The sequence below is a fragment of the Pseudomonas sp. BGI-2 genome (genome assembly GCF_004310295.1).
GTDB lineage: Bacteria > Pseudomonadota > Gammaproteobacteria > Pseudomonadales > Pseudomonadaceae > Aquipseudomonas.
This window is the reverse complement of record NZ_SISB01000001.1, coordinates 57,672-115,342: the sequence shown is the minus strand read 5'-3', so window position 1 is coordinate 115,342 and position 57,671 is coordinate 57,672. Positions and strand designations below refer to the sequence as shown.

General features: G+C 57.8%; 39 protein-coding genes (2 of these 39 cut by a window edge). 22 read left to right on the top strand and 17 right to left on the bottom strand.

Translation table 11 applies throughout. The features are described from left to right. The 8 genes from EYC95_RS00455 to EYC95_RS00420 all read right to left on the bottom strand — a co-directional run. Positions 1–394: the 5' portion of a carbohydrate ABC transporter permease gene (locus EYC95_RS00455; RefSeq protein ID WP_256656894.1), read on the bottom strand. The gene continues 506 nt to the left of window position 1, outside the view; the window shows 394 of its 900 coding nt (coding positions 1–394); its start codon is at positions 392–394; its stop codon lies beyond the left edge, outside the window. 171 nt (positions 395–565) lie between these two features. Continuing rightward, entirely contained in the window at positions 566–1,876 is a 1,311-nt protein-coding gene (locus EYC95_RS00450) for a sugar ABC transporter substrate-binding protein (protein ID WP_131058592.1), read from the bottom strand. Between the two features lie 343 nt (positions 1,877–2,219). Then, positions 2,220–3,125, bottom strand: coding sequence for an AraC family transcriptional regulator (locus EYC95_RS00445; protein ID WP_131058591.1), 906 nt, complete (start codon positions 3,123–3,125; stop codon positions 2,220–2,222). An 81-nt stretch (positions 3,126–3,206) separates the two neighbouring features. Further along, complete coding sequence (locus EYC95_RS00440) at positions 3,207–4,094, bottom strand: phospholipase (RefSeq protein ID WP_131058590.1); 888 nt, start codon at positions 4,092–4,094, stop codon at positions 3,207–3,209. A gap of 157 nt (positions 4,095–4,251) precedes the next feature. Beyond that, positions 4,252–5,151, bottom strand: a complete 900-nt coding sequence (locus EYC95_RS00435; RefSeq protein ID WP_131058589.1) for a phospholipase — start codon at positions 5,149–5,151, stop codon at positions 4,252–4,254. Between the two features lie 137 nt (positions 5,152–5,288). Further along, positions 5,289–6,590, bottom strand: coding sequence for a glycosyltransferase (locus EYC95_RS00430; protein WP_131058588.1), 1,302 nt, complete (start codon positions 6,588–6,590; stop codon positions 5,289–5,291). A 161-nt stretch (positions 6,591–6,751) separates the two neighbouring features. Beyond that, entirely contained in the window at positions 6,752–10,591 is a 3,840-nt protein-coding gene (locus EYC95_RS00425; protein WP_256656889.1) for a hypothetical protein, read from the bottom strand. A 182-nt stretch (positions 10,592–10,773) separates the two neighbouring features. After that, the gene (locus tag EYC95_RS00420) at positions 10,774–11,133 is read right to left on the bottom strand and encodes a response regulator (protein ID WP_131058587.1); all 360 of its coding nucleotides are present in this window, start codon (positions 11,131–11,133) and stop codon (positions 10,774–10,776) included. A 258-nt stretch (positions 11,134–11,391) separates the two neighbouring features. Here EYC95_RS00420 and EYC95_RS00415 point away from each other — a divergent pair, with 258 nt between their 5' ends. The 5 genes from EYC95_RS00415 (at position 11,392) to EYC95_RS00395 (ending at position 17,936) form a co-directional block, all read left to right on the top strand. After that, positions 11,392–14,883, top strand: coding sequence for a response regulator (locus EYC95_RS00415; protein WP_131058586.1), 3,492 nt, complete (start codon positions 11,392–11,394; stop codon positions 14,881–14,883). Positions 14,884–14,900: 17 nt separating this feature from the next. After that, complete coding sequence (locus EYC95_RS00410; RefSeq protein ID WP_131058738.1) at positions 14,901–15,716, top strand: protein-glutamate O-methyltransferase CheR; 816 nt, start codon at positions 14,901–14,903, stop codon at positions 15,714–15,716. Next, on the top strand, positions 15,713–16,306 hold the full coding sequence (locus EYC95_RS00405; RefSeq protein ID WP_131058585.1) for a chemotaxis protein CheB: 594 nt from the start codon (positions 15,713–15,715) through the stop codon (positions 16,304–16,306). Before EYC95_RS00410 ends, EYC95_RS00405 begins: the two co-directional genes overlap by 4 nt. Beyond that, on the top strand, positions 16,300–17,481 hold the full coding sequence (locus EYC95_RS00400) for a hybrid sensor histidine kinase/response regulator (protein WP_131058584.1): 1,182 nt from the start codon (positions 16,300–16,302) through the stop codon (positions 17,479–17,481). Before EYC95_RS00405 ends, EYC95_RS00400 begins: the two co-directional genes overlap by 7 nt. Positions 17,482–17,558: 77 nt before the next feature. Then, positions 17,559–17,936 carry a response regulator gene (locus tag EYC95_RS00395; RefSeq protein ID WP_131058583.1) on the top strand — a complete coding sequence of 126 codons (378 nt, stop codon included), beginning with the start codon at positions 17,559–17,561 and terminating at the stop codon, positions 17,934–17,936. 31 nt (positions 17,937–17,967) lie between these two features. Here the strand turns inward: EYC95_RS00395 and EYC95_RS00390 are convergent, their stop codons facing one another. From EYC95_RS00390 to EYC95_RS00355, 7 genes are all read right to left on the bottom strand, one after another. Then, positions 17,968–19,620, bottom strand: coding sequence for an ATP-binding protein (locus tag EYC95_RS00390; RefSeq protein WP_371928398.1), 1,653 nt, complete (start codon positions 19,618–19,620; stop codon positions 17,968–17,970). Positions 19,621–19,634: 14 nt separating this feature from the next. Further along, on the bottom strand, positions 19,635–21,137 hold the full coding sequence (locus tag EYC95_RS00385) for an ATPase domain-containing protein (protein ID WP_131058581.1): 1,503 nt from the start codon (positions 21,135–21,137) through the stop codon (positions 19,635–19,637). A gap of 127 nt (positions 21,138–21,264) precedes the next feature. Beyond that, the gene (locus EYC95_RS00380; protein ID WP_131058580.1) at positions 21,265–22,320 is read right to left on the bottom strand and encodes a HEAT repeat domain-containing protein; all 1,056 of its coding nucleotides are present in this window, start codon (positions 22,318–22,320) and stop codon (positions 21,265–21,267) included. 546 nt (positions 22,321–22,866) lie between these two features. Then, positions 22,867–24,288, bottom strand: a complete 1,422-nt coding sequence (locus tag EYC95_RS00370) for an efflux transporter outer membrane subunit (RefSeq protein WP_131058579.1) — start codon at positions 24,286–24,288, stop codon at positions 22,867–22,869. Further along, positions 24,285–27,467, bottom strand: a complete 3,183-nt coding sequence (locus EYC95_RS00365; RefSeq protein WP_131058578.1) for an efflux RND transporter permease subunit — start codon at positions 27,465–27,467, stop codon at positions 24,285–24,287. The genes EYC95_RS00370 and EYC95_RS00365 overlap by 4 nt, the downstream gene beginning before the upstream one ends. A gap of 15 nt (positions 27,468–27,482) precedes the next feature. Beyond that, positions 27,483–28,736 (bottom strand): multidrug efflux RND transporter periplasmic adaptor subunit MexE, encoded by a 1,254-nt coding sequence (mexE, locus tag EYC95_RS00360; RefSeq protein ID WP_131058577.1) that lies wholly within the window; start codon positions 28,734–28,736, stop codon positions 27,483–27,485. 311 nt (positions 28,737–29,047) lie between these two features. After that, positions 29,048–29,965: a LysR family transcriptional regulator gene (locus EYC95_RS00355; RefSeq protein ID WP_131058576.1), complete on the bottom strand. Its 918-nt coding sequence runs from the start codon at positions 29,963–29,965 to the stop codon at positions 29,048–29,050. 268 nt (positions 29,966–30,233) lie between these two features. On the opposite strand from EYC95_RS00355, the gene EYC95_RS00350 reads away from it, so the two are divergent. The 4 genes from EYC95_RS00350 to pgm all read left to right on the top strand — a co-directional run bounded on the left by EYC95_RS00350 (position 30,234) and on the right by pgm (position 36,529). Further along, positions 30,234–31,256: a zinc-dependent alcohol dehydrogenase family protein gene (locus EYC95_RS00350; protein WP_131058575.1), complete on the top strand. Its 1,023-nt coding sequence runs from the start codon at positions 30,234–30,236 to the stop codon at positions 31,254–31,256. A gap of 558 nt (positions 31,257–31,814) precedes the next feature. Then, complete coding sequence (locus EYC95_RS00345) at positions 31,815–33,293, top strand: hypothetical protein (RefSeq protein WP_131058574.1); 1,479 nt, start codon at positions 31,815–31,817, stop codon at positions 33,291–33,293. Positions 33,294–33,360: 67 nt separating this feature from the next. Next, a complete protein-coding gene (locus EYC95_RS00340; protein ID WP_131058573.1) occupies positions 33,361–34,761 on the top strand; it encodes a PLP-dependent aminotransferase family protein in 1,401 nt (466 codons plus the stop codon). Positions 34,762–34,882: 121 nt separating this feature from the next. Continuing rightward, complete coding sequence (gene pgm / locus EYC95_RS00335) at positions 34,883–36,529, top strand: phosphoglucomutase (alpha-D-glucose-1,6-bisphosphate-dependent) (RefSeq protein WP_131058572.1); 1,647 nt, start codon at positions 34,883–34,885, stop codon at positions 36,527–36,529. Between the two features lie 160 nt (positions 36,530–36,689). Here pgm and EYC95_RS00330 read toward each other — a convergent pair whose 3' ends face one another. After that, entirely contained in the window at positions 36,690–37,385 is a 696-nt protein-coding gene (locus tag EYC95_RS00330; protein WP_131058571.1) for a pirin family protein, read from the bottom strand. A gap of 280 nt (positions 37,386–37,665) precedes the next feature. Here EYC95_RS00330 and EYC95_RS00325 point away from each other — a divergent pair, with 280 nt between their 5' ends. Beyond that, a complete protein-coding gene (locus EYC95_RS00325) occupies positions 37,666–40,140 on the top strand; it encodes a UvrD-helicase domain-containing protein (RefSeq protein ID WP_131058570.1) in 2,475 nt (824 codons plus the stop codon). Between the two features lie 58 nt (positions 40,141–40,198). On the opposite strand, the gene EYC95_RS00320 is transcribed toward EYC95_RS00325, so the two are convergent. Next, positions 40,199–40,474 carry a DUF1652 domain-containing protein gene (locus EYC95_RS00320; RefSeq protein WP_131058569.1) on the bottom strand — a complete coding sequence of 92 codons (276 nt, stop codon included), beginning with the start codon at positions 40,472–40,474 and terminating at the stop codon, positions 40,199–40,201. Between the two features lie 262 nt (positions 40,475–40,736). Between EYC95_RS00320 and EYC95_RS00315 the strand changes: the two genes are divergently transcribed. The 12 genes from EYC95_RS00315 to EYC95_RS00260 all read left to right on the top strand — a co-directional run. Further along, positions 40,737–41,552 carry a nuclear transport factor 2 family protein gene (locus EYC95_RS00315; RefSeq protein WP_131058568.1) on the top strand — a complete coding sequence of 272 codons (816 nt, stop codon included), beginning with the start codon at positions 40,737–40,739 and terminating at the stop codon, positions 41,550–41,552. Positions 41,553–41,602: 50 nt separating this feature from the next. Next, on the top strand, positions 41,603–43,009 hold the full coding sequence (locus tag EYC95_RS00310; RefSeq protein ID WP_131058567.1) for an FAD-binding oxidoreductase: 1,407 nt from the start codon (positions 41,603–41,605) through the stop codon (positions 43,007–43,009). Between the two features lie 43 nt (positions 43,010–43,052). After that, a complete protein-coding gene (locus EYC95_RS00305) occupies positions 43,053–43,394 on the top strand; it encodes a cupin domain-containing protein (protein WP_131058566.1) in 342 nt (113 codons plus the stop codon). An 81-nt stretch (positions 43,395–43,475) separates the two neighbouring features. Further along, positions 43,476–44,561: a polyamine ABC transporter substrate-binding protein gene (locus tag EYC95_RS00300; protein ID WP_131058565.1), complete on the top strand. Its 1,086-nt coding sequence runs from the start codon at positions 43,476–43,478 to the stop codon at positions 44,559–44,561. Positions 44,562–44,672: 111 nt separating this feature from the next. Further along, entirely contained in the window at positions 44,673–44,930 is a 258-nt protein-coding gene (locus tag EYC95_RS00295) for a hypothetical protein (protein ID WP_131058564.1), read from the top strand. 380 nt (positions 44,931–45,310) lie between these two features. After that, complete coding sequence (locus EYC95_RS00290) at positions 45,311–46,768, top strand: serralysin family metalloprotease (RefSeq protein ID WP_131058563.1); 1,458 nt, start codon at positions 45,311–45,313, stop codon at positions 46,766–46,768. Positions 46,769–46,843: 75 nt separating this feature from the next. Continuing rightward, complete coding sequence (locus tag EYC95_RS00285) at positions 46,844–47,269, top strand: AprI/Inh family metalloprotease inhibitor (RefSeq protein WP_131058737.1); 426 nt, start codon at positions 46,844–46,846, stop codon at positions 47,267–47,269. A 174-nt stretch (positions 47,270–47,443) separates the two neighbouring features. After that, positions 47,444–49,231, top strand: a complete 1,788-nt coding sequence (locus tag EYC95_RS00280; protein ID WP_131058562.1) for a type I secretion system permease/ATPase — start codon at positions 47,444–47,446, stop codon at positions 49,229–49,231. Continuing rightward, the gene (locus tag EYC95_RS00275; protein ID WP_131058561.1) at positions 49,228–50,577 is read left to right on the top strand and encodes an HlyD family type I secretion periplasmic adaptor subunit; all 1,350 of its coding nucleotides are present in this window, start codon (positions 49,228–49,230) and stop codon (positions 50,575–50,577) included. The genes EYC95_RS00280 and EYC95_RS00275 overlap by 4 nt, the downstream gene beginning before the upstream one ends. Before the next feature lie 2 nt (positions 50,578–50,579). After that, entirely contained in the window at positions 50,580–51,947 is a 1,368-nt protein-coding gene (locus EYC95_RS00270) for a TolC family outer membrane protein (protein ID WP_131058560.1), read from the top strand. 105 nt (positions 51,948–52,052) lie between these two features. Beyond that, a complete protein-coding gene (locus tag EYC95_RS00265; RefSeq protein WP_131058736.1) occupies positions 52,053–55,010 on the top strand; it encodes an autotransporter serine protease in 2,958 nt (985 codons plus the stop codon). A 75-nt stretch (positions 55,011–55,085) separates the two neighbouring features. After that, positions 55,086–57,671, top strand: partial view of an autotransporter serine protease gene (locus tag EYC95_RS00260; protein ID WP_131058559.1) — the 5' portion only. The gene runs 486 nt beyond the window's last position; the window shows 2,586 of its 3,072 coding nt (coding positions 1–2,586); the start codon lies at positions 55,086–55,088; the stop codon falls past the right edge of the window.

Here is a 57,671-nt window from a genome sequence, read left to right as displayed (position 1 = left end):
TCTTCCAGATCAATGCACCGACGGTGGGCATGATGAAAAACGGTGAGATAAGCATCACCCGCACGATGCCACGACCGAGAAACTCACTGGCCTCCAGCAGCGCACTGATCAACACGCCGAGCACCACGCTGATCAGCAGTACGCTGCCGACCAGCAACAAGGTGTTGGTGGCGCCGGGCAGAAAACCCGAGTCGCTGAGGAAGTAGCTGAAGTTCTCCAGCCCGACGAACTCGTTCTCACCGGGATAGAGCAGGTTGTAGCGGATCAGCGAGAAGTAAACGGTCATGCCCAGCGGCACGATCATCCACAGCAGCAACAACGCCACCGAGGGACTGACCAGAAACCAGCCGGGATTGGCCAACCGGCTTTTACGCACCGGTTGGGGAATGTCCATGTGAGCTTTAACAGTTGAAATATTCATGGCATTAAACCGATTGGGAACAGACAAATGAAGATCAACTGTGGGAGCGGGCTTGCTCGCGAAAGCGGTGTTCCAGTCACTGAAGATGCATCGGATGTACCGGCCTCTTCGCGAGCAAGCCCGCTCCCACATTGGTTGCGTGGGTTACTTGGGATAACCGGCGCGCTTCATCTCACGTTCGGTGGTTTGCTGGGCGGCCGTCAGGGCCTGGTCGACCGTGGTCTGGCCGATCAGCGCCGCCGAGAACAATTTACCGACCTGGGTCCCCACCGCCTGGAATTCAGGAATGGTCACTAACTGAATGCCGATGTAGGGCACGGGCTTGAGGGTCGGCTTGCTCGGGTCCGCGGCTTTCAGCGATTCAAGGGTCACCTTGGCGAACGGCGCAGCCTTCATGTACGCCTCGCTGTAGGTCGAGGCCCGAGTGCCGGGCGGCACGTTGGCGATGCCGTCTTTCTCGGCAACCAGCGCACCGTATTCCTTGGACGTGGCCCAGGCACTGAAGGTTTTAGCCGCATCCTTGGCCTTGGAACTGGTCGGGATCGCCAGCGCCCAGGAGTAGAGCCAGGCCGAACCTTTGTCGGTGGTCTCGTGGGGGGCGTAGGTGAAGCCGATGTGCTCGCTGACCTTGCTTTGGGTCTTGTCGGTGACGAAGGAGCCGGCGACGCTGGCGTCCACCCAGATCGCGCATTTGCCGCTGTTGAACAGCGCCAGGTTTTCGTTGAAACCGTTGCTGGAAGCACCCGGCGGGCCGGATTTCTTCATCGTGTCGACGTAGAAATTCAGGGCGTTTTTCCACTCGGGGCCGGTGAACTCCGGTTGCCACTGCTCATCAAACCAGCGCGCACCGTAGGCGTTAGCGACGGTGGTGATCAGCGCCATGTTCTCGCCCCAGCCGGCCTTGCCACGCAGGCAGATGCCGTACTGTTCTTTGTCTTTATTGGTGAGTTTGCTGGCGAATTCGCCGATCTGCGTCCAGGTCGGGTGCTCAGGCATGGTCAGCCCGGCGTCCTTGAACAGGTCGATGCGGTAATAGGTGATGGAGCTTTCCGCGTAAAACGGCAGGGCATAGAGCGAGCCCTTGACCGACAGGCCTTCACGCACCGAAGGGAAGACATCGTCGAGGGCGTAGGTGGCCGGCAAGTCCTTCATCGGCTCCAGCCAGCCCTTGCCCCCCCAGAGTGCGGCTTCGTACATGCCGATGGTCAGCACGTCGAACTGCCCGCCTTGTGTCGCGATGTCGGTGGTCAAGCGTTGGCGCAGGACGTTTTCTTCCAGTACCACCCAATTGAGCTTGATGTCCGGGTGCTCGGCCTCGAAGGTTTTCGAGAGCTTTTGCATGCGGATCATGTCGCTGTTGTTGACGGTGGCGATGGTCAGGGTTTGAGCGCCGAGGCTGACGCTACTGAGGGTCATGCAGGTGAGGGCAAGCAGAGCTTTTACAGAAGGTTGCATCGTGCACTCCTTTTCTGCACCCGATGGGGGACAGAAGGACGGTTATTGTTTTTGTGTCTTCCGAGGGCAGGAAGAATGTGCACTGATTACAGCGTTCAATTGCGGATCAGACAAATCATCCGTCGCACTTGAATCGATACTATTTTGCACTGGGATTAAAGGAGGGAACTGCAAGGACAGGCTTCGCGGAGGTGAATGGTCATCGAATTTGTACAGGTTTTCGGGCCTCTTCGCGGGCAAGTCGGATCGCCGCACCGCTCGCTCCTACAGGGATATACGTAAACCTGTAGGAGCGAGGCTTGCCCGCGAAGGCGTACTCAAGATCACCCCATGACCAAGACGATCAACCCAGATTCTGTTCGGTCAACCGCTGCACCGCCAGCCGCCGGTAATGCGAAGGCGTCATGCCCTTGAGCTGCTGGAACCGTCGATTGAAGTTGGAAATATTGTTGAAGCCCGATTCGAAACACACATCGGTCACTGGTTTGTCGCCATCGGCCAGCAACTCGCAGGATTTACTGATGCGCAGGCGATTGACGAACTCAATGAAGCAACGCCCGGTGGCCTGTTTGAACACCCGGCTGAAGTAAGTCGGTTTCATGCCCAGATGCTCAGCGACTTCCTCGAGCGGCAGATCCCGGGCGTAATGCGCAAAAATGTAATCCACCGCCCGGTTGGTGCGATCGATGTTGTGTTCATCTGCCAGTTGCGGCGTGGTGGCACCCGACAGCAATTGAAAATCGTCTGAAGCGGCGAGCAGCTCCAGCAGAATAAAAAAGTGACCCAGCCGGGTGATGCCTTTGGTATCGGCGATGCGTTGCATCAAGGTCATGGCCTGGCGGATGGTGCGCTTGCAACGAAATTCGATGCCGTACTGCGCGCGCTCCAGCAGTGGTGCCAAGGTCTTGAGTTCCGCGAATACCTGATGACCGCTCTCGAACAACTCATCGGTGAAATTGACCAGCATGTCGCGTTTGGGCACTACCTCGTCTTCGGCCACCTGGCTGATCCAGTTGTGGGGCAGATTGGGGCCGGTCAGGAACAGGGATTCCGGGTAAAAGTTGCCGATGTAGTCGCCGATGAACACCTTGCCGGAACTGGCGACGATCAGGTGCAGTTCGTATTCCTTGTGGAAATGCCAGCGTACCAAAGGGCAGGGGAATCCATGCTGGCGATAGATGATCGACAACCCGTTGTGGTCGTCCATCAGTTCGTAGGAAGGATCGGTGACTCTGGCGGTTCGGGTCATGTCAGGGCGCTTTCTATTGTCATTGCACCCTGATCATGCCTCTTTCCTGGCCTGTAATGCCAGCTTGCAACGCTTCGGGCGTTACGCCGGTTCCCGAGTATGCAAGGCATAACCGTAAACGGCTTTCATGCTGGTGGCCGTCCAGCAGTAACGTACGATCTCTGACTCATCAAAAAAGTCGGTACTGATGATGCAGCAGCGCGTCACCCAGTCCCGGGTGGGATTGAACCAGTCATTGATCTGGTTTTTGATGTCTTGAGGACCTCCCAGAAACGCGTAGCTGGTGGCCGATAATGACCATAGAAATGTTCCGAAAGGCGGGTTTTCGAGTGTGTTGGAAATATGGGTCTTCAGATCCTCAGTGTCGGTAAATCGCCTGCTGCTCCACTTGTGTGTAATGCGTGGCCAGAAGTAATCCTCATTCAGTTCCCGATGTGCGAGTGCCGACAACACCACCCTGCGGCGAGTGCTGATCCGCTTGAGCTCGCCGATGGTTTTTGTGTCGTTGTCGGGCGGTATGACCCGCTGTCCGAGTCGACTCACCAGAAGATCATTGAGTTTTCGATAGTCAAAGGGTTTGGACCCGTCTGCGAGTTGGTGAAAATCCAGCACAATGAATTCATCCGGATTTCGGTCAAGGAACGCTAATACCGCCGTGATCAGTTCATCGAGGACGCGATGGGACTGGTGTCCATTGTGATGAAAATAGAAGATCGACTGGTCAGCACCCTCGGTATAGCCCAAGCGGATATCAAAGGCCCGTGCGCCATTGGACAGTTGCCAGGCAAATGAACCGTTTTGACACGTCGTCCAATTGCCGATGACCACTTCATAATTAGGTGCTTGTTTATCCATGCCGGCGTTATGGGCACCAGGCCAGACGACATCGGTCAGTTTTATACGATCGATGTCGAGGACATTACTCATCCACTTCTGTTTATCGAGATTCCCTTCTATAGGTCGTGTCATGTCTATTCCCGTCGGTTACCTTCGCCCCATCCATGAGGTGAGTTAATTGATATGTATGGCAAAGCATAGAAGGGCATCAGGACAATGCCAGCAACGGAAATATCTTCATAAATATAGCTAATTAATGGCGCGCGACAGTTGCACTTTGATCCAGGTATTAGCGGCGCTTGGCGTTCGCCTTGATGGTGTTGGCGTTTCGACAATGGTGCACCAACTTTGATGCTTCCAAAAAGTCAATATTGATAATGCTGCTCTTTAGTACCCAATCGTTAACAGCAGGATCAAACCATTGATCAAGGTATTCCGCGATATTCACTGGCCCTCCCACTGCATGGTAACTGGTGGCGGACAGTGACCATGGCGAGCCACCAGGCGGGTACTTCATCACCTGTGTGATATGGGCGTCCAGTTCGCTGACGCTGGTGGTCGCGATACCGCTCCATTTGTGTTCAATTTGCCGACAAAACCAGCGCCAGTCGAGGTCCGGATGGCTGTTGGTGGCCACCAGCACTCGCTGAGCATCACTGACCTGCTTCAGTTGCCCCAGTGTCAGATGAGCATTGCCAGAAGGGATCATCCGATCACCCAGATGGGTCAACAGGAGCCTGCTGAACTCCTTGAAATTGAAAGGTATGCTGTCGGACTTCAGCTCATGAAAATCGAGCAGGATGAATTCGTCAGGATTCTCCTGAAGAAAACGGATAACGCTCGTGATTACATTCTCCAGTGAACGAGAGGACCTGAAACCATTGTGTTGAAACCAGAATACAGAGACGCCGTTACTTTTGACTTCATACTCCAGTCTTAAATCAAGTGCGCGAGCGCCTTTGGTTAGCTGGAAGTAAAAGGAATTGTTTTGGCAAGCTGCCCAATGACTCACGCCGGGTGCCACGTAAGAGGCTTTTTTGTCGACGCCTGCATTGTGAGCGCCTGGCAGGGTAAGTTCCGCGAGCGTTAAATGATCCAGGGCGGGCGTGTTGCTCATCCAGTTATTAAGTGTGAGGTCTTGGTTTTCGTATGGAGAATATTTCAGATTGTTTATAAGGGCGTTAGGCATGGTGCATCCTTGCATGTTTAGTAAGTAGTTAGTGCAATAATCGCTTGTGCGTAAAGTTAAGCGATTCAGTGCCTATTTATAAACATGCGCCCATAAAAAACAACTAAGGGTTGATGCAAAGCGTATCTTGCTTAGTGTCAGGCGTCTTCTTGGTAGCGATTCTTCGCTTCAATCCATTGCGACATGTACTGAGTGCTCTTGTGCTGATGATGCCGCAACATGCTGCCGGTGAAATTATCTCGGCGAACAGTGGACAGACGTTGTCGGCAGTCCTCGAGCCTGGCAATCAGCGCCGGACCATGAATGCCTTGCTGGTAACGATTCGTCAGTAATTCCAATCCAAGCGTCTGCGCCTTCAACCACTGGGTTTTGTCCGTATAGAGTTGCACTGCGCAATCAGCGAACACCTGGGCCGATCGGGTGACCGATCCCGGCCACGGCTCGTTGCCGTGCATGGCCTCCGCGCCTATCGGTGTGGTGACGTTCGGCGTGCCGCAGATCATTGCATCAATGATCTTGCCTTTGATCCCGGCGCCGAACCTTAGCGGCGCCAGACACACGCGCGCCGCCGACATTACTTGCAAAGCATCTTCCGCCCAGTTCATGACATGAAAACCCTGGGCCGGGTTATGCAGTGCAGTGGCCTTGGGCGGCGTGTAGGCGCCATAGATGTGCAACTGAGCGCTGGGCAGCTGCTCGCGGATCAACGGCCAGATCGCTGTTTTCATCCAGAGCACCGCATCCCAGTTCGGTGCATGTCGAAAATTACCGATGCTGAGAAAATGTGCCCGATCTTCAAAGGCGACCGGTGGCACGCTCGGCGGTTCGACCATCAGCGGACACCAATGCAGCAAGTTGCGCGGCATTTTGAACTGCTCGACCAGCAACTTGATCTCCACTTCAGAAATCATCAGGTTCAAATCGCAACGATACAGCGCAGCAATCTCCCGTTTAGCCAGATCGGTATCGGCCATCAAATCGAACTCTTCACGCAACGCTGGCGCGAACAGGTCGCTGAAATCATTGTTGTCATCACTGGCCTTCAAGCGGTCCTTGAGGCGCTGATGCCGGGCATGTCGCAAGCTTTGCAAATCAGAGGTTTCAAGCACGCGCAACGCGTCAGGACAGTGCTTCTCTACACGCCAGCCGAACTGCTCTTCCATCATGAACTGGTCAAACAGCACGATATCCGGCGCCAGTTCACTGATAAACGCGTCGAAACTGCTGTTGTTCAACTCGATCGGCACTTCGCGGATGCCCAGTGCCGTCAGGTCAGCCCGATGTTCACCGGTACCGGCCGGGCTGCTGAAAGTAATGTCCCAGCCCTCTTGCAAAAACGTATCCAGAATCTGCATCACATGCCCACTGGCGGCGGAAGAACGAGGCTCGGGCCAGACGTAACCGATGACCAGGACTTTGGTGGCGGGAGGAGGAGTCATGAAGGGGATCCTTTGCTGCAAGCGGCAGGGCGCGAAAAGGGCGTAATTAAACCACAGCGCTAGATAGTTTTAATCGGTGATGCATAAATGCCAGCCCTGAGCGGGACTGGCATTTTTTATCTGCCAATCTATTTAATTGATCTTTGCATTGAGAGCAAAAATCAACTCGATCCTCTGCCAAGATTGATTTCCAGTGAGCCTAGGAATTGGTCGGCTGCGGTGTTGTTTAGCGCCGTCTCGATGGTAGTCATGTTTTTGGCAAATCCAGCAGGGTCGGATTTGATTTGGTCAATCAAGGAAACTGCTACTTCATAAGAATCCGCGTTGTATAAGGCTGGATGCTTCTGAACCAACGTCGGAAGGCTGGGGCGAATGGATTCAAACTGGTGCAGATGGGTAAATTTTTGCGTGTCCACTGTCTTGTAAGGGTTCGAAAAAGACGGGTCAACCATGCGAGGGTTACGCGCGAGATCAATTAACGGTGCAGCGTCGAATTCAACGCGATTCAGAGTTTTTCCGTAATACAAATCGAGCGTGCCAGGCGCGCCATGTGACATCTCATGGATCAAAACATCCGCAATTCTGGATTCATCGTATTTGGTTGTGCGAAAAAAATCATCCAGGTGTTCGGGGTAAATCTTGATGAATCTCTTGATTGATTCTTTATGTGCAGTCCCATTAGTTACCGCCTGCTTCCACCGCTTGTAATCAGGCACGTCCAGTGCCGCCACCGCGCTGACATCGGCTTTTCGGAACGACACATTAGTGAGCGTGAAGGCATCGAGATCCTTGCGTATGGCTCGCAGTTTAAGCCCGATATGTTGAGCGGCTTCGTCGGATCCCGTCCCAAACAGATAGTTGAGAACCTTGCGAACTTCGTTGTCTGACTCTATATCGGCCAACAAATGGATGGCACGGTCCAGTTTGGCTTTGGCGGCGGGAATAGCTTTCTTGATGTAACGTTGGGTGTAGCTTTTCGGCATGATCCTGTGCCACGGCAGGGTAGGCAGTTTGAATTTGTAATTGAAATTTTCCAGTTTGGCTCCCCAAGGCTGACCCAATCGGTTCAGGGCGTACCATTCGTCATTGTGGCGTATTCCCCATACCTGGAAGACATCCTGGGAAGTTTGCGCGGGACGCCAGGTTCCCAGGCGAATAGTGTCAGGGTCGACGGTTGCGGCCAGTTGGCTGTGTGGCGTTACGCCCGCCCATTTGCGCGCATCGACAATCGCGTTATCCAATGCGACCACGCTGTTGCGCCACGTTTTGCGCAACAGTTTTGCGCCATGTAAAAATAGGTCGGATGCTCCGTCCAGCGGATTGATCAGGCTGCCCACCAATCCGAGTCCCGTCGAAGCGAACTTGCCGGCCTTGGTCGCAAGGCTCATGCTTTTGGCGGCAAGACTGGCAATCTGAGCAACGGCTCCGACGACTAACAGAACGGTCATCGTGGCTTCTAACGTACAGGCCGCTACCCCTTGGAATTGTCGATCCAGATCGTCTGAGTTCAGGTCTTCGATGCAGGATTTGAAGGGCACGACAAAGTTGAGAAAGGTATCCAGATCCTTTTCCCGTTTTGCGCGCAATGCCTCCAGTTTTGTCTGTCCCCAGCACTCTTTCACCAATTCATCGAAGGTCGCGACGGGTCTGTGCTTGAGTACGAAGTTCACCAATGGGTCGAACTCTGTGGAATAGAAACTCTGGTAGTAACCGTTGATACCAAGCGCCGGTGGAGGCGCTGACAATTCACCGAGTTTTTCGATCACACCCGGACTGACGTTGACGAGGCCGGGTGTAACCCCATGGGTATAACACTCGATGTCCGTGGGCAGCTGAAGCACCTTCGCCGGAGGAGAGTAGTTTTTTATTTCACTGCTGCGAACGGTTGTGTTTAAAAGGTTTTCCTCTTGGATAAGCCCTGCCAGCCTGGTGTTCTCGCGACAGGTTCCGTGCAAGGTGAATAATTCGTAACACGTCACTCGGCCTTCATAGTGTGAACAGATGACGACACCGTAGCGACCCTTTGCCTCATCGATGTCCTTATGACTTTCAGTGGGTTTGCGCCCGGTCACTTTCAGGACCGTTTCAATGGTCGACGCTATGGGATTCGTGGGAAGGCTGGTGATCGAGTGGAGTTTCGCGACTGGCGGTCTTACCGTGAACATCGTCACCTTGCCTTTTAGCAGGCGTGTCCGATCAGGCAGTGGCATTGATGAAAAAGCCTGCTTCAAATGCATGTTCATTGCTTTTACATGCGTCACATAGTCGCGATTGAACTGACGGTGGAACTCACCGTCAGGAGGAATCAGGTTGGGGAGCATTTTGGGAAACGCTTTGTAAATACTTTCGCCATTCTTCAGATCCCAGTCACCGGTCCGCAGATCATTGGACATGTGCAGTTCTACAGGCGATACGGGAAACGGGTTGGCGTAAGCGTCCTCCAGCGGTCGATTTTTCCGTTGGTGAAGGACGTCACTTTCAAGATAGGTACATCCTTTGGCGACCTGCTTGAGCATGTCCAGTGCGACGCTTTTGCGAGTCGGCAGGGGGCGAGACAATGTTTCAGCGGTTTCGGCAAGCGTCTTGGCATGTCGGGCGTACGCGCCTAATGCCACTTCAAGCGAGTCCGTGACCGACTTCTCTACGTCATCCGGCGTGATGATTTTGTTGAGCAGCCCCCAATCAATCACCGGGTCCACGGCAGCCAAAGCGTCAAGCGTCTTTCGCGACTCGGAGACCGAGTCAAACTTCGACATATGGTGTAGCTCTGCATAAGTCATCGAGCGCGTCGATCCCGGCGCAATGATTTCATGCACCGAGACGATCCGGCAAAATTCGACCCATTGCGGCGTGCCCAGTAACAGGGTGGAAGGCAGATCTCTTAGCAGAAATTCCGGAGCGGCCTCTGCCAACAACAGGTGAGCGGCCAGTGCCGCATTTCTTTCGGTGATCCGGTGGTTCTCGATCAGGTGCCTTTCGAATTCTGTTTGAATGTCGGCGAAGGATTTTTCCATGTGCTCGACAGCATACAAGTTGAAACCTGCCACATGATTGCGAGGCTCTTGTTCGCCGACGCCCGGATGCAGATCGAGCAAGAGCGAAGTCAGCATTATTTGCTTAAGCGACTCATCTGATTGGGGTTGGTTTTCTTGCGCCCCATACCAGCCCAGATCCCGCACGTAAGCGTTGGCCCAGTCAAAAGCGATGGGACTGGAAACAAGTTTTTCAAGAACGCGCTCAGCCTCCGAGCGTTTGAAAGGGGTAGACCGTCCGCCCAAAATGCTATTGACCAGATGCTCCAGTAACGACTGATCCTTGATGTAACTGGTGATGAGTTTGCGGAATTCGCTGCGCTGAACGGCAGAAAGAGTGACTGAGTTGTCTCCCCCGTCTTTGATCATTTCCCAATAGTTACCAAGCGGTGGACTCACTGGAGGCTTCAGTTCCATGAATTTTGTCAGCCTGGAACCTTCGGCGGCGGTTCGGGGAATGATGTAACCATGAAATTTCAGCCATTGCGCCAACTCGACATGGTCAGCGAGAGAGATGACGCCACCGGTCAATTGCGCCATTTCAACCAATGCATGAAGATCATCTGTCAGATCCGGTGCAAGTTTGAATGCGTTCGCAAAGCCAACTGTTTTGCCAGAGTATCTTGCGTTTACTTCGCCTTCGGAAGTTACTTCGAACAATGAGTGCTCGGGAATATTGAAGGTGGCCATTAAGTTTTTGAAAGAGTTTTGTTCGGACATTTTCTGCAGCAGGTCCCTACCGGGTTGCAGAGCATCATCAAGCGTCGACCCTGACTCCAGGGAGATGACGGAACCTTTCAGGTTGATGGCTTGCGAAGGGCTAAGTTCTTCTCCTCGCTGATTTAGTTTGTATACAACTTCCATTTGTTCATTGAGGTCGCATTGAGCATGGCGATATTGAATGGTGGTGTCGGGGACGGCTCGGGATAAGTAACGTTGAGCTGGAAAGTTTGCATATTTGAGGGTCATGATTAAATTCATCGTTTTTGGTTGTTGTTTGAGAGATCCTCTTTTGTTATCTTGCATTAATCAAGAGTTGGTATGTAAGTGCGTTTTGCTAGTGTTGTTAGTTCTGAGCTGTGTTATTTATAACTTGCCCATGGAAGACAATCCCTTCATTGCCATTTGAAGGGATTTTATTGTCGATATACTTATTTAATAATGCTCTTTACTTTGTCCCGCAACTGATCAATGGAAAACGGCTTGCCGATCACCTGCATGCCCGCCGGCACATCAATGCTCTCTGCATACCCACTGGCAAACAGAATCGGCAATTCAGGACGCAGCATCCGGGCCTGTGTCGCCAATTCACGGCCGTCCATCACTGGCAAACCCACATCGGTCATCATCAAATCGATGTGCTGGTCTTCATCGTTGAGAAACTCGAGCGCCTGTTCGCTGCCATCGGCCTCAAGGACCTTGAACTCCAGTTCCTCCAATACGTCGACGATCAGCATGCGCACGATGGCATCGTCTTCTACTACCAGGATGATGGACGGGGCGGAGGACATAAGAGGGCTCTCAAGTGAAATTCAGGGTCGCCGGTCGATCGAAATCGCCGGGCTCTAGCATGAGTAAGTGGCAGATCCCGACAAGTTCCCAACGCTGTGCAAAAAAGAATAGCTGTACAAGAGGCGGCAGGATAACCGCTCCTTTGACCGAGAGCAGCTAAATGCAGGGATTTGCCCGTATCCACGTCAGAAAAATGGATCAATGTGCCAGTTTTGGGGCAAACTCCTTGGTTTTGAACAGTTCGACAAGGCCTTCCCATGACCCCTGCGTCTTCGGTTGATGAGCAACGATTCCGTAAACTCCTGAGCCGCAATATCAGCCTGCCGTTGGGTGTCGGTGTGCTCAGTGCAGTGTTTTTTGTCGCGCTGATCACATACCTGCTGTCGGTGATCCAGTGGGTCGAACACACCGACCGGGTGATCAATAACGCCAACGAAGCCGTAAAGCTGACCGTTGATCTGGAAACCGGGATGCGCGGTTTTTTGCTCAGCGGCGATGAGCATTTCCTCGACCCCTATGAAACGGCCAAGCCGAGAATCGCGGTCGCCCTCAAAACCTTGCTCGAGCTCACTGCCGACAACCCGGTTCAAACCGACCGTCTGCACCGGCTCCAGGCCTTGCAGCAGGAGTGGGCCAACTACGCGCAGTCGCTTATCGATCTGCAGCGCGCCAGCGGCGATTATCGCAGTGTCGTCAAGGCCGGGCGGGGCAAGCGGCTTACCGATGAGATCCGCAAGCAATTCGAAGACGTGATCGACATGGAGCAGCAGTTGCGTACCACGCGCAACGAGGACGTGCGCCGCACCACGATCTGGAGCATCACCCTTTACCTGTTGTTCATTCTCGGTATCAGCGGTTTGCTGGCCTATATCGGCCGTCGTGATTTGCTCAACCTTTCGCAAAATTACAGCGCCAACCTCGCTGCGCAACTGGCCAGCGCCTCGCGTCTGGAACAGCAAGCTTGGTTGCGCAATGGCCAGACCGAATTGGCCGAGCAAGTGTTGGGGCAACTGTCCCTCAATCTGTTGGGGCGCAACATCCTGCAATTCTGTGCTCAATATCTGGGCTCGGCCGTCGCTGCTATTTATGTGCGTGAAGAACATGGTGGCCTCAAACGTGTGGCGTCATACGGTTTTTCTCGCGAGCAGGAAGAGCGCGACCAGCAGATTTACAGTGATGAAGGAATTGTCGGTCAGGTGGCGCAACAGGCTTGTCTGATTCGTCTCGATAACGTGCCAAGCGACTACTTCAAAGTCAGTTCCGGCCTGGGCGAAGGCCTGCCGCATAGCGTGCTCGTGGTGCCAACCAGCGACGATGACCGTGTCAACGGTGTGATCGAACTGGGCTTCCTGCGCCCCCTGAGCGACCGCGACATCGAGTTGCTTGAGTTGATTGCCGGCAACATCGGTACGTCGATCGAGGCCGCTCGTTATCGTCAACGCTTGCAGGAAGTACTGGCCGAAACCCAGCAACTCAACGAAGAGCTGCAAGTTCAGCAAGAAGAACTCAAGACCGCCAACGAAGAACTCGAAGAGCAGTCGCGGATTCTCAAAGAGTCACAGGCTCACCTGGAAACCCAGCAAGTCGAGTTGGAGCAGACCAACGAACAACTCGCCGATCAGGCTCAGATCCTCGCCGACCAGCGCGATGCGATGGACCTGAAGAACACCGAGCTCAATCAAGCCCAGGTCCAGCTTGAAGAACGCGCCGAAGAACTGCAGCGCTCGAGCAAGTACAAGTCCGAGTTCCTCGCCAACATGTCCCACGAACTGCGCACGCCGTTGAACAGTTCGTTGATCCTGGCCAAGTTGCTGGCAGAAAACCCTCAGGAAAACCTCAGCGCCGAGCAGGTGAAGTTCGCTGAGTCGATCTACTCCGCCGGCAATGACTTGCTCAATCTGATCAATGACATTCTCGATATTTCCAAGGTCGAGGCCGGCAAACTGGAGATGCGTCCTGAAAACACCAGCGTTGCGCGCCTGGTGGACGGGCTGCGCGGGATGTTCGAACCAATGGCCGCTGACAAGAAGTTGAAGTTCGAGGTCGACCTCCAGCCAGGTTCGCCGATGATGCTGTTCACCGACCGTCAGCGTCTGGAACAAGTCATCAAGAACCTGCTGTCGAACGCGGTGAAATTTACTGAAAAAGGCACGCTCAGCCTGACGGTGGCGTCCCAGCCAAACGACGGCATCGCCTTTATCGTCCGCGATTCCGGGATCGGCATCGCCGCCCACCAGCAGGAAAGCATTTTTGAAGCGTTCCGCCAGGCCGACGGCACTACAAATCGCCGTTATGGCGGCACGGGTCTGGGCTTGTCGATTTCCCGGGATCTGGCAGCGTTGCTAGGCGGTTCGATCAGCGTCACCAGCGAACCGGGGCAGGGCAGTGTGTTCACCCTGGTTCTGCCGCAGCAATACGTTGAACCGGGCGATGTGCCGGTGGCGCCGATGCTGGTCACTCCGGTCGCCTTGGCGCCGAGAGCGGCAACGCCCGCGCTGGTGCCATTGATTGCCGAAGTCGACATACCGCGTTTCGACGATGACCGCGGCAAGGCGCCATTTACCACCCGTTGCATTCTGGTGGTGGAAGATGAGCCGAACTTTGCACACATCCTCTACGATCTGGCGCACGAACTGGGTTACCAGTGCCTGGTTGCCCATGGCGCTGATGAAGGTTACGACCTGGCCAAAGAGTTCATTCCCGACGCTATTCTGCTGGACATGCGCCTGCCGGATCATTCCGGGCTGACGGTCTTGCAGCGTCTGAAAGAGCATGCCGAAACCCGCCATATTCCGGTTCATGTGATTTCCGTCGAAGACCGGGTCGAGGCCGCCATGCACATGGGCGCCATCGGTTATGCGGTCAAGCCGACCACGCGAGAAGAACTCAAGGACGTGTTTGCCCGCCTCGAAGCCAAGCTGACCCAGAAGGTCAAGCGGGTGCTGCTGGTGGAAGACGACGATTTGCAGCGTGACAGCATTGCTCGCCTGATCGGCGACGAAGACATCGAGATCACCGCCGTCGGCTTCGCCCAGGAAGCGCTCGATCTACTGCGCACGACCATTTTCGATTGCATGATCATCGATCTGAAGCTGCCGGACATGCTCGGCAACGACCTGCTCAAGCGCATGTCGACCGAAGATATTTGTTCGTTCCCGCCGGTCATCGTCTACACCGGACGCAACCTGACCCGGGATGAAGAGGCCGAACTGCGCAAGTATTCACGATCGATTATCATCAAGGGCGCTCGCTCACCGGAGCGCTTGCTGGATGAGGTCACACTCTTTCTGCACAAAGTCGAATCCAGGTTGTCCCATGAACGCCAACGGATGCTCAAGACCGCGCGCAGCCGCGACAAGGTCTTCGAGGGCCGCAAGGTGCTGCTGGTGGACGACGATGTTCGCAACATCTTCGCCCTGACCAGCGCGCTGGAGCAAAAGGGTGCAGTCGTGGTCATCGGCCGGAACGGCCGTGAAGCGATTGAAAAACTGAATGAAGTCGAGGACATCGATCTAGTGTTGATGGACGTGATGATGCCGGAGATGGATGGTTTCGAAGCCACCATCGAGATCCGCAAGGACCCGCGCTGGCGCAAGCTGCCGATCATTGCGGTCACGGCCAAGGCCATGAAGGACGATCAGGAGCGCTGCCTGCAAGCCGGCTCCAACGATTACCTGGCCAAGCCCATCGACCTGGATCGCCTGTTTTCGCTGATTCGCGTGTGGTTACCGAAGATGGAACGCATTTAGTGGAACGCATTGATTCAATGGAGCGAAACAGCGAAATCGAATTGCGGTTGTTGATCGAGGCGATCTACCTCAAATACAGCTACGACTTTCGCGACTACTCCGGCGCTTCGATCAAGCGCCGGGTCAAGCATGCGTTGGTGCAATTTGAGTGCAACACCATTTCCGCCCTGCAAGAGAAGGTGCTGCACGATCCGACCGCGTTCATGCAGTTGCTGCAATTGCTGACGATTCCGGTCAGCGAAATGTTTCGCGACCCTTCGCATTTCCTGGCGATCCGCAAGGAAGTGGTGCCACTGCTCAAGACGTATCCGTCGATCAAGATCTGGATTGCCGGTTGCAGCACCGGCGAAGAAGTCTATTCAATGGCGATTCTGCTGCGCGAAGAAGGCTTGCTCGATCGCACCATCATTTACGCCACTGACATCAATCCGCGCTCGCTGGAGAAGGCCAAGCAGGGGATTTTCTCCATGGAGAACGTCCGCGCCTACACTCATAACTACCAGCAGTCAGGTGGCCAGCGTTCGTTCGCCGACTACTACACGGCAGCGTATGGCTACGCGATTTTCGACAAGACCTTGTGTGAGAACGTGACCTTCGCCGATCACAGTCTGGCGACCGATAGCGTGTTCTCCGAAACCCAATTAATTTCGTGTCGTAATGTTTTGATCTACTTTAATAAAAAGCTTCAGGATCGTGCGTTCGGTTTGTTCCATGAATCCCTTTGCCATCGTGGATTTCTGGTGCTGGGCAGTAAGGAAACCCCGGATTTTTCGGCCTTCGGCAACCAGTTTGTGCCCTTGGTCAAACAAGAACGGATCTACCGTAAATCATGAGTAATGCAGAGGAATTGCCTTCTTTGGAGGCTATCGTGATCGGTGCTTCGGCCGGTGGCGTGGAGGCGTTGTTGGGTATCCTCAGCCCACTGCGCGAAGGCTTCGCACTGCCGATCATTGTGGTGCTGCACCTGCCTGACGAGCGTCGTAGCCACTTGGCCGAAGTGTTCGATCGGCGCGTGGCCATGCGAGTTCAGGAGGCCCGTGACAAGACGCAGGTCGAAGCGGGAACGCTGTATTTCGCGACGCCCGGCTATCACTTGTCGGTGGAGCATGACCGCACCTTTTCCCTGAGCCTAGAGGACCGCGTGCATTATTCGCGGCCCGCCATCGATTTTCTGTTCGAGTCGGCCGCCGATGCTTACGGCAAGCACCTGGCTGCCGTGCTGCTGACCGGCGCCAACCGCGACGGCGCCAGCGGTCTGGCTCAGGTAAAACGTCGCGGGGGCCTGACCATCGTGCAGGACCCGGGCGAGGCCCAGGTCGCAACCATGCCTCGGGCAGCGTTGGCTTTGCATCACCCGGATCACATTCTCCCTATACGCGGCATCGGCCGTCTGCTTGTCGAGCTGGAACGAATAGCATGCTGAGTAACATCCAAGCCAAACTGCTGATTGTCGACGATCTGCCGGAGAACCTGCTGGCGCTTGAGGCATTGATCAAGCGTGAAGACCGCATGGTCTATAAAGCCTTGTCCGCTGACGAAGCCTTGTCGTTGCTGCTGCAACACGAATTCGCCATGGCCATTCTCGACGTGCAGATGCCGGGCATGAACGGCTTCGAACTGGCCGAATTAATGCGCGGCACGGAAAAAACCAAGAACATCCCGATTGTCTTCGTCAGTGCCGCTGGCCGCGAGCTGAACTACGCGTTCAAGGGCTACGAAAGCGGTGCCGTGGACTTCCTGCACAAGCCGCTGGATATTCATGCGGTCAAGAGCAAGGTCAACGTGTTTGTCGACCTGTATCGCCAAAGCAAGGCGATGAAGCAGCAGGTCGAAGAGCTGGAACAGGCTCGCCGCGAACAGGAAGCGCTGCTCAAGCAATTGCAGGCCACACAGAATGAGCTGGAACAAGCGGTGCGCATGCGTGATGACTTCATGTCGATTGTCGCCCACGAAGTCCGTACACCGCTCAATGGCCTGATCCTCGAAACCCAGTTGCGCAAGATGCACCTGGCCCGGGACAACGCGTCAGCGTTCACCCTCGACAAGATGCACGCCATGGTCGACCGAGACGAGCGGCAGATCAAAAGCCTGATCCGTCTCATTGAAGACATGCTGGATGTTTCACGCATTCGCACCGGCAAGCTGTCGATCCGCACGACCCGATTTGACCTCGTGCAATTGGTCAGCAATTTGTTGCAAAACTTCGCGCCGCAGGTCGACGCCGCCGAGTGTTCCGTTGCGTTTACGGCTGAACAGCCAGTGGTCGGCAACTGGGACGAATTTCGCATCGAACAAGTGATTTCAAATCTGCTGACCAACGCCTTGCGTTATGGTGGCAAGAGCCGGATCGATGTGAGGGTCTACTGTCACGAGGGTCAGGCACGGGTCGAAGTGCAGGATCGCGGGATCGGTATCAGTGAAGAAAACCAGAAGCGTATTTTTCAACAGTTCGAACGGGTGTCAGCCAAGACCGTGATCGCGGGGCTGGGACTGGGGCTGTTTATTTCCGAACAGATCGTCGCCGCCCATGGCGGCTCCATCGCCGTCGAGAGCAAGATCAACGAGGGCGCCTTATTTCGCGTTTGTCTGCCGCTGTAGGAAAACAGCCCGATAAACGCAACCTCTGATCGACCCTATGGTCGTATCAGCAGCTATTGACCGAACAAAGGCTTCCCATGAGTGAAGATGCACAAGATGTAGTACTCATCGTCGAGGATGACCCCTCGATTCTGATGGTATTGTCCGCTTACTTGTCGGGTGAAGGTTACCGGGTGCTGCAGGCCGAAAACGGCGAGCAGGCTTTTGAAATACTGGCGAGCAAGCCACACCTGGACATGATGATCACGGACTTTCGCCTGCCCGGCGGGATTTCCGGCGTGCAGATCGCCGAGCCTGCCGTGAAGCTGCGACCGGAACTCAAAGTGATTTTTATCAGCGGTTATCCGCAGGAAATCCGCGAGACCGACAGCCCGATCACGCGCAAGGCGCCGATCCTCGGCAAGCCGTTCGATCTGGATGTGTTGCAAGAGATCATGCAGGAAATGCTGTCGTAAAAGGCCCCGCAGCCCCCAGTTGTGGGGGCTTTCAGATTCGGATCATCTCCCGCACCTTGGCCGTCAACAGGTCGAACGTGAACGGCTTGGTGATCATCTGCATGCCAGGGTCAAGGAAGCCGCCGCGCACCGCCGCGTGTTCGGCATAACCGGTAATGAACAACACTTTCAGATCAGGCCGGTACTGCCGACCGATTTCTGCCAGTTGCCGGCCATTCATTCCAGGCAACCCCACATCGCTGATCAACAGGTCGATACGCTGGCCCGAGTCGAGAATCGGCACTGCGCTATCGGCATCGCCCGCTTCGACGAAGGCATAGCCCAACTCACTCAATACTGCACTGACCAGCACGCGTACCGCCGGATCGTCCTCGACGATCAGCACGGTTTCACCGTTCTGGGCGTAAGGCGCGTGTGCGATATCGATCAGTGTGTCCTCGACCAGATCACCGTTGTAGCGCGGCAAATACAGACTCACCGTCGTGCCGTTACCCACTTCACTCTCGATGGACACGTGACCGTGGGACTGCTTGCTGAAACCGTAAATCATCGACAAGCCCAAACCCGTGCCCTGGCCGATCGGTTTGGTCGTGAAGAATGGATCAAAGGCCCTGCTGATAGTGCCCTCCGGCATACCGCAGCCGGTATCGGTCACGCTCAGTACCACGTAATCACCCGGTTGCAGGTTGCTGTGGACCCGGGTGAAGCCATTGTCCAAGTGTTGATTTGAGGTGTTGACCACCAGTTTTCCGCCTTCTGGCATGGCATCTCGGGCGTTCAGCACCAGGTTGAGCAGGGCGCTTTCGAGCTGATTGGGATCGGCCTCGGCCACCCACAGGTCTTCGCTTAGCTGCATGTCCAGATGAATGCTTTCGTTGATGCTGCGCTGCAAGAGTTCACCCATCGATACGACCAGGGTGTTCATTTCCACGGGTTTGGAATCCAGCGACTGGCGTCGGGAAAAGGCCAGCAGGCGATGAGTCAGGCCTGCTGCACGATTGGCGGAGGTCACCCCCAGATCGATCAGACCGTCCAGGTCATCGGTGCGACCCCGGGCCAGGCGGCGACGCAGCAGCTCCAGGCTGCCGATGATGCCGGTCAGCATGTTGTTGAAATCATGCGCGATGCCGCCGGTGAGTTGGCCGACCGCTTCCATTTTCTGCGACTGCCTGAGGGCTTCTTCGTTGTGTCGCAGTTGGGCGGTGCGTTCCTCGACCTGTTGCTCGAGGGTTTCCAGCGTGTTTTGCAGGCGCAGTTCGCTTTGGCTCAGGTCAATCAACCGGTCCCTGGCTTCATACTGTCGTCGTCGTCCACGCAACGCGGTGGTGACGAGGCTGATCAACGTCACCGGATGAAACGGGCGCTCGAGGAAGGTTACGTTGCCCAGTTGCGGGCCGAGACGTGACGCGGGGTTCTGTTCCGGGCCGCCGTGGTGAGTCAGCAGTACGATCGGCAGGTCTGACCAGGTCGGTTGTTGCTCGATCAAACCCAGCAGAGGCGCGATATCACAACCCATCAACGCTTCCGAAGAAATCACCAGCAGGCCGGCGCCTTGCGCGAGTTCGCCGCACAGCGTGACCAGATCCCGGGTAACGAGGCCTTCGAATCCCGCCTCATTGAGCATCATCAGCGCAATCTGGCTGTCGCGTCCCAGCGGCGCGAGAATGATCGCGCGCTCGGACATCACCTCGATAACCCTCACCGGACATTTTCCTTAAGGAGTGGCTGGCTGGCGCCCAGATAAGTCGGCACGCCGCGCAACACGCCCTGGAAAGCATCCAAAGGCTCACCGATCTTCATGCCTGTGTTGCCGATGCGGTATTCGCGAATAGTCGATTCGTGGCTGCCGGTGCGTTTCTTGATAATTGAAATGGCCCGGCGAACTTTGCCCAGGGCTTCGAAGTAACGCAAAAGAATCACCGTGTCTGCCAGATAAGTAATGTCGACTGGCGCCTGCATGTCCCCGACCAGCCCATGTTGGGCCACCGTCATGAACGTCGCGGCACCTCGGCGGTTGAGGTACAGCAGCAACTCGTGCATGTGCAGCACCAGCGCGTTTTCCTCGGGCATCGCGGCCTGATAACCGTTGATGCTGTCGATCACCACCGTTTTGATCTCGCGCTCATCGACACAACGACGAACCCGGTGAGAGAACTCGCCGGGGGACAACTCGGCGGCGTCGACTTGCTCGATCAGCAGGTTGCCGGTGTCTTGCAGCGCCTGCAGGTCGATGCCCATGTTTTTCATGCGCTCGAACAGCAGTCCCAGTTCCTCGTCGAAGATAAACAGCGCGGCTTTCTCACCCCGGGCGACGGCGGCCGCAGCGAAGATCATCGAGATCAGCGACTTGCCGGTACCGGCCGGGCCGAGAATCAGCGTGCTGGAACCGGTCTCGATGCCGCCGCCGAGCAGGGCATCCAATTCGTCGATGCCGCTGGTTAACTGCCGGCGCGTGTAACCGCCGCGGTGTTCAGCCGCGACCAGACGAGGGAACACGTGAACGCCGTCGCCCATGATGGTGAAGTCATGAAAACCGCCACGGTACTTCTGACCGCGGTATTTCACGACGCGGACCCGCCGGCGTTCGGCGCCATAGTTGGGCGTCAGTTCTTCGAGGCGAACAACACCGTGCGCCACGCTGTGGACGGTCTTGTCGAGGGATTCGGTGGTCAGGTCATCCAGCAAAAGAACGGTGGCGTCGTAGCGCACGAAGTAGTGCTTGATCGCCAGAATCTGCCGGCGATAACGCAGTGAACTCTGGGCCAGCAATCGGATTTCGGAAAGGCTGTCGAGGACCACCCGGGTCGGCTTGACCCGTTCGACCACATCGAAAATCTGTTTGGTCGCTTCACCCAGCTCAAGGTCCGAGGAATACAGGAGGCTCTGCTGATGGTCGGCATTGAGCAGGCTTTCTGGCGGGGTCAACTCGAAGATGTGGATGTGTTCATCCAGCTCCCAACCGTGGGACAACGCCCCTTGGCGCAGTTCGCGCTCGGTTTCTGAAAGCGTGATGTACAACGAGCGCTCGCCGGCACGAGCGCCGGCCAACAGAAAATGCAACGCGACGGTGGTTTTGCCGGTTCCGGGTTCACCCTCCAGCAAAAACACATGCCCGCGGGACAATCCACCGGCCAGGATGTCATCCAGACCTTCGATGCCGGTGGCGGCTTTTGCACTGAACAACTCGTTAGATGTAGACAAAAAAAACCCTCTCATGACTAGGGGAAGCGAGGCTGCAGGCCTGAAGTGCCTGAATGGACTGCCTGATCACTTGACCTTTTGACGTTGCGACGGTTCAACCTTTTTGTTGGCGTGATGGCGGGGGGCGTTACAAGCCTTGCTGCAACGCCGGATCATCGGGATTGAGCTGTTCCAGCTGCGCCAGAAGGATCTGCACGTTCTGCAGTTGTCCGCTTTCCTTCCAGTAATTGATCAACAGCACCCGCGCCTTGCGGTCGGCGGGATGGCGCTGAACGATCTCCTGCAGCTGCTTTTGCGCTGCTTCCAGTTCTTGCTCGCCATGCAGGGTAGTCGCCAGGTCATAGCGGTAATCCTTGTTGTTCGGTTCAATCTCGACCGCTTTGGACAGACCGAGCAGGGCGAACTCACTTTGCCCGTGATGCAGCAACCAAAGCCCCAAGGCATGTTGCAGGTAGGCCGAGTCGGGTTGCGCCTTCAGCTGTTTCGCCAGCAACTGCCGAGCGGCGTCGCTTTGGCCTTGCTTGTCCAGCACTTCAATCTGCATGACCAGCGCCGGTAAATTGACCGGGGCCAGCTGCAACGAGCGTTCCAGCGCCTGCTGTGCCTCTTTCAGTTCGCTGTTGTGCAGGTGCAGGCGGGCCAGTTGGTATTGGGTTTCGGCGCTTTCCGGCTGGCTCTTCAGGACCTGTTCCCAGGCATCGATGGCTTGCTCCAACGGCCCGAAATACAAGCCCAGGTCATCCGGCGACAAGCCCAACAGCGCGTTGATCGCGGCAGACCGGACGCTTTGTTCGCTGTCATCCAGCAACGGCCCGATCAGCAGACTGCGCTGCCCGCTGGGCACCAGTCCGCCGATGCTCTTGATTGCCGCAATGCGCACGTCGGCCGAGGAGTTTTGCAGGTCTGCGGCCGCCAGTTTCAGGGCTTGTGGGCTGGGGTAATTAGGCAGTTCGGCGTGCAGCCAGACACGACGTTTGGGCGACAGGTCGGGGCGAGCCAACTGTTGGTACAGAACTCGTGCGGCCCCCGGTTGCCCGGCGCGAGCCTGGGTCAATGCTTCGCTGTAACCGCGCTTGATGGCTTCCGGCACCACGGGTGTCGTGCTGCGCAGGAAAAACCAGGCAAGAGCGAAGGCGAACAGGACACAGAGGCTGATGAGCAAGTAGCGGCGGGACTGGGGCATGCAGGAATCCGGGGGCTGGCGGCTTTTGCAAAGCTGTCAGCTTCGGTCAGGTGGGCGTGTGAGTCAAACCCTGACTCAGTTCAATGCCGGTGAATTTGCCTACAGGTCGCGTCGACATTGAAACCCATCGAAGCCATGAAGCAGTGACTACGCTTGCTGGAGATGACTCAAAGAGTATTCCCATGCAACCGCTGCTCCAGTACTTCAAGGCAATACTCAAACCCGGACAAGGGGTGTTGTTGTTCGCCTAGGCCGATTTGCTGCGCAACCAGGCCAACCTGATAGCTGCGGGCGGGGACGACGGCCACGGTGACGGTCCAGGAAACCAAAAAATCTCAAGATCGCCGGTAACCCTATGGGAGCGAGCTTGCTCGCGATGGCGGTGAGTCTGTCGACAATAATTCTGAATGATCCACCGCTATCGCGAGCAAGCTCGCTCCCACAGGGGATTCAGAATTGTGCAGGCAAAAAAAGCCCCGCGACCGAATGAGGCGCAGGGCTAAAAAATTGGTCGGTTGCGGCCAACCAAAGGAGCTCTTTAAAAACTTACTTGCTGGCGACCGTCTCTGGTTGCCAGCCACCGCCAAGGGCTTTGTAAATCGCGACAATGCCGCGATAAAGATCGGTTTCGGCCAAGGCTTGGGTATCTTCGGCTGCCAGGCGTTCACGTTGGGCATCCAGCAGGACGAGGAAGTCCACGGTGCCTTCGCGGTAGCGAATTTCGGCCAGGTCCGCTGCGGCACGACTCGCTTCGCTCTGACGGATCAGCGAGATCAACCGTTGCTGACGTTTACCGTAGTCGCTGAACGCGTTTTCCGACTCTTCCAGCGCCAGCAACACTTGTTGCTCGTAGGTCGCCAGCGCGCCTTCGGCATCGGCATCGGCGCCGCGCAGTCGGGCCCGTACACTGCCCAGGTCAAACGCTGCCCAAGTGATGCTTGGGCCGAGCGCCCAGGCATTGGCCGCCGCCGAACCGATTTGCGAACCACGGCCGGCGGTGAAGCCAAGGAAACCGCTGAGGCTGACCCGAGGGAACAAATCAGCCTTGGCCACGCCGATACGGGCGGTGGCGGAGGCCAGTTTGCGCTCGGCGCTGAGGATGTCCGGACGACGTTGCAGCAATTCACCCGGATCACCGATCGGCAACGCCTTGGCGATAGCCGGCAAGTCTTTTGGACTCAGGTTGACGGTCAGCTTGTCCGGACGCTCACCCAGCAGGGTGGCGATACGGTTTTTCTGCCGAACCTGTTCAGCCTGCAACTGCGGCACGCTGGCTTCGACCGAAGCGAGGCGTGCATCGGCACGCTCCACGTCCAGTTGATCGCCGACGCCGGCATCACGCAGGCTTTCGGTGATCTTGCGCGATTCCTGCTGGTTGTTCAGGTTGGCCAAGGCAATCTTTTCACGCAGTTGTGCACCGCGCAGTTGACCGTAGGCGTCGACCAGTTCGGCAATCATGGTGACTTGCAGTTGGTACAGATCGGCTTCGGCCGCTTGCTGTTCGGCGTCACTGGATTCCAGGTTGCGCTGGATACGCCCAAATAAGTCCAGTTCCCAGGCCATGTCCAGGCCCAGGTCGTAGCGTTCGCTGTTAACCCGCTTGGTGGTCTGGCCTGGAATCTGACCTTTACCCAAATCACTGCTGGCGCGGCTGGTGATGGTTGGCATGGCGTCATTGCTGACGTCATCGCGGATCGCCCGGGCCGCTTTCCAGCGGGCGAAGGCTACGCGCAAATCACGGTTGCCTTGCAGCGATTGAGTCACCAACTGGTTGAGGGTCGGGTCTTCGAACTGCTGCCACCAGATGCCTTCGAAACGCGTACGGTCGAAGTTCTTCTGGCCGGCTGCACCATCGGTAGCGGTGGTGATGTTCGCCGGCTCAGTGGCTGGGGTCTTGTAGTCCGGGCCGACGGCACAGGCGCTCAGGGCCAGTACCAGAAGGCTCGGCAGGAAGGCTTTCAGGCTCATTGTTGCGCCTCCAGTTTCAGGGCCTTGGCCGCTTTGCGTTTTTCACCGCGCTCCACAAAGTTACGAATCAATACGTAGAACACTGGCGTCAGCAACAGACCGAAGAAGGTCACCCCGAGCATCCCGGAGAACACCGCCACACCCATGGCATGACGCATTTCGGCACCGGCACCGCTGGAGAACACCAGAGGCACGACACCCATGATGAACGCGAAGGAGGTCATCAGGATCGGCCGCAGACGCAGACGGCAGGCTTCCAATACCGCGGCGAGCGGGCTGAGGCCTTCGTCCTGCTGTTTATCCTTGGCAAACTCGACGATCAGAATCGCGTTCTTACACGCAAGTCCCACCAGTACGATCAATCCGATCTGGGTGAAGATGTTGTTGTCGCCTCCCGAAGCAATCACACCGGTGATGGCCGACAGCAGGGTCATCGGTACGATCAGGATCACCGCCAGTGGCAGGCTCCAGCTTTCGTACTGAGCCGCGAGCACCAGGAACGCCAACAATACGCAGAGCGGGAACACAAACAGCGCGGTGTTGCCGGACAGAATCTGCTGGTAGGTCAGGTCGGTCCATTCGTAGGTCATGCCGTTGGGAAGTTCTTCCTTCAGCAGTTTCTCAATGGCTTTTTCGGCTTGGCCGGAGCTGTAGCCGGGGGCTGCCGCACCGTTGATTTCAGCGGTGATGAAGCCGTTGTAGTGCATCACGCGGTCCGGCCCCGAGGTGTCGCTGACCTTGATGAAGGTCGCCAGCGGGATCATCTCGCCTTTGTTGTTACGCACTTTCAACTGACCGATCTGGTCCGGTTCGAGACGGAACTGCTGTTCAGCCTGAACGTTGACCTGGTAGGTACGACCGAAGCGGTTGAAGTCGTTGGCATACAGCGAACCCAGATAGATCTGCAGGGTGTCAAAGATGTCGCTGACGGCCACGCCATGAGTCTTGGCTTTTTCCCGGTCGATAGCCGCATCGACCTGCGGCACGTTCACGGTGTAGCTGGTGAAGAGGGCGGCCAGTTCCGGCACGTTGTGGCTTTTGTTGATGATGTTCATGGTTTCTTTGTACAGCTCGTCATAGCCCAGGTTGCCCCGGTCTTCGATCTGCAGGCGGAAACCACCGATGGTACCCAGGCCTTGTACGGGCGGCGGCGGGAAGATCGCCATGTAGGCTTCCTGAATCCCGGCGAACTGGCCGTTCAACGCACCGGCAATCGCACCAGCAGACATGCTCGGGTCTTTGCGCTCGTCGAACGGTTTCAGGGTGACGAACACGATGCCGGCATTAGGGCTGTTGGTGAAACCGTTGATCGACAGACCTGGGAACGCGACGGCACTTTCCACGCCAGGCTGTTTCAGGGCCAGGTCGGACATGCGTTTGATCACGTCTTCGGTACGGTCCAGGCTCGAGGCGTCCGGCAGTTGCGCGAAAGCCACCAGGTATTGCTTGTCCTGGCCGGGTACGAAACCGGTCGGGGTGCTGGAGAAACCGAAGAAGGTCAACACCATCAGGCCTGCGTACAGCAGCAGGGCAATACCGCTGCTGCGGATAACCCGGCCTACAGTGCCGACATAACTATGGCTGGCCTTGTCAAAGAAACGGTTGAACGGACGGAACAGCCAGCCACCGAAGATCTTGTCGAGGACCCTGGAGAAACGGTCTTTCGGTGCGTCATGGCTTTTGAGCAACACAGCAGCCAGTGCAGGCGACAGGGTCAGCGAGTTGAACGCCGAGATCACGGTCGAGATCGCAATGGTCAAAGCGAACTGCTTATAGAACTGACCGGTCAAGCCGGAGATGAACGCCGCCGGGATAAACACCGCACACAGCACCAGCGCGGTTGCTATGATCGGGCCGGTCACTTCACGCATGGCCCGCTTGGTCGCTTCGACCGGTGTCAGTCCCAATCCGATGTTTCGCTCGACGTTTTCCACCACCACGATGGCGTCATCCACCACGATACCGATGGCCAATACCAGACCGAACAGTGACAGGGCGTTTAACGAGAAGCCGAACAGGTGCATCACGGCAAACGTACCGATCAGCGAAACCGGTACCGCCACCAACGGAATGATCGAGGCGCGCCAGGTTTGCAGGAACAGGATCACCACCAACACAACGAGGATCAGCGCTTCGAAGAGGGTGTGAACCACCGCCTCGATGGAGCCGCGCACGAAGATCGTCGGGTCATAAACGATGCTGAAGTCCATGCCTTCCGGGAAGTTCTTCTTCAGTTCGGCCATTTTGTCGCGAACTTCGTTGGAGATCTCGATCGCGTTGGAACCAGGGCGCTGGAAGATCGGGATCGCCACCGCCGGCTGGTTGTTCAGCAGCGAGCGCAGCGCGTATTGGCTGGAACCCAGCTCAATGCGAGCAATGTCTTTCAGGTGCGTGATTTCACCGTTGTCGCCGGAGCGAACGATGATGTTCTCGAACTCTTCTTCAGAAACCAGACGGCCCTGAGTGTTGACCGACAGCTGGAACGCAGTGGCATTCGGCGCTGGCGGCGCACCGAGGGCACCGGCAGCGACCTGACGGTTCTGTTCACGGATCGCGGTCACTACATCGGTCGCGGTCAGGTTGCGCGAAGCGGTTTTGTTCGGATCAAGCCAGACCCGCAGTGAGTAGTCGCCCATACCGAACAACTGCACGTCACCGACACCGCCCAGACGCGCCAGCTCATCCTTGATGTTGAGCAAGGCGTAGTTGGACAGGTAGAGCATGTCGTAGCGTTTGTCCGGCGAGGTCAAGTGCACAACCATGGTCAGGTCGGGCGAAGCCTTGTCAACGGTGATACCGATGCGCGTCACTTCTTCTGGAAGTTTCGGCTCGGTACGGGTCACACGGTTCTGAACCTGCACCTGTGCGTTGTCTAGGTCGGTACCCAGGGCAAAGGTGATGGTCAGGGTGATCTTGCCGTCAGCGGTAGACTGCGAGGACATGTACAGCATGTTCTCGACGCCGGTGATGGCTTGCTCCAGGGGAGCGGCCACGGTTTCACCGATGACTTTCGGGTTGGCGCCCGGGAAGTTGGCGCGAACCACAACGGTCGGTGGCACGACTTCCGGGTATTCGCTGATCGGTAACTGGAACAGCGAGATGGCACCGGCGATCAGGATCAGCAGCGACAGTACCGCTGCGAAGATCGGCCGTGAAATGAAGAATTGGGAAAAATTCATCGGAGTCGTTGTCCCTTAACCGCGTGGAGACGCAGCAGCCAGTTTCACAACCGAACCCGGCGCGACCTTGGCAGGTGCGACTTGGGGCAGGTTGCTGGCTTCCAGCGCTTGTCGTTGTTGAGCGAGTGCCGCGATGGTTTGTTCGCTGGCCATCGGGATCACTTCAGGGGTGACTGGCGAACCGGGACGTACCCGTTGCAGACCCTTGACGATGATCGTGTCGTCCTTGTTCAGGCCGTTGCGCACAATGCGCAGACCTTCGATTTTCGGACCCAGCTCGACGGCGCGGTACACAGTCTTGTTGTCGGCATCCATCACCAGCACGAACTTTTTACCCAGGTCGGTGCCGACGGCTTCGTCGTTGATCAGCACGGCGGAGTAGGTGCCGCTGCCGACCAGCTTCAAACGGGCATACAGGCCCGGGGTGTAGGTGCCGTCGGTGTTGTCGAACACGGCGCGACCACGAATGGTGCCGGTTTGCGGATTGACCCGGTTGTCGACGAAGTTCATCACGCCCTGGTGCGGGTTGCCGTCTTCGTTGGACAGACCTAGGTAAACCGGGGTGGTGGCGCCGCGTTTGCCCTGACGAGCGAGCTGGGTGTATTTGAGGAACACACGTTCGTCGGCATCGAAGTAGGCGTAGACCTTGTCGGTGGAAACGACGCTGGTCAGCGCGGTGGTATCGGCGGTCACCAGGTTGCCGGCGGTGATTTCCGCACGGCTGACGCGACCACTGATTGGCGCGGTGACACGGGTGAAGCTCAGATTCAGCTTGGCCAGGTCCAGTTGAGCCTGGATCGCACCGACGGCCGCGCGGGCTTCCTGGGAAGCGCTGGTGCGCGAGTCGGCGAGTTCAGCAGAGATTGCGTTGCTGGTGCGCAAGCGTTCGCCGCGCTGGGCTTCATTTTCGCTGCGGGTGGCGTTGGCGCGACCTTGGGCAACCAGTGCTTCGAGGCGGCGGACCTCGGCCTGGAAGGGACGTGGGTCAATCTGGAACAGCAAGTCGCCTTTCTTGACCAGCGCACCTTCAGTGAAGGCCACTTCATCAATCTGGCCGGAGACCCTTGGACGAATTTCTACGGTTTCTGGCGCTTCAAGGCGCCCGGTGAATTCGTCCCACTCGTTGACCGGTTGTTCCAGTACCTTGGCGACACTGACTTTCGCCGCAGGCATGGTAGCGGCAGACTCCGGAGCCTTGCCGCAGGCGCTCATCACCAGTACGGCCAACATGGCCAACGGGAAGCGCAAATGTTTGAGTGACTGTTCCATGGATGCATCCGCCAATGTATTGAGATGGGCGGATGATGAGCGGCGGGGTGGTATCGCACGAATCGAATGAAGCGAAGGTAACTATCATTCGGAATGATATGAGTCTGAAGCAAGCCCTCTAGCATGCACCTTGCGTTGAGGAGCAATCAATTGGATTCATGACAATTCAGTGTTGCAGGTAATGCAAAGGAATGGCTTGAAACCGAGTTGCGCCCTTCGCGGGCAAGCCTCGCTCCTATAGGTGGGCGCGATCGACTGTAGGAGCGAGGCTTGCCCGCGAAGGGGCCATCAGCCCCAACACAGGGTCAGGATCAGGCCAAGCTATCCGGGTCACCAAAAAACATCTGAATCCTGGACCGCAACCAACGCTCACCCGGATCATTGTCCTGCGACCCACGCCACGCCATGTGCAATTCAAAGCTGCGCACCGGCAACGGTGGGTCTTCAGCCCGCACACCGCCAGCCGCTGTCAACGCGTCAGCCGTGTAATCGGGCACCGTCGCGACAATGTCGGTGCCGCTGATGAGCGTGCTGAGCCCGTTGAACTGCGGCACCGCAAGTACCACGTGACGTTTGCGCCCGAGCTTTTCCAGTTCTTCATCTATAAAGCCGCTCAGGTCGCCGGCAAACGACACCAGCGCATGGGGGCGGTCGCAGAAGTCATCCAGGCTTAACGGCCCTGGTACCGTATCGGCACGCAACAGCTTCGGCATGCTGCGACGCAGCACTTTGCGCTTGGCGTTGGCCGGCAGGTCGGCGGTGTAGCTGACGCCGATGGAAATCTCGCCCGAGGCCAAAAGGCTTGGCATCAGAATGTAGTTGGCCCGACGCACCACCAGTACGATTCCCGGCGATTCGGCGCGCAAGCGTTTGAGCAGCATCGGCAACAACGCGAACTCGACATCGTCCGACAGGCCAATGCGGAATACCGCCGTACTGGTCGCCGGGTCGAATTCCGCCGCACGGCTGACCGCGGTGGAAATCGAATCCAGTGCCGGAGAGAGCAGGGCGAAGATTTCCACCGCGCGGGCCGAAGGCTCCATGCTGCGCCCGGTTCGCACGAACAACGGATCATCGAACAGCCCGCGCAGGCGCGAGAGCGCCGCACTGATGGCCGGCTGACCGAGGAACAGTTTCTCCGCAGCACGGGTCACACTGCGTTCGTGCATCAATGTTTCGAAAACGATCAACAGGTTCAGGTCGACACGACGCAGGTCATTACGATTCATCTGGAGTCCTGGCAGAGTCATCAAGCTTGACGAGAGCGGCCATATGAGAACAATGGCCGGCATGAATCTTACGGGGAAAGGCTGCTACTCTGCACCGAATAATTCAGTTTCCCTGGAACGGCTACCCGGATTTTTACGACAACCGTTGATCCTGTGGATGCTGCGGAATCAATGACAGGCATGTCGACTATTAATAGCCACTGATAGTCTTGGGTAGAAAGCCCAGATAGAGTTCAGGGCATTAGAGGTTTCTTTGACGAGGTTTGCGATGTCCCGCACGATTCGTTTTCACAAGTTTGGTCCAGCCGAGGTGCTCAAATGCGAAGAGCATGCGGCCGCTCTCCCTGCACCGGGCGAAGTGCAGGTGCGCGTCGAGGCGATTGGCATCAGCTGGTACGACATTCTCTGGCGCCAGAATCTGGCCTCATCACACGCTCGTCTGCCTTCTGGCCTTGGCCATGAAATGTCCGGCGTCGTAACGGCGGTCGGCGAGGGTGTCGATGACCTGGCAGTCGGTGACAAGGTCGCCAGCTTCCCGGCTGAAAGCCCCAACGACTATCCGGTCTACGGCGAGCAGATTGTTTTGCCGCGCTCGGCACTGACCCGTTATCCGGACGTGCTCAGCCCGATTGAAGCCAGCGTGCACTACACGCCACTGTTGATCGCCTACTTCGCTTATGTCGATCTGGCACGGGTCAAACCCGGGCAATTTGCCTTGGTGACCGACGCGAGCCACTGTGCCGGTCCATCCTTTGTGCAACTGGGCAAGGCGCTGGGTATTCGGGTCATTGCCGCGACCAAGACGTCGGAGGAGCGCGAATATCTGCTGTCCCTCGGCGCCGAGAAAGTCATCGTCACTGAAGAGCAGGATCTGCTGATGCAGATCAACAAGATCACCGACAACCGCGGCGTGGACGTGGTGTTCGATGGCCTTGGCGGCCCGCAGATGTCGCTGCTTGGTGATGTGCTCGCGCCTCGTGGCAGCCTGGTGTTGTACGGCCTGCAAGGCGGTAACCAGACGCCGTTCCCGGCCTGCGCAGCGTTCCAGAAGAACATTCAGTTTTTCGTTCACTGTATCGGCAACTTCACCGGCAAGCCGGAACTGGGCATCATTCAGGACCAGGTCGCACTGCAACGTGCCTTGCGTGACATCAACCAGCTGACCGCTGACCGCGTGCTGCTGCCGCTCAAGACTCGGGTCTTCCCGTTTTCCGAGTTTGTCGAGGCGCACCGTTACATGGACGAATGCCCGTGTCGCGAACGGGTCGCCCTCCAGGTCGAACCGGCCTGATACCCCTGGAACAGTCCGTGCTTGCACGGACTTTTTCATTCCCCCTCCGAAAATCCGAGACGTCCCGTCCACCTGCGATGGGTCAGTTCAGCAACTGAACTGGTTTTTGCTCTCAATCTGTATCTTCTAATCATTATGTAAGCCACGATAATTGAATGATTACTTTCATCTCAAGGAATGAGCTATGGCTGGGTATCGGATAGATACTGTTCATCGCGCTCCGGCAATACAAACTCAACAAATAGTGCGTTATCGATCAATTGCCGAAAAACTAAAGACGACTTCTTTCTTTATTTCTCGTGCTACATGTCTGTGGGACGCTGTCGGATATTTCCTAGGATCTCGCGGATGGTCGCAAGACGCCCGCTCTGCGGGGCTTTGCAGCGATCGCGCATTGGCGGGATCACAAGTAAGCTCGATTCATTTCAAATAATTACCAAAAACTAAGTGTTAGCATTTGAAATCAAGCACAACACTTTAATCATGACAGGCGGCCGTTTGCGCAATGCATACAGTTGTTTGCGTGACATCGAACCTATGCGTAACAGGTAAACAATGATGACCCATACCCATGAGCAGGCAATGAACTATGTTTATCAGCAAGTACTGCAGCGTTTGCTGAGTTTTTTCTCACGCGCCGAGCGCACCGCATTGCAGCTGATGATTCAGCGCCTGGTGGTCGCCGCGGGTGGCATGGAGCGTATCGGCGAATACAAGGTGTTGGCGATCCAGTCAGGAAGCCGCGACAGTTGCTACACGCTTGCGCTGCTGCGTGCCGCGCAATTGAGCATCGCCGGTCGGGCGCCTGCGACGTTCCAGCTGCGAGTGGCGACCTTGCGCACGAACGGGGCAAGCGCGACGGCCCTTGAAAACATCCATCACAGTTGCAGTGCGTTGTTTCTCTACGACGATCCTCGGGTCGAAGTGGTGATGGTCGATAACCGGGAAGTCCTGCCGTTCAGCCACCTGACGCCGGTTTCCGAAGCCGGTCGCGAGTCGAATCGCCTGAATCTATTGATGGTTGGCCACCGTCGAGCCTGGAACGGACCGCTCGACCTATGGGATGACGGGTACCTGGCAGCCGGCGAGTTTTATGGGCAAATCTCCCGTTGGGAGCGGGGCGTCGATGCGTTGGTCAGCAGCGATACCCCTCGTCAGCAAACGCAATTCATGGATGGGTTGAACCGTGCGGCTCGAAAGGCTGGTCTCAAGGCGTCGAGTTACCCTGAATCCGGTTACGAGGCGCTGTTCGCACGACTGGATGAACTGGGCAGTGATTGCTACCGCGAGTTTTATCCTGAACATACACAGGCCGAGTGGCGCCCGGCCGAATGTTTTGAGGCGTGTCGGCGCACGACCTTCATCGATATTCACGACATGCTGGTCAGCAACCTGGAAGATCGCTGGCCACTGCTCACCGAGTTTCTCGGGTTTAAACCTGACGAACTGGCGGCTCAGCTCAGCGATAACGAATTCGTCAGCCTTTCGATTTTCGCGCACGTTCGGGGGCTGGAAGCCTGTTTTGTTCATGGCCGCACGTATGAAGCGGGCTTTGCCGAACACGTGCAGCGAGCCTTGGTCATGATGCGTCGCAAACAGATTCCCGAGCGCTTTTGCGAGCAGGCAATGGAGGCGTTCGGCATGCCGTCGCCAATGTCCGATCAGCGTGCATTGGTGACGGCCGAGGCCCAGAAGCACCTCGGTTTGAGCGAGGCTCAACTGGTGTGCTTGTTGTTTGCACCCTTCGTCGAGAACGGCGCCTCGCTTGAGCGTTTTCTACGCCAGTGCCATCCCGGCATGCTCGTGGCGTTGCCTGACCTGCACCGAGCGATGCAGGGCAACCCGGCGCCCGAGCAAGTTCTGCAATGGATGGTCGACGTCAGCGGGTTACCCGTCAGTTTGATCGGCACGCTTTACCGCATGGGGCCGGTGGCCAGGGGCGAGGAACCTGGCACGGCAATCGATGATGCGGGAATGCAAGCGTCGGACATCGACGCGGGTGCCGCCGCGAATGGCGAACGGTCAATGGGTCGTTGAAAGTGCCCGGTTTTACTGCGTTCACCCCCAAACGCCGCGCCGTGCGTAGCGTATTCGGTCATTGTCCATGAAGGGCCCACGCGAAACCGACTTCGCATATCAGGCGGTGTACCGTTACCTGACCAACCTCATCAACGAGCCGGTCAGCGACACGCGAGTCCGTCTTCCTTCGTTGCGCCAGTTGGCGGACCGTCTGAGTGTGTCGATTTCCACTATCCAGTACGCCTACTCGCTGCTGGAAAAGGAAGGTCGGGTGTATTCGGTCGCCAAATCCGGTTACTACGCGCTGCCCGTGTCGTCCATTCGCCCGCTCAGCAGCGGCAATGACCTGCTCGAGACGGTCTATTTGAATGCCAGGCGTCCAGGAATGCTGGTGTTGAGCGCGGATGAGCCGGCGTTGTTACAGCCCCTGGACAGTCCGTTGCTGCTACTGGAAAGAGAACTGCTGCGTCAGTATCCGCGCCAGCCGCAACCGACTTCACAACCTTGCGGCGAACTGGAGCTGCGCGCCGCCCTGGCCGCGCGCTATACCTCCTCTCCGTCACGCTGCTGGCACGCCGATGATGTCTATATTGGCGCCGATTTGCGTGGGGTGCTGGAGATACTGATCGCGGTGCTTTGTCTCAAAGACGCCAAGGTTGTCGTCGAATCGCCCTGCGACTGGACGATTCTGCGCTTGCTCCAGGACGCTGACGTCCACGTCATCGAGCTGCCCTTGCAAGCCAATGGCAGCCTGGACCTTGAGCAACTGACGCAACTGCTGGAGACCGAGCCGGTGCGACTGATCATGCTTTCATCCGGTCTCAATATGCCGCGCGGAAGTATGGCTTCCCAGAGCAACAGGCAGTCAACCTCTCAGCTACTGGAACGTCATGGCAGTTGGGTGTTGGAGAACGACTGCTACGGCGAACTCGAATTCGAGCCAGACGGCGTGCGGTTTCGCGATCTGCTGAACCCGGATCGACTGATTGTTTTTTCCACCTTTGAAAAATCCATCGGGCCGGAGGCGCCCTATGGCTATCTGCTCTCGCGGCAACTGAGCGTCGAACTGCAGCGGCATTTCCTGTTGCGTTCGTTCCGGTTGTCGCCGATTCGCCAGAAAGCCATCGCACGGCTGTACAGCAACGGGCGAATCGATCAGCACCTGGTGGTCTTGCGACGGCTGCTCAGGGATCGCAAAGTGCACATGACTCAGCTGTTGCAGGAGCGTCTGGGCGATGCCTTGCACTTCGTCGAACCCTTGGGCGGTGCGACGATCTGGGCCCGGTCATTGCGCCAGGTCGATGTACGCCGGGTGTTCCATCGCCTGCTCAGACACCAGGTGGTGATCGCGCCAGGAGAGCTGTTCAGCCTTCAGGGGTTACACGCGCAACACCTGCGCCTGAGTCATACCTTCGGCGGCGACCACGATCTCGCGGCGGCCATGGGTTTATTGGGGGATGCGTTGCGACTGGAATCAATCGATTGAGCAGGGCCGGGGACTCTGGAGATTGATAACATTTCGCTCGGGATCGATAACGTCGCGCTGCGGTCAAACTGCCAGTAAACTGCGTTCCTATTCCTGAACCACTCTATTCCAGAGGTTTTGCATGACACTCAGTCCTTTTGCGGGCAAACCGGCACCGGCAGAACTGTTGGTCGACATCCCGCGACTGGTAACGGCCTATTACACCGGCCAGCCTGATGCCGCCATCTCTACCCAGCGCGTCGCCTTCGGCACGTCCGGACACCGAGGCAGCTCGTTCGACCTGAGTTTCAACGAATGGCATGTTCTGGCGATCAGCCAGGCGATCTGCCTGTACCGCGAAGCACAGGGCATCGACGGCCCACTGTTCGTCGGCATCGATACGCACGCGCTGTCCACTCCGGCCGGCGCCAGCGCCCTGGAAGTGCTGGCAGCGAACGGCGTCACCGTCATGATCGCCGAGGGTGACGAATACACGCCGACCCCGGCAATTTCCCACGCGATTCTTTGCTACAACCGTGGCCGAACTTCGGGCCTGGCGGACGGTATCGTCATCACCCCGTCGCACAACCCGCCGCAAAGCGGTGGCTACAAATACAACCCCACCAACGGTGGCCCGGCCGATACCCACATCACCAAGTGGATCGAGGCCAAGGCCAATGAGTTGCTGGGCAACAAGCTGGCCGGCGTCAAACGCATCAGCTACGAGCAGGCGCTGAAGGCCAGCACGACCCATCGTCACGATTACCTCAATACCTATGTCGCCGACCTGATCAACGTGATCGACTTCGACGCCATCCGTGACGCCAAGCTGCGTCTGGGTGTCGATCCGCTGGGCGGAGCAGGGGTGCGCTACTGGTCGGCGATTGCCGAGCATTACCGTCTGGACCTGGAAGTGGTCAACAAACAGGTCGATCCGACGTTCCGTTTCATGACGGTCGACTGGGACGGGCAAATCCGCATGGACCCATCGTCGAGCCATGCCATGCAAGGCCTGATCGGTCTGAAAGATCGCTTTGACGTAGCGTTCGGCTGCGACCCGGATCACGATCGCCATGGCATCGTGACCCCCTCCGGTGGTTTGCTGGCGCCGAACAGCTACCTCGCCGTGTCTATCGACTACCTGTTCCAGAACCGTCCGCAGTGGCGCGCCAACGCTGCCGTGGGCAAAACCGTGGTCAGCAGCGGCATGATCGATCGTGTGGCCAAGCGTCTGGACCGTCGCCTGTACGAAGTGCCGGTCGGCTTCAAATGGTTTGCTGACGGTCTGTTCGACGGCTCGCTGGGTTTTGGTGGCGAAGAAAGCGCCGGTGCCTCGTTCCTGCGCAAGGACGGTGGCGTCTGGAGCACCGACAAGGATGGCTTGATTCCGGCACTGCTGGCCGCAGAAATGACCGCACGCACTGGTCGCGATCCGAGCCAGGCCTACCGTGCGTTGACCGATGAACTCGGCGAACCGTTCTCGGTACGCGTTGACGCCAAGGCCAATCCTGAACAGAAAGCCTTGCTGAGCAAGTTGTCACCGGACCAGGTCACCTCGACCGAACTGGCCGGCGAAGCGATCCAGAGCATCCTCAGCCATGCGCCGGGCAACGACCAGGCCATTGGTGGTTTGAAAGTCATGACCGAGAATGGCTGGTTCGCGGCTCGGCCTTCGGGCACCGAGGACATCTACAAGATCTACGCCGAGAGTTTCGTCAGTGACGAACACCTCAAGCAGTTGGTTGCAGAAGCTCAGACCCTGGTGGATGGCGCTATTTCTGCGAAGTGATTGAGGGCCCCATCGCGAGCAAGCTCGCTCCCACAAGGATTGCGTGAACCCTGTGGGAGCGAGCTTGCTCGCGATAGCGTCGGCACAGTCACCCACATTTGTGTATGAAAAAAGGGGCGACCATAACGGTCGCCCCTTTTTTTTTCCTGCGTTTACTGCATCAAGCCAGATCCACCAACACGATCTCACTGTCCTCAACCGCAGTCACCCGCAACACCTGTTCATCAGCCACGGCCACACCGTCTCGAGCGTGTGCACGCAAGCCATTGACTTCTATGACACCGGTCGCCGGAACCAGGTAAGCGCGACGGCCACTGTCCAGGCGATATTCGGCGGACTCACCAGCCTTCAGGTTCGCCGCCACCAGTCGTGCATCGGCACGGATGCGCAGGCTTTGATCGTCCCCCGTCTTGCCGCTGGCCAAGGTCACGAAACCTTCGCGCTGGCCTTTCGGAAATGGCTTGGCGCCCCAGGAAGGAGCCAGACCGGACTCGTTCGGAATGATCCAGATCTGGAAGATCCTGGTTTCGCCCGCTTCCAGGTTGTATTCGCTGTGGGCGATCCCGGTACCAGCGCTCATGACCTGAACATCGCCCGCTTCGGTGCGACCCTTGTTGCCAAGGTTGTCTTCGTGGGTAATTGCACCTTCACGAACGTAGGTGATGATTTCCATGTCCCGGTGCGGGTGTTTCGGGAAACCGGTGCCCGAGGCAATCACGTCGTCGTTCCAGACTCGCAGGTTGCCCCAATTCATGCGTTTCGGGTCGTGGTACTCGGCGAACGAAAAGTGGTGATGGGCATCCAACCAGCCATGGTGGGCACCGCCCAGAGAGTTGAAAGGTCTGAGTTCAAGCATGATCGTCTCCTGAAAAGGTTCGTCATGGGGCAGAGCGCCTGGGCCACGAAACGAGAACCGGTGGTTGATGGCGGGCATCATCTATCAGACACCAATCGATAAAAAGCGTAAAAATTGCCTCAATACAATCGAATTAGTTGATGTTAAATAACCTCGAAACGTTCTCATCTAGCCTTCACTTCATCGTATAAGCCAATGACCTGTAAGCATTTCACTAGAACTCAACGGCAAATACGGACACCATAGCCCTCAACAGCCTCACACCCTGGAGTCAGTCCGCGTGCCGCAACACACCCCCGATCTTCCTCCCGAACTTCGTCCCCTGGCCGAGATGCCATTGCTCAAGCGCCTGGCCGCCCGGTTCTTCGGTCATGGCCTTACCCGACTGCGCGCGCAACACCGTGCGTCGTGGCTGCACGGGCAAGCCGACGGTTTTCGCAGTGGTCACAGTGCCGGGGTCGATTACGGCTATAAGGAAGGGAAAGCCGAGGGGTTGGAAGAAGGTCGGCAGGTTTTGTTGATCCGCGATTCGCGCTCAACCGAGCACCGGCCACCTAACGTTGACGACAACTTGTTCGACGATTGGCGCCTGCCATTGAGTGCCGAGTTGAAGAAGCGCATGAAAGCCGATGTCGCCCGACTGCTGCCACCGCACGCCCAGCCCAGCGCTGCCCAGTGGAAGATGATTTTCAGCGACACGCCTTCGACGTCAGTGATTGCCGGGGCCGGGGCGGGCAAATCGACGACTCTGGTACTGCGCATCTTGCTGCTGACCCATTACCTGGGGTTCGAGCTGAGTTCGATGACCGTGGTGACCTTCACCCGCGAGTCGCGCAAAGACTTCATTAATAAGCTGATCGAGTTATTTGCAATGTGGGGCCGTGCGCTGAGCCTCAAAGAGGCACGGGATCTGGTGCGCACCTTCCACTCCCGAATTTTGCCAATGGTTCGCAGTCTGCCGGGCTTCGAGCGTCTGCAAGCGTTCGAAAACCTCAGCAATCGCGCGCAGAACGGCGATGAGGAGGTCGACAGCAATCCCTTCGACCTGCGCATCAACGACGCCCAGCGTCAGCAACTCAATGCCTGTTTTCACAGCCTGCACACCCGCGATGAGCGTTTTCGCGAGCTGATCAAGCCGTTGTCCCGTCACGCTTTGCAGCTCAAGGAGTTGGAGCGCGATCACCCCGACGTGCAGAAGCGCATGGCAGTGACCGAGTTGGCGGCCAAACGTGACGAAGAGCTCTGCGACACTGTTGAAGATCTGTGGTTTCGCGCCGGCGCCTGGCCGATAAAAGGCATCGAGCCCAATCGGCAGTCCTTCGACATCAATGGTGCGACCTTCCATTGTCACGGCTACATTCCGACGCTGGACGCCTGGGTGGTGCTGGGATTTGATCCTCGGGAAAGTCCGCAAGTCAGCCGCCCAAATGCCAAGTTAACCGTTCGCGCGGAATGGGCTGTCAAGCGCACCCTGTTTCAAGCTTTCTGTCGTAAACCATTGATATGGTTAGATAGTTACGAGTCATCCAAGCGTGTATTGGCCTCCTTGGCGGGCGATGCCAGTGCCGGGCCTGGCTTCGATTACAAGGTCAAAGGAGAGCTGGGGTCGGCTCCCTTGCTGGACTGTTTTGTGGCTTCCGCCGGGTTTATCGAAAACCTGGGCCTGGATGTGCCGAATGCTGTCGGTCAAATGAGTTTCGCCAAGGATGACCCGGACCGGTTTTTCTTCGAGGCCTTGAGCCTGTTCTGGCGCGCCCTGGAAGATCACTTGCTTGACCAAAAACCACCGGTAATGACCTATAACCGGATGTTTGCCTTGTTCAGCGAGCATTCCCCGGAAAACCTGAAATTGCTGGGCGATGAACTGCTGAGGCCTTTGTCTCATCTGATGATCGACGAATTTCAGGACGTATCGCCGCAGATTGTCTCCTGGATTCGTGCCAGCCTGGCCGAGATCCGCAGTCGCGGCCCGGGAATGCACGTGGGGCGTGGCGCGCAACGGTCATCCTTGCTCTGCGTCGGCGATGACTGGCAGTCGATTTATGGCTGGCGCGGCAGTTCCCCGTCGTACTTCATGGAGTTCAACAAGGAATTCCCGTCTCCGAGCACGACGAAGGTGATGCTCAGCGACAACTATCGAAGTCATCAGCACATTATTGATGCTGCCGAGCATATCGTCCGCGCAGCACCATCGATCGCAGGAAAGAAGGCCAAGGCCAGCGGTGAACCCAAGGCACTGTTGCCGGTGAACGTCATGGATAGGGACGATCAAGGAATGGCTCAGCGTTTGATCCAGCATTACAGACAGGGCGATTCAATCTTGATGCTGTATCGAAAAAGCATCGATAAGTTATTGATAAAACAGCATATTCAATCTGTAGTTAATGTAGATTCTAGCCTGCCGTACGAAGCGCGCCGGATCAAACAACTGACCTATCACAGCGCCAAAGGCCTGCAAGCTGACGCGGTGTTTTTGCTCGGTGATTGCCAGCACCTGACCAGTTCTCCTTACAAGAACCAGGTCTATCGGATGGCCGGACTTGGCAAGTCGGGCGACAACGAGCCGTACGACAACGCGCAGAAAGACGAAATCCTGCGACTGGCTTACGTCGGCATCACTCGGGCGGTGAGTCATTGCTATTGGTATGTCGAGGGGCAGGACACTCAGGCTGCGAACATGCCCAAGGCTTCTGACCGGATTGGCAAGGACAAGCCGTTTTTCGCCGATCACCGCCAGGGTCAGAAACTGGCTTGAACCCGAGCCCCACAAAAAAGCCCACAGGATGTGGGCTTTTTTGTGGGGCGGTTGGCCTTCAGGCATAACTCTTGAGGGCCACTGGAGGAATGAAAGACTCAAGTTCGTCTTCCACGGCTTCGATTATTCGTTCTACGTCCGCAGCATTCATCACGGTAGCGCAAGGAATGCCTGCAATGGCGATCATGGTCTCGCCACTGGCGCGGTCAAACAGGCGGGCAATCATGCTGCCCGGTGCGTCCATGCTCGCCTCGAATCCCATGGGATGAAAATGCCAGCGCATCAGCTGGCAGGCGTTTGGAAACGTAACTTTACTGAAAGACCCTTGATTCATGTGTTGCCCGCCTTCTTCATCGAGCGCTTCCTTTAGCTCATGTTAGGAGGGAAGAGCCTTCAATGGCTCAACCGGTGACTGCTTTTAAAAGTAGCATCCAGATGTGAAAACCATGTGATATTTTTCAGTCCGTTTGGCGATTGCTTGCGTTTTTTTGATGTGGATCATGTGCCAGGCCTCGCTCGGCGTAGCGCCGATTCGTTCTGGTCATTGAAGCCGTGGCCGAACTTGGGCAAGCTCGATTTTTTTTGCCGAGTCCTTTATGCACGCCGATGATGATGGCCCCCTGCAAACCCAGGCCACGGGGGAGACGGTCATGCGTTACCACCTGTGCTGGAAACACCGGGATCTGGACGGGGTCATGGCGCTGTATCACCCGGACATCCAGTACAACGATTTTTTCCAGAACCGGGTCATGGGCCTGGACGAACTGCGCGAGTACGTGCGCGGCAGCATGCCGCGTAACCCGGATGAAGCGCTGGAGCATTCGGATCGCATACGCCTGGACGGCAACACCGCGTTCATCCAGTACCAGATGACGTTGCGCGGCGGCGAAGGGCTGGTGTCGTTCCGTTCCAGTGAGGCGATCACGGTGCGCGACGGGTTGATCTGGCGTGTCAACGAATACGCGTCCCTGGTGCGCGAACAACCGCAAACGAGCACTGCCACGAACCTGCGCCCGGCCGTCAGCCGTCTCGGGCTTTCACCACGGCAGCTCAGTTTCATGGCGCAAGACCTGCAACAGTACTTCCAGTGTCAGCAGCCTTATCTGGACCCCGAACTCGACCTGCAACGGGTGGCGAAGGAGTGCGGGTACAGCCGCAATCAGATTTCCTATCTGCTGAATCAAGTGTTGGGCCAGAGTTTCTATCGCTACGTGAACCAGGCTCGACTGCAGCATTTACTCGCGGCTCTGGAAGCCGCCACGCCACCGTTGCGCATTGATGAACTGGCGTTTGCCGCCGGTTTCAATTCGTTATCGGCGTTCTACAGCTGTTTCCGCCAGCACACGGGGCTATCGCCCAAGGCTTACGTCAAACAAATTTCTTTGCGTGCACGCGCGCACGACAGTCCCTGAGCCCACGCACTAGGATCGACGCCAACGAAGTTTGAGTGGCGGAGTCCTGCATGTCGGCGTGGCGCACTATCAGTTTGTGGATGGATCAACTCGACGAGCCCCTGTTGCCGCGCCCGGCGCTGGAACACGACCTGGACGTCGACGTCGCCATCATCGGCGCGGGATACACCGGGCTATGGACCGCGTATTACCTCAAGCGCCTGGCGCCAGGCCTGGACATCGCCATCATTGAAGCGCAAACCGCCGGTTTTGGCGCTTCGGGCCGTAACGGCGGCTGGCTGATGGGCAACCTGTTGGGCGAAGACCGTTTATTGGCCGGTTTGCCGGCGGACCAACGCCGCGAATCCTTCGATCTGCTGCACAGCATTCCTGATGAAGTAGAGATTGTTATCGAACGTGAGGGCATCGACTGCGATTACCGCAAAGGCGGCGTGCTGTATTGCGCCGCGCGCTATCCCGAGCAGGAAGCCAGTCTGCGGAGCTACCTCGACAAGCTCTACAGCCAAGGCCTGACCGAAAGCGATTATCGCTGGCTCAGCCCCGAGCAGTTGGCGCAACAGATCAGAGTTGCGAAGCCTTATGGCGGTATCTATGCACCGCACGTTGCGACCATCCACCCGGCAAAGTTGGTGCGAGGACTGGCCAGGACGGTGGAGCGCATGGGGGTCAACATCTATGAAAACAGCGCCGTCACGCAGTGGCAGTCGGGGAGTTTGCGCACTGCCAAGGCTCAGGTTCGCAGTCGCTGGATCGTGCCGGCGGTAGAGGGTTACTCGGTCACTCTGCCGCCACTCGGCCGCTATCAGTTACCGGTACAAAGCCTGATCGTGGCCACTGAACCGCTGTCTGCCGCGACCTGGGATGAAATCGGCCTGAGCCGCGGCCAGGCGTTCAGCGAAAGCAGCCGGCAGGTCACCTACGGCCAGCGCACGGCGGACAACCGCCTGGTATTCGGCGCCCGGGGCGGCTATCAGTTTGCCGGCAAGTTGCGCCATGACTTTGACTTGACCACCAGCGAAGTGGAATTGCGGCGTTATTTGTTCGGGGAACTCTTCCCGCAACTCAAGAATGTGCGGATTACCCACGCGTGGGGCGGCAATCTCGGCATGTCCCGCCACTTCAAGCCACACATGCTTTGCGATCAGGCCAGCGGCATTGCCTTGTCCGGTGGTTATGGCGGGGAGGGCGTGGGTGCCAGCAATCTGGGCGGCAGAACCCTGGCTGATCTGATTCTCGAGCGCGATACCGAATTGGTTCGCCAGCCTTGGGTCATGCCCCAGGGCGGTCTCGACAGGCTCAGGGCCTGGGAGGCGGAGCCCTGCCGCTGGCTCGGTTACAACGCGATCATCCGCAGCTTCGTCCACGAAGACCAGACCCTGGCCAACCCGGCCACGGCCCCCTGGCGCCGCAAACTGGCGAGCAAGGTGGCGGGGTTCATGGAAGGTTTCATGCAGTAAACGGCGCGCTCTTCATCTATAGGCTCAATCGACAGGTACTCCCATGGGCATCACGCAATTCAAGAACACCGCAGCATTGGAACTGGAGGAGTCGAACCCCGTCGCCGTGCCGCTGGGAACGCCGGTGGCGGTGGCTTCGACCACCAGCGTCGAGCGCGACGATGGCGTCGAAACCGGCGTCTGGGAATGCACGCCCGGCCGCTGGCGCCGGCAGATCGTTGCGCAGGAATTTTGTCACTTCATCCAGGGCCGCTGCACCTTCACCCCGGACGTCGGTGAAACACTCTACATCGAAGCCGGCGATGCACTGATGTTGCCGGCCAATAGCCTCGGCATCTGGGACATCCAGGAAACCGTGCGCAAAACCTACGTTTTGATTTTTTGATTTTTGATTTTTGATTTTTGATCCTTTGATTGCCTGCCAGCCCTCCAATAAAAAGCACCAACCGCATACAGGAATCGACTCATGATCCGAAAGACATTCACCCTGGCACCCCTTGCGCTCATCGCGTCCCTCAGCCACGCGGCCGAGACCGTCAAGATCTACAACTGGTCGGACTACATCGCCCCGGACACCACCAAAAACTTTCAGAAAGAAACCGGCATCGCCTTCAGCTACGACGTCTACGACAGCAACGAAACCCTTGATGGCAAGCTGATGACCGGCAAATCCGGGTACGACGTGGTATTCCCGTCCAACCATTTCATGGCGCGGCAGATTCAGGGTGGGGCGCTGAAGAAGCTCGACAAGAGCCAGTTGCCGAACTGGAAGAACCTCAATCCGGTGTTGCTCACCGCGTTGCAGACCAACGATCCGGGCAACGAGCACGGTTTCCCGTACCTGTGGGGCAGCACCGGCATCGGCTACAACATCGCCAAGGTCAAAGCTGTACTCGGCGACAACGCGCCAGTGGATTCCTGGGACTTGATCTTCAAGCCCGAGAACATGGCAAAACTGCAAAAGTGCGGCGTCGCCATCCTCGACAACGGCCCCGAACTGCTGCCAGCCGCGCTGAACTACCTGGGACTGCCGCATCACAGCAAGAACCCGGAAGACTACAAAAAGGCTGAAGCGCTGCTGATGAAAGTCCGGCCGTACGTGAGCTATTTCCATTCGTCCAAATACACCAGCGACCTGGCCAACGGCGACATCTGCGTGGCCGTCGGCTTCTCTGGCGACATCCTGCAAGCCGAGACCCGTGCCAAAGAAGCCAAGAACGGTGTCGACATCGGTTATGCCATTCCCAAGGAAGGCGCCGCGATCTGGTTCGACATGGTCGCCATGCCCGCCGACGCCCCGGACGAAAAGGCCGGCTACGCCTTCATGAACTACCTGCTGCGCCCGGACGTCATGGCCAGCATCAGCAACTACGTGCACTACGCCAACGGCAACCAACAAGCTGACAGCTTGATTGACCCGGCCATAAAGAACGACACGAAGGTTTATCCAAGCCCGGAAATGATGGGCAAGCTGTTCGCGCTGGAGGCGATGCCGCTGAATATTGACAGGATTCGGACGCGGGTCTGGAACAAGATTCGGACGGGGAGTTGACAGCAAAATCCGCGCTGCCAGTTCACGACCGAAGCGGTTTTCCTTGATCATCAGCACGGTACCCTGCGCATATACGGGATATTCAAGTATCCCGAGTCCCCGGGTAAAGACGTGGGCATTGCGGTTACCTTTAATACAAAAAATGAAGACAGCGGTAAATATGAGTTCGATCACGCTGCGGTGAAGCTCCTTACCTACCTCAAATATGACTGCGGCAACCCCAGCACGTGGTATTGGCAAGCCGCAATTGGCACGGCTCAGCTCAACAATGGCTATCCAGCGCTCGCGGCAAGCGGACGTCTTGTCTTCGAAACGAAATCTCTTACGCAATCCCGATATGCAGTAATCGTCACCTTCGATATTTCATGATTAAGAAAAGTCTCTGTTCGTGGCGACCGGTTCATCGAGCCGGTCGGCGCGATGTCAATCCAATGGCACTCATACTAATAAGTCCGAAAAAACGAGACGCCTTCGACAAAATACAACTTACCTCTATTTAATATTTAAATACGCAATTGTCAGACAATTAGTCCGAAACCCTCAACTTGAAACTATATTTCGACAGCGCAGGCATTGTTTTCGGGTACTTGCTGGAGTTGCACAATTTGACGTCAAAAAAAATGTAGACGTTTGATTTCGAATTGTGTCAGCTTTCTTTCGCCTTCATTGGGCGAGTGATAGGACGATCTCGCCAGAGATTGTCGCTATCAGACAAAAACTGTTCCATTGCTAAACAAGGAAGTGTGTTTATGTCGAAAGTTAAAAATAACGCTATTGATCTTGCCGAACAGGCCTTTTCGCCATTGCAAGCATTGGCTGCGCCCAGTTCTGCGTACAACCAGATCGACAGCTTCAGCCATCAGTATGACCGGGGTGGCAATCTCACGGTCAATGGCAAACCCTCCTTCTCCGTCGACGAGGCAGCGACCCAATTGCTGCGTGACGGCGCTGCCTACCAGGACAAGGACGGCAGCGGCAAAATCGAACTCACCTACACGTTCCTGACCTCGGCGTCGTCGAGCACCATGAACAAGCACGGGATTACCGGCTTCAGTCAGTTCAGCGCACAACAGAAAGCCCAGGCCGTGCTCGCCATGCAATCCTGGGCCGATGTGGCCAAAGTCACGTTCACCGATAAGGCCACGGGCGGCGACGGTCACATGACCTTCGGCAACTACAGCGGCGGCCAGGACGGCGCAGCGGCATTCGCCTACCTGCCTGGCACCGGTGCTGGTTATGACGGTACTTCCTGGTACCTGACCAACAGCAGCTACACGCCAAACAAGACACCGGACCTGAACAACTACGGTCGTCAAACCCTGACTCACGAAATCGGTCACAGCCTGGGCCTGGCCCACCCCGGCGACTACAACGCCGGTGAGGGCGCGCCGACCTACAATGACGCAACCTACGCGGAAGACACCCGCGGTTACAGCCTCATGAGCTACTGGAGTGAAAGCAATACCGACCAGAACTTCAGCAAGGCCGGCGTCGAAGCCTATGCGTCCGGCCCGCTGCTGGACGACATTGCAGCGATCCAGAAGCTCTACGGTGCCAATACCACCACCCGCACCGGAGACACCACCTACGGTTTCAATTCCAACGCCGGTCGCGATTTCCTGAGCGCGTCTTCGTCGTCGGACAAGGTTGTGTTCTCGGTGTGGGATGCGGGTGGCAAGGACACGCTGGACTTCTCCGGTTTTACCCAAAACCAGAAGATCAACCTCAATGAGGCCTCGTTCTCCGACGTTGGTGGCTTGGTAGGCAACGTGTCCATTGCTAAAGGCGTCACTGTCGAGAACGCGAATGGCGGTTCGGGCAATGACCTGTTGATCGGTAACAGCGTATCGAACGAACTGAAGGGCGGTGCCGGCAACGACATCCTCTTCGGCGCGGGCGGTGCGGACAAGCTGTGGGGCGGTACTGGCTCGGACACCTTTGTGTTCGCGGCCAGCAGCGATTCCAAGCCGGGTGTAGCCGATCAGATCCTCGATTTTGTCAGCGGCCTGGACAAGATTGACCTGACCGCCATCACCAAAGGCGCGGGCCTGCACTTCGTGAGTTCGTTCACCGGTGCGGCAGGCGATGCAGTGTTGACCTCTTCTGGCGGTAACAGCCAGTTGTCGGTGGACTTCTCCGGGCACGGCGTGGCTGATTTCCTGGTCAGCACCGTTGGCCAGGCGGCGTTCTCGGACATTGCTGCGTGATGTAAAGCGACAAGGAGGGTGGCGCCGATGCGCCGCCCTCTGTGCCAAAGGCCGCAAGCCGGAGTAGAACAAGCGATGGTTCAAAACGCTTTTACCCACCGAACAACCGCGTGGTTCCTGGCGACGTTGATGATTTTTTTTGGAGAGACAGCCATGGCGAGCAGCCTGAAATTAGCAGATCCCTCGGAACTGGCCGGCAAATGGCAGGCGACCCTGAGCGCCAAAGACGACTCGCCAGAGTCTCAAGCGTTGCAGGACAAACCGTCCAATGTATGCGTCATCGACTTTCAACAAACCCAAACACTGGGTGAGGGCGCCAGTTGCTTCAGCGCCTGGCTGAACGGCGAAACCGCTATCGGTTGGTTCCCGGAACCGGACGGCATTGCGATTACCGGCAACGAAGGTTCGAAGATTCTGTTTCTCAGCCGCCAGCGTGATGGCTCTTATAAAGCCGCATTGAAATCCACCCTGGTCATAACACTTGTGCGCCAGAAGCAGTAATTAACAGGCCGCGGCTAAAAGAGTGACGGTCATTATCGTTATAAGCACCAAACCAGATTAAAAGTTGTTATTGGTTTGTAAGCGCTAGTGCGCCAAACCTATATCCGCCTCTGCGCGGACAGTTAATGGAAACTTCGTCAGGTATGACGAGGAATAACACCTCAGGAAGAACCCATGAAGATGGCAAAGAGCCCGGCCACCGCACCGTTATTCAAGGCATTGGGTGACTATAAAAGCATCCTGATCAGCGTCGGTTGTTTCACTGCGTTAATTAACGTGCTGATGCTGGTCCCGTCGATTTACATGCTCCAGGTCTACGACCGGGTGCTGTCTTCGCAAAACGAAACCACCCTGGCCATGTTGTCGCTGATGGTGGTCGGATTTTTCGCCTTTATCGGTTTGCTCGAGATTGTGCGCAGCTTCATCGTCATCCGCATCGGCAGCCAACTGGAGCGCCGTTTCAACCTGCGGGTGTATCAGGCCGCGTTCGAGCGCAACCTGCTCAAGGGCGAGGGCAACGCCGGGCAGTCCCTCGGGGACCTGACCCACATTCGCCAATTCGTCACCGGTCCGGCGCTGTTCGCGTTCTTCGATGCGCCGTGGTTTCCGGTCTACCTTTTCGTGATTTACCTGTTCAATGTCTGGCTGGGCGTGTTTGCGACCGTAGGCGCATTGGTGCTGATTGGCCTCGCTTGCCTCAACGAGGCGATGACCAAAAAACCCTTGGGCGAAGCCGCCGGGTTTTCCCAGAAGTCCAGCCAACTGGCCACCAGTCACTTGCACAACGCCGAAACCATTCAGGCGATGGGCATGCTCGGGGTGTTGCGCAAGCGCTGGTTCCAGGTGCATTCGCGTTTCCTCGGCCTGCAGAATCAGGCCAGCGACACCGGTGCCATCATCAGTTCCCTGAGCAAAACCTTGCGTCTGTGCCTGCAATCCCTGGTCCTGGGGCTGGGCGCGTTGATGGTGATCAAGGGCGACATGACCGCCGGGATGATGATCGCCGGTTCCATTCTGATGGGCCGGGTCCTGAGCCCCATCGATCAGTTGATCGCGGTCTGGAAACAGTGGAGCGGCGCCAAGCTCGCTTACCGTCGTCTGGATTCGCTGCTGCAAGCCTTTCCTCCGAGTGACGAGGCCATGACGCTGCCGGCGCCGAAAGGCCAGATCACCTTCGAACAAGTCAGCGCCGGTCCACCGGGGCAACGTGCGGCGACCCTGCACCTGGTCAATTTCAGCCTGGGTGCCGGCGAAGTGTTGGGCGTGCTTGGCGCCTCCGGCTCCGGCAAGTCGACCCTGGCCCGGGTGCTGGTCGGCGTCTGGCCAACCCTCGGCGGCACCGTCCGGCTCGATGGCGCGGACATCCATCGCTGGAACCGCGACGACCTCGGTCCGTACATCGGTTACCTGCCCCAGGACATCGAATTGTTCAGCGGCAGCATCGCCGAAAACATCGCCCGGTTTCGCGAGGCCGACCCGCAAAAAGTCGTCGAAGCCGCGCAACAGGCAGGCGTCCATGAATTGATCCTGCGCATGCCGCAAGGCTACGACACGGTGCTGGGCGAGGACGGCAGCGGCTTGTCCGGCGGCCAGAAGCAACGAGTGGCATTGGCCCGCGCGCTGTACGGCAACCCGAGCCTGGTGGTGCTGGATGAACCCAATTCCAACCTCGATACCGTGGGCGAAGCGGCGCTGGCCAGCGCCATCGCGCACATGAAAGCCCAGGGCACCAGTGTGATTCTGGTGACCCATCGTTCCTCGGCGCTGGCCCAGGCCGACAAATTGCTGGTGCTCAACGACGGTCGCTTGCAGGCTTTCGGCCCAAGCCAGGAAGTGCTCAAGGCGCTTGCCGGTAACCCGTCAGGCGCCCAGGAACAGCAACGTGAAAAAACGCCGCAAGCACCGGGCGGGCTCAGCATGAGTCGCCAGTATCAGCCCACGACAAGGAATTCGGGTGTATGAGCAGCGCTCGCATGAACACTGAAAACGAAGCGACGATGGAGCACGATTATATCGCCGAACGCCCCGAGCGTGATGCGCGTTTCTTCGCCCGCATGGGCTGGATTCTGGCGATCGTCGGCGCCGGCAGTTTCTTCACCTGGGCCAGCCTGGCGCCACTCGATCAAGGCATTCCGGTGCAAGGCACGGTCGTGGTTTCCGGCAAGCGCAAAGCCGTGCAATCGATGAGCAACGGCGTGGTCAGCCGGATTCTGGTGCGCGAGGGTCAAGTGGTGAAGCAGGGCCAGCCGTTGTTCCAGCTCGACCAGACCCAGGTCGCGGCCGACGTGCAATCGCTGCAAGCGCAATACCGCATGGCCTGGGCCAGCCTGGCGCGCTGGCAGAGTGAACGGGACAACCTCAAGCAGGTGAATTTCCCCGCTGAACTGAGCAACGATCCCGACCCACGCTTGGCGCTGGTGCTCGAAGGCCAGCGGCAATTGTTCAGCAGCCGCCGCGAAGCGTTTTCCCGCGAGCAGGCCGGCTTGCGCGCCAGCATTGAAGGCGCCAGCGCGCAATTGGCGGGCATGCGCCGCGCGCGGACGGACCTGACGGCTCAGGCCAGTTCGCTGCAACAACAACTGAGTAATCTCCAGCCACTGGCGGACAACGGCTACATCCCGCGCAACCGCTTGATGGAGTTCCAGCGGCAACTGTCGCAGGTGCAGCAACAATTGGCGGAAAACAGCGGTGAAAGCGGCCGGGTCGAACAGGGCATTCTTGAGTCGCGCCTGAAGCTGCAACAGCACATCGAGGAATACCAGAAGGAAGTCCGCACGCAACTGGCCGACGCGCAACTCAAAAGCGTGACGCTGGAAGAGCAACTGACCTCCGCCGGGTTCGATCTGCAACACAGCGAAATCATCGCCACCGCCGACGGCATCGCGGTCAACCTTGGGGTTCACACCGAAGGGGCGGTGGTCCGCCAGGGCGAAACCTTGCTGGAGATCGTGCCTCAAGGCACTCGCCTGGAAGTGGAAGGGCACCTGCCGATCAACCTGATCGACAAGGTCGGCACCCACTTGCCCGTGGACATTTTGTTCACGGCGTTCAACCAGAGCCGTACACCGCGCGTGCCCGGCGAAGTCAGCCTGATCTCCGCCGACCAGATGATCGACGAGAAAACCGGCGCGCCGTACTACGTGCTGCGCAGCAGCGTCAGCGACCAGGCGATGGAAAAACTCAACGGCCTGGTGATCAAGCCCGGCATGCCGGCGGAAATGTTCGTGCGGACCGGTGAACGTTCACTCCTCAACTATTTGTTCAAACCGCTGCTCGACCGGGCAGGCTCCGCATTGACCGAGGAATAAGGATGTTCGGTTGTATGAATAAGCTTTCAATGCTCGCCGCCACCCTGGCGTTGCTGACGTGCAACAGTGTGATGGCCACCATGGGGCCGTTCGATATCTACGAGCAAGCGTTGCGCAATGACCCGGTGTTCCTGGGGGCGATGAAGGAGCGGGACGCCGGCCTGGAAAACCGCATCATTGGCCGGTCCGGGCTGTTGCCCAGGATCGGTTACACCTACAACAAGGGGCGGAACACCTCCAAGGTGACCCAAATCAATGAAGGTCGTCCGGACTTCACTGAGGACCGCAACTACAGCAGCTATGGCTCGAACCTGACCCTGCAACAGCCGTTGCTCGATTACGAAGCCTACGCGGCCTATCGCAAAGGCGTGGCGCAGTCGTTGTTTGCCGACGAAGCCTTCCGCGGCAAAAGCCAGGAACTGCTGGTCCGTGTGCTGGAAAACTACACCAATGCGCTGTTCGCCCAGGATCAGATCGACATCGCGCTGGCGAAGAAGAAAGCCTTCGAACAGCAATTCCAGCAGAACGAACAGATGTTCCGCCAGGGCGAGGGCACGCGCACCGATATTCTCGAGGCCGAGTCCCGTTATGAACTGGCGACCGCCGAGGAAATCGAGGCGCGCAACGAGCAGGACGCGTCCTTGCGTGAACTGGGCGCGCTGATTGGCGTGCCGGCCGTCGACATCTCGGACCTGGCGCCGCTGGACCAGAACTTCCAGACCTTCAGCCTGCAGCCCGCCAACTACAACTCCTGGCACGAGATGGCCGTGGCCAATAACCCGAACCTGGCCTCGCAGCGCCAGGCAGTGGAAGTTGCGCGTTATGAAGTCGAACGCAACCGCGCCGGGCACCTGCCGAAAGTCAGTGCCTACGCTTCGGTGCGTCAGAACGAATCGGAAAGCGGCAATACCTACAACCAGCGTTATGACACCAACACCATCGGCATTGAAGTCAGCGTGCCGTTGTATGCCGGCGGCGGGGTGTCGGCGTCGACCCGTCAGGCCAGCCGGACCATGGAACAGGCCGAGTACGAACTGGATGGCAAGACCCGGGAAACCCTGATCGAGTTGCGGCGGCAATTCAGTGCCTGCCTGTCGGGTGTGAACAAACTTCGGGCTTATCAGAAAGCCCTGACATCGGCCGAAGCGCTGGTGGTCTCGACCAAACAAAGCATCTTGGGTGGCGAGCGGGTGAACCTGGATGCGTTGAATGCCGAACAACAACTATTTACCACCCGCCGGGATCTGGCGCAGGCAAGGTATGACTACCTGATGGCCTGGACCAAGTTGCATTACTACGCCGGGACCTTGAGCGAGCAGGATCTGACAAAGGTGGATGAGGCATTCGGCCAGGGCCCAAGGAGTCAATGATTTCCTCAAGAAACACCACATTTTTACCAACTGCTACAGATTCATTGCGGCCCTTAATGGGCAACCAGAATTCTAAAAACGCCAAAAAAGCGAGAAGTGATGAACATGGATGTACAGATCAAGCCGATGTCGGTCGGCACGTTGTTGCTCTGGATTTCAGTAGTGCCCGGCTCGGCTCAGGCGCTTTATCAGGAAACCGGCACTCTGGGTGATGCGGGCAGTTGGCGTACCACAGAATTCCAGCGTGACTGGGGACTGGCCCGCATGCAGGCCGACCAAGCCTACGCCGCCGGCATCACTGGCAAAGGCGTGAAAATAGGCGAGCTCGATTCAGGCTTCGATGCGGCCCATCCAGAATTCGCCACCGACCGTTACCACGCGGTGCTGGCCAGCGGCAGTTACGTCGACGGTTCACTGTTCAAAGTGGATGGTACCCTCAACACAAACAACGATTCCCACGGCACCCACGTCGCCGGCACCATCGGCGCCTCCCGCGATGGCACCGGCATGCACGGTGTGGCGTACAACGCGCAGGTCTACGTCGGCAACACCAACAAGAACGACAGTTTTCTGTTCGGCCCCCATCCCGATCCGCGCTACTTCAAAGCGGTCTATAACGCCTTGGCCGACGCTGGCGTGCGGGCGATCAATAACAGTTGGGGCAGCCAGCCACCGGATGTCAGCTACCGAACCCTCGGCGATCTGCACGCCGCTTACGCGCAGCACTGGAACAAAGGCACCTGGCTCGACGAGGCGGCGGGCGTTTCCCGGCGCGGCGTGATTAACGTGTTCAGCGCCGGCAACAGCGGTTACCCCAACGCCAGCGTGCGTTCGGCCTTGCCGTATTTCCAGCCGGACCTGGAAGGTCACTGGCTGGCGGTGTCGGGGCTGGATCAAAGCAACCAGCAGAAGTACAACCAGTGCGGGATCGCCAAGTATTGGTGCATCACCACCCCCGGCGCGAAGATCGACAGCACCATTCCCGACGGCGGTTATGCGATAAAGTCCGGCACGTCCATGTCCGCGCCGCATGCCACCGGCGCCCTGGCGCTGGTGATGGAACGCTATCCGTACATGACCAACCAGCAGGCGCTCGAAACCCTGCTGACCACTGCCACCCAACTCGACGGTTCAATCACCCAGGCACCGAATACCCGCGTCGGCTGGGGCGTGGCCAACCTCGAACGGGCGATGCGTGGGCCGGGGCAATTGCTCGGGCGCTTCGACGCCAATCTGGGGGCAGGGCAGAGCGATGTCTGGAGCAACGACATCTCGGACAACGCGCTGATCCGGCGTCAGAGCGAAGACGCGGCCGAACGCAGTGCCTGGCAACAGACCTTGAGCATTAAAGGTTGGCAGAACGGTGTGCCTGCCGGTGCCAGCCAGCAGGATCAGACGGATTACGCCGTCGGCATGGCTCGCGATTCAGCCGCCGCCAGCCGGATCTACGAAGGCAGCTTGATCAAGTCCGGTGCCGGACGGTTGATGCTGACCGGTGACAACACCTGGCGCGGCTCGACCGCGGTGAATGGCGGACTGCTGTCGGTCAACGGTTCGTTGGCATCCAGTGTGACCGTGAATGACAGCGGCACGCTGGGTGGGTCGGGCCGAATCGGCGCTCTGACGGCCAACCGCGGCGCTACGGTTGCGCCCGGCAATTCCATTGGCACCTTGCAGGTCAGCGGCGACGTCACGTTTGCGCCGGGCTCGACCTACGCGGTGGAGCTGTCGCCGACCGCTAGCGACCGGATCATCGCGGGTGGCACGGCCACGGTCAGCGGCGCGACGGTCAGCCTGTTTCTGGAAAACAGCCCGACCTTGCTCAGCGCTCAACAAGTGCAAAGCCTGCTCGGTCATCAATACAACATCCTGCAAGCGGCCGGCGGAATCCAAGGTCAGTTCGGCGCGGTGCTGCCCAATTATCTGTTCATGGGCGGCAGCCTCGATTACGCCGCCACCGGCATTCAACTGAGTGTGGAGCGCAACGACACGACCTTCGCCAGCGTCGGCCAGACGCCGAATCAGCGAGCCGTCGCCTCCGCCGTGGAAGGGCTTGGGGCGGGTAATCCGGTTTACGAAAGCCTGTTGCTGTCGCCGTCTGCGGGTACCGCGCAGCAAGCGTTCCAGCAGTTGTCGGGGGAAATTTATCCTGCATTGGGCTCGGTGCTGATCAACGACAGTCGTTACCTGCGTGACGCGGTCGGCGAGCGACTGATTGACGCCAAAGGCACTCAAAACAATGGCTGGATCAAGGCGCTGGGTGCCTGGGGCAAGACCGATGACCGCCATGACACCGCCGGTTACACCACCTCGATTGGCGGCTTGCTCGCCGGTGTCGATGGCGTGATCGACGAGCAAACCCGGATCGGCCTGGTCACCGGCTACAGCGACAGTTCGGTGAGCATGGGCTCGGGCACGCATTCATCGGCCAAGGTCGACAGCTATCACCTTGGCGCTTATGCCGGCCGCGAGTTGGGCGCCTGGCGCCTGAGTGCCGGCGGTGCCTACAGCTGGCATCGCGCCGACGTCAAGCGTGACCTGCAATACGGCGACGTCAGCGCCAAGCAGAAGGCCAAGGTTGATGCCGGCACCACTCAAGTGTTCGGCGAGGCGGCGTATCGCCTGAACCTGCAACCGCTGGCGCTCGAACCCTTCGCCAACCTGGCCTACGTACACCTCGACACCGAAGGCTTCACCGAGAACGGTGATGCCGCCGCACTGAAAAGCAGCGGCGACACGCGTGACGCGGTGCTCAGCACGTTGGGTGTGCGCGCATTGAAAACCGTGAACCTGTCCGCTCAGCAGCAACTCGACCTGAGCGGTAGCCTCGGCTGGCAGCACAACCTGAGCAATACCGATGCCGAACAGCACCTGGCGTTTGCCAGCGGCAGCACGGCGTTCTCGGTGGAGGGTTCGCCCATGGTGCGTGATGCGGCGCTGGTCGGCGCCCATGCCAGCCTGGCCCTGAGCCGCGACATTCGCTTGAACCTTGATTACACCGGCCAACTGGCCAGCCGCGAGAAGAGCCATGGCGTAGGGCTGAGCCTCAATTGGCAGTTCTAACGCGTGTTTCACAACATAGAAGTGTGCTTTTTAAGGCACAGGGATTTTGGCAAGACAACTAAGGATGGTCGCTGGATGAAAGTTAAGAACAACAACCTATTCGCCTTGAAAACCCTCAACCGCGCTCTGCTCTGCGCATTAACCTCAATAGGTACCGCACAAGCAGCGCCCTACGTGGAAAACGGCAGAGCAGGCGACCCCAACAGTTGGCGCAGCGCTGAGTTCAACGCTGACTGGGGCCTGGGCGCCATCAACGCTCAGGAAGCCTACGCTGCCGGTTACAGCGGCAAGGGCGTGAAGCTGGGAATCTTCGATCAACCGGTTTACGCCCAGCACCCGGAATTTTCCGGTGCCAACAAAGTGGTGACTCTGGTCACCAGCGGTATCCGCGAATACACCGACCCGTACATCCCGGTCAAAGCCGGCGATGCGTTTTTGTATGACGGTTCGCCCTCGGTCGGCTACGACGGCAAGCTCGGTTCCCACGGCACTCACGTCGGCGGGATTGCCGCAGGCAGCCGCGACGGCAACCCGATGCACGGCGTGGCGTACAACGCGCAAATCATCAGCGCCGACAACGGCGACCCGGGCCCTGAAGACGGCATCATCCTCGGCAACGACGGTGCGGTGTACAAGGCCGGTTGGGATGCGTTGATCGCCAGCGGTGCGCGGATCATCAACAACAGTTGGGGCATCGGCATCACCGATCGCTTCGATCTGGGCGGGCGCGACCCGGCGTATCCGCATTTCACCGTGCAGGACGCGCGACTGCAGTTCAATCAGATCCAGCCCATCCTCGGCACCCGCCAGGGTGGCGCGTATGACGGTGCGATTGCGGCCGCTCGCAGCGGCATCGTGACGATCTTCGCTGCCGGCAACGACTACAACCTGAATAACCCGGACGCCATTGCCGGCCTGGGCTATTTCGTCCCGGAAATCGCGCCGAACTGGATGACCGTCGCGGCCTTGCAGAAGAACCCGGACCTCAACAGCCCGGACCTCTACAACATCAGCATCTTCTCGTCGCGCTGCGGCTACACCGCGAGTTTCTGCGTGTCGGCACCGGGCAGCAAGATTTTCAGCGCGGTGATCGGCGGCACCAATGCCGATAACATGACCATCGGCTACGCCAACAAAAACGGCACCTCCATGGCAGCACCGCACGTCGCGGGTGCGGTGGCGGTGTTGATGGAACGCTTTCCGTACATGACCGGTGCCCAGGTTGCCAGCGTGTTGCGTACCACGGCCACCGACATGGGCGCACCGGGTGTCGACGCGCTGTACGGCTGGGGCATGATCAACCTGCGCAAAGGCATCGATGGCCCGGGGATGTTTGTCACCGAGCAAGACATTCCCGAGGAGTTCCGCATCCAGGGGGCCTACGGTTCCAGTCAGTTTGTGGCGGACTTGCCGGGCATCGGCGCGATTATCGACGCGGGCAAACCGACCGAACGGGTGTGCAACGATGTGCATTGCGGACTGGACGTCTGGCGCAACGACATCTCCGGCCATGGCGGCCTGACCAAGCAGGGCGTCGGCACGCTGGTGCTGACCGGCGCCAACACCTACGCTGGCCCGACGCTGGTCAATCAGGGCCGATTGGCCATCAATGGCTCGCTGCTCTCGGCTGTCACCGTCAACGACGGCGGGATCCTCGGCGGTAACGGCCGCATCGGCGCATTGACCGCGAAAAGCGGCGGCACCGTGGCGCCCGGCAATTCCATCGGCACCCTGCAGGTAGCGGGCGACGTGACCTTCGAGCGTGGCTCGACTTACGCCGTAGAGTTGTCGCCAACCAGCAGCGACCAGATCATCGCGGGCGGTAAAGCCGTGATCGACGACGCCACCGTCAGCCTGTCCCTGGAAAACAGCCCGACCTTGCTGACCACCAGCGAAGTGCAATCCCTGCTTGGCAACCAATACAACATTCTGCAAGCGGCCGGCGGGATCGAAGGCCGTTTCGGTGCGGTGCTGCCGGACTACCTGTTCATCGGCGGCACGCTCGACTACTCGGCCAATGGCATCCAACTGGCGGTAGAACGTAACGCCGCATCCTTCGCCAGCGTCGGCCAAACCCCGAACCAACGCGCTGTCGCGGCTGCCGCCGAGCAATTGGGCGCGGGCAATCCGCTCTATGAAACCCTGCTGCTTTCACCGACCGCCGCCGTCGCGCAACAAGCGTTCCAGCAACTGTCCGGTGAGATTCATCCGGCGATCGGCACGTTGCTGATCAACGACAGTCGTTACTTGCGCGACGCTGTTGGCGAACGTCTGCGTGAGCGTGAGCTGTTCGATGCCGCGGCACCGACCGATGACCGCAGCAACGCTTGGGTCAAAGTCCTTGGCGCCTGGGGCAAGAGCGATGGAGGGCATGACAACGCCAGTTCCAACAGCTCCATCGGCGGCTTACTGGCCGGTGTTGACGGTCTGATTGCTGAAGATACGCGGTTGGGTTTCGTTACTGGATATAGCGACAGTTCGTTGAGCATGGGCGATGGCACGCATTCATCGGCCTCCGTCGACAGCTACCACTTGGGTGCCTACCTGGGCCATGAAATCGATGCACTGCGCTTGAGCGTCGGCGGCGATTACAGCTGGCATCGCATCGACGTGAAACGTGACCTGCAATTCGGAGACGTCAGCGGCAAACAGAAATCCAAA

Coding starts and splice junctions, on each gene's coding strand:
- EYC95_RS00340 (WP_131058573.1), top strand. CDS start 33,361: ATGAAGGGCCCACGCGAAACCGACTTCGCATATCAGGCGGTGTACCGT.
- EYC95_RS00330 (WP_131058571.1), bottom strand. CDS start 37,385: ATGCTTGAACTCAGACCTTTCAACTCTCTGGGCGGTGCCCACCATGGC.
- pgm (WP_131058572.1), top strand. CDS start 34,883: ATGACACTCAGTCCTTTTGCGGGCAAACCGGCACCGGCAGAACTGTTG.
- EYC95_RS00270 (WP_131058560.1), top strand. CDS start 50,580: ATGTTCGGTTGTATGAATAAGCTTTCAATGCTCGCCGCCACCCTGGCG.
- mexE (WP_131058577.1), bottom strand. CDS start 28,736: ATGGAACAGTCACTCAAACATTTGCGCTTCCCGTTGGCCATGTTGGCC.
- EYC95_RS00310 (WP_131058567.1), top strand. CDS start 41,603: ATGTCGGCGTGGCGCACTATCAGTTTGTGGATGGATCAACTCGACGAG.
- EYC95_RS00290 (WP_131058563.1), top strand. CDS start 45,311: ATGTCGAAAGTTAAAAATAACGCTATTGATCTTGCCGAACAGGCCTTT.
- EYC95_RS00300 (WP_131058565.1), top strand. CDS start 43,476: ATGATCCGAAAGACATTCACCCTGGCACCCCTTGCGCTCATCGCGTCC.
- EYC95_RS00425 (WP_256656889.1), bottom strand. CDS start 10,591: ATGACCCTCAAATATGCAAACTTTCCAGCTCAACGTTACTTATCCCGA.
- EYC95_RS00370 (WP_131058579.1), bottom strand. CDS start 24,288: ATGAGCCTGAAAGCCTTCCTGCCGAGCCTTCTGGTACTGGCCCTGAGC.
- EYC95_RS00275 (WP_131058561.1), top strand. CDS start 49,228: ATGAGCAGCGCTCGCATGAACACTGAAAACGAAGCGACGATGGAGCAC.
- EYC95_RS00430 (WP_131058588.1), bottom strand. CDS start 6,590: ATGACTCCTCCTCCCGCCACCAAAGTCCTGGTCATCGGTTACGTCTGG.
- EYC95_RS00280 (WP_131058562.1), top strand. CDS start 47,444: ATGAAGATGGCAAAGAGCCCGGCCACCGCACCGTTATTCAAGGCATTG.
- EYC95_RS00285 (WP_131058737.1), top strand. CDS start 46,844: ATGGTTCAAAACGCTTTTACCCACCGAACAACCGCGTGGTTCCTGGCG.
- EYC95_RS00445 (WP_131058591.1), bottom strand. CDS start 3,125: ATGACCCGAACCGCCAGAGTCACCGATCCTTCCTACGAACTGATGGAC.
- EYC95_RS00345 (WP_131058574.1), top strand. CDS start 31,815: ATGACCCATACCCATGAGCAGGCAATGAACTATGTTTATCAGCAAGTA.
- EYC95_RS00350 (WP_131058575.1), top strand. CDS start 30,234: ATGTCCCGCACGATTCGTTTTCACAAGTTTGGTCCAGCCGAGGTGCTC.
- EYC95_RS00435 (WP_131058589.1), bottom strand. CDS start 5,151: ATGCCTAACGCCCTTATAAACAATCTGAAATATTCTCCATACGAAAAC.
- EYC95_RS00365 (WP_131058578.1), bottom strand. CDS start 27,467: ATGAATTTTTCCCAATTCTTCATTTCACGGCCGATCTTCGCAGCGGTA.
- EYC95_RS00400 (WP_131058584.1), top strand. CDS start 16,300: ATGCTGAGTAACATCCAAGCCAAACTGCTGATTGTCGACGATCTGCCG.
- EYC95_RS00380 (WP_131058580.1), bottom strand. CDS start 22,320: ATGCCCCAGTCCCGCCGCTACTTGCTCATCAGCCTCTGTGTCCTGTTC.
- EYC95_RS00320 (WP_131058569.1), bottom strand. CDS start 40,474: ATGAATCAAGGGTCTTTCAGTAAAGTTACGTTTCCAAACGCCTGCCAG.
- EYC95_RS00450 (WP_131058592.1), bottom strand. CDS start 1,876: ATGCAACCTTCTGTAAAAGCTCTGCTTGCCCTCACCTGCATGACCCTC.
- EYC95_RS00395 (WP_131058583.1), top strand. CDS start 17,559: ATGAGTGAAGATGCACAAGATGTAGTACTCATCGTCGAGGATGACCCC.
- EYC95_RS00420 (WP_131058587.1), bottom strand. CDS start 11,133: ATGTCCTCCGCCCCGTCCATCATCCTGGTAGTAGAAGACGATGCCATC.
- EYC95_RS00415 (WP_131058586.1), top strand. CDS start 11,392: ATGACCCCTGCGTCTTCGGTTGATGAGCAACGATTCCGTAAACTCCTG.
- EYC95_RS00390 (WP_371928398.1), bottom strand. CDS start 19,620: ATGTCCGAGCGCGCGATCATTCTCGCGCCGCTGGGACGCGACAGCCAG.
- EYC95_RS00355 (WP_131058576.1), bottom strand. CDS start 29,965: ATGAATCGTAATGACCTGCGTCGTGTCGACCTGAACCTGTTGATCGTT.
- EYC95_RS00440 (WP_131058590.1), bottom strand. CDS start 4,094: ATGACACGACCTATAGAAGGGAATCTCGATAAACAGAAGTGGATGAGT.
- EYC95_RS00405 (WP_131058585.1), top strand. CDS start 15,713: ATGAGTAATGCAGAGGAATTGCCTTCTTTGGAGGCTATCGTGATCGGT.
- EYC95_RS00305 (WP_131058566.1), top strand. CDS start 43,053: ATGGGCATCACGCAATTCAAGAACACCGCAGCATTGGAACTGGAGGAG.
- EYC95_RS00410 (WP_131058738.1), top strand. CDS start 14,901: ATGGAGCGAAACAGCGAAATCGAATTGCGGTTGTTGATCGAGGCGATC.
- EYC95_RS00315 (WP_131058568.1), top strand. CDS start 40,737: ATGCACGCCGATGATGATGGCCCCCTGCAAACCCAGGCCACGGGGGAG.
- EYC95_RS00265 (WP_131058736.1), top strand. CDS start 52,053: ATGGATGTACAGATCAAGCCGATGTCGGTCGGCACGTTGTTGCTCTGG.